This window comes from Acidihalobacter sp. (assembly GCF_037381185.1).
In the GTDB taxonomy this organism is placed as follows: Bacteria; Pseudomonadota; Gammaproteobacteria; order DSM-5130; family Acidihalobacteraceae; genus Acidihalobacter_A.
Genome location: NZ_JARRQY010000011.1, coordinates 1 through 57,671 on the forward strand (window position 1 = coordinate 1; position 57,671 = coordinate 57,671).

General features: G+C 59.9%; 55 protein-coding genes, 1 pseudogene and 1 riboswitch. Of the genes and pseudogenes, 18 read left to right on the forward strand and 38 right to left on the reverse strand.

Annotation, left to right across the window (positions count from 1 at the left end):
* The first annotated feature begins 282 nt into the window (after positions 1–282).
* From P8014_RS05255 to P8014_RS05275, 5 genes are all read left to right on the forward strand, one after another.
* A complete protein-coding gene (locus P8014_RS05255) occupies positions 283–1,392 on the forward strand; it encodes a tetratricopeptide repeat protein (protein ID WP_337816257.1) in 1,110 nt (369 codons plus the stop codon).
* A gap of 296 nt (positions 1,393–1,688) precedes the next feature.
* Complete coding sequence (locus P8014_RS05260) at positions 1,689–1,943, forward strand: hypothetical protein (RefSeq protein WP_337816258.1); 255 nt, start codon at positions 1,689–1,691, stop codon at positions 1,941–1,943.
* The gene (locus P8014_RS05265; RefSeq protein ID WP_337816259.1) at positions 1,940–2,848 is read left to right on the forward strand and encodes a DUF4007 family protein; all 909 of its coding nucleotides are present in this window, start codon (positions 1,940–1,942) and stop codon (positions 2,846–2,848) included. The genes P8014_RS05260 and P8014_RS05265 overlap by 4 nt, the downstream gene beginning before the upstream one ends.
* Positions 2,841–6,275, forward strand: a complete 3,435-nt coding sequence (locus P8014_RS05270; protein WP_337816260.1) for a hypothetical protein — start codon at positions 2,841–2,843, stop codon at positions 6,273–6,275. The genes P8014_RS05265 and P8014_RS05270 overlap by 8 nt, the downstream gene beginning before the upstream one ends.
* Positions 6,268–7,095 (forward strand): phosphoadenosine phosphosulfate reductase family protein, encoded by an 828-nt coding sequence (locus P8014_RS05275; RefSeq protein WP_337816261.1) that lies wholly within the window; start codon positions 6,268–6,270, stop codon positions 7,093–7,095. Before P8014_RS05270 ends, P8014_RS05275 begins: the two co-directional genes overlap by 8 nt.
* A 62-nt stretch (positions 7,096–7,157) precedes the next feature.
* On the opposite strand, the gene P8014_RS05280 is transcribed toward P8014_RS05275, so the two are convergent.
* The 26 genes from P8014_RS05280 to rpmH all read right to left on the reverse strand — a co-directional run bounded on the left by P8014_RS05280 (position 7,158) and on the right by rpmH (position 33,972).
* On the reverse strand, positions 7,158–8,969 hold the full coding sequence (locus P8014_RS05280; protein WP_337816262.1) for a hypothetical protein: 1,812 nt from the start codon (positions 8,967–8,969) through the stop codon (positions 7,158–7,160).
* Between the two features lie 75 nt (positions 8,970–9,044).
* Entirely contained in the window at positions 9,045–10,682 is a 1,638-nt protein-coding gene (locus tag P8014_RS05285; RefSeq protein ID WP_337816263.1) for a HAMP domain-containing sensor histidine kinase, read from the reverse strand.
* A complete protein-coding gene (locus P8014_RS05290) occupies positions 10,646–11,344 on the reverse strand; it encodes an ATP-binding protein (RefSeq protein WP_337816264.1) in 699 nt (232 codons plus the stop codon). The genes P8014_RS05285 and P8014_RS05290 overlap by 37 nt, the downstream gene beginning before the upstream one ends.
* A 38-nt stretch (positions 11,345–11,382) precedes the next feature.
* Complete coding sequence (locus tag P8014_RS05295; protein WP_337816265.1) at positions 11,383–12,225, reverse strand: hypothetical protein; 843 nt, start codon at positions 12,223–12,225, stop codon at positions 11,383–11,385.
* A gap of 39 nt (positions 12,226–12,264) precedes the next feature.
* Positions 12,265–14,055, reverse strand: a complete 1,791-nt coding sequence (locus tag P8014_RS05300) for a hypothetical protein (RefSeq protein ID WP_337816266.1) — start codon at positions 14,053–14,055, stop codon at positions 12,265–12,267.
* A 53-nt stretch (positions 14,056–14,108) separates the two neighbouring features.
* Entirely contained in the window at positions 14,109–14,999 is an 891-nt protein-coding gene (locus P8014_RS05305; protein ID WP_337816267.1) for a DEAD/DEAH box helicase family protein, read from the reverse strand.
* Positions 15,000–15,369: 370 nt separating this feature from the next.
* The gene (gene glmS, locus P8014_RS05310; protein WP_337816268.1) at positions 15,370–17,205 is read right to left on the reverse strand and encodes a glutamine--fructose-6-phosphate transaminase (isomerizing); all 1,836 of its coding nucleotides are present in this window, start codon (positions 17,203–17,205) and stop codon (positions 15,370–15,372) included.
* A 3-nt stretch (positions 17,206–17,208) separates the two neighbouring features.
* Entirely contained in the window at positions 17,209–18,588 is a 1,380-nt protein-coding gene (gene glmU, locus P8014_RS05315; RefSeq protein WP_337816269.1) for a bifunctional UDP-N-acetylglucosamine diphosphorylase/glucosamine-1-phosphate N-acetyltransferase GlmU, read from the reverse strand.
* A 185-nt stretch (positions 18,589–18,773) separates the two neighbouring features.
* A complete protein-coding gene (locus P8014_RS05320; protein WP_337816270.1) occupies positions 18,774–19,199 on the reverse strand; it encodes a F0F1 ATP synthase subunit epsilon in 426 nt (141 codons plus the stop codon).
* Between the two features lie 21 nt (positions 19,200–19,220).
* Complete coding sequence (gene atpD / locus P8014_RS05325; RefSeq protein WP_337816271.1) at positions 19,221–20,621, reverse strand: F0F1 ATP synthase subunit beta; 1,401 nt, start codon at positions 20,619–20,621, stop codon at positions 19,221–19,223.
* Positions 20,622–20,670: 49 nt separating this feature from the next.
* Positions 20,671–21,534 (reverse strand): F0F1 ATP synthase subunit gamma, encoded by an 864-nt coding sequence (atpG, locus tag P8014_RS05330; RefSeq protein WP_337816272.1) that lies wholly within the window; start codon positions 21,532–21,534, stop codon positions 20,671–20,673.
* A 6-nt stretch (positions 21,535–21,540) separates the two neighbouring features.
* On the reverse strand, positions 21,541–23,082 hold the full coding sequence (atpA, locus tag P8014_RS05335; protein ID WP_337816273.1) for a F0F1 ATP synthase subunit alpha: 1,542 nt from the start codon (positions 23,080–23,082) through the stop codon (positions 21,541–21,543).
* A 13-nt stretch (positions 23,083–23,095) separates the two neighbouring features.
* Positions 23,096–23,632 carry a F0F1 ATP synthase subunit delta gene (locus P8014_RS05340; protein ID WP_337816274.1) on the reverse strand — a complete coding sequence of 179 codons (537 nt, stop codon included), beginning with the start codon at positions 23,630–23,632 and terminating at the stop codon, positions 23,096–23,098.
* Positions 23,633–23,646: 14 nt separating this feature from the next.
* Positions 23,647–24,117 (reverse strand): F0F1 ATP synthase subunit B, encoded by a 471-nt coding sequence (locus P8014_RS05345; protein WP_337816275.1) that lies wholly within the window; start codon positions 24,115–24,117, stop codon positions 23,647–23,649.
* Between the two features lie 36 nt (positions 24,118–24,153).
* The gene (gene atpE / locus P8014_RS05350) at positions 24,154–24,450 is read right to left on the reverse strand and encodes a F0F1 ATP synthase subunit C (RefSeq protein WP_337816276.1); all 297 of its coding nucleotides are present in this window, start codon (positions 24,448–24,450) and stop codon (positions 24,154–24,156) included.
* 56 nt (positions 24,451–24,506) lie between these two features.
* Entirely contained in the window at positions 24,507–25,388 is an 882-nt protein-coding gene (gene atpB / locus P8014_RS05355; RefSeq protein ID WP_337816277.1) for a F0F1 ATP synthase subunit A, read from the reverse strand.
* A 43-nt stretch (positions 25,389–25,431) separates the two neighbouring features.
* Positions 25,432–25,788, reverse strand: a complete 357-nt coding sequence (locus P8014_RS05360; protein ID WP_337816278.1) for an ATP synthase subunit I — start codon at positions 25,786–25,788, stop codon at positions 25,432–25,434.
* A 94-nt stretch (positions 25,789–25,882) separates the two neighbouring features.
* Entirely contained in the window at positions 25,883–26,731 is an 849-nt protein-coding gene (locus tag P8014_RS05365; RefSeq protein ID WP_337816279.1) for a ParB/RepB/Spo0J family partition protein, read from the reverse strand.
* Between the two features lie 5 nt (positions 26,732–26,736).
* The gene (locus P8014_RS05370; RefSeq protein ID WP_337816280.1) at positions 26,737–27,519 is read right to left on the reverse strand and encodes a ParA family protein; all 783 of its coding nucleotides are present in this window, start codon (positions 27,517–27,519) and stop codon (positions 26,737–26,739) included.
* Between the two features lie 76 nt (positions 27,520–27,595).
* The gene (gene rsmG / locus P8014_RS05375; RefSeq protein ID WP_337816281.1) at positions 27,596–28,234 is read right to left on the reverse strand and encodes a 16S rRNA (guanine(527)-N(7))-methyltransferase RsmG; all 639 of its coding nucleotides are present in this window, start codon (positions 28,232–28,234) and stop codon (positions 27,596–27,598) included.
* Complete coding sequence (mnmG, locus tag P8014_RS05380; protein ID WP_337816282.1) at positions 28,231–30,114, reverse strand: tRNA uridine-5-carboxymethylaminomethyl(34) synthesis enzyme MnmG; 1,884 nt, start codon at positions 30,112–30,114, stop codon at positions 28,231–28,233. The genes rsmG and mnmG overlap by 4 nt, the downstream gene beginning before the upstream one ends.
* Before the next feature lie 19 nt (positions 30,115–30,133).
* The gene (gene mnmE, locus P8014_RS05385) at positions 30,134–31,495 is read right to left on the reverse strand and encodes a tRNA uridine-5-carboxymethylaminomethyl(34) synthesis GTPase MnmE (RefSeq protein ID WP_337816283.1); all 1,362 of its coding nucleotides are present in this window, start codon (positions 31,493–31,495) and stop codon (positions 30,134–30,136) included.
* Positions 31,496–31,538: 43 nt separating this feature from the next.
* Positions 31,539–33,227, reverse strand: a complete 1,689-nt coding sequence (gene yidC / locus P8014_RS05390; RefSeq protein WP_337816284.1) for a membrane protein insertase YidC — start codon at positions 33,225–33,227, stop codon at positions 31,539–31,541.
* A complete protein-coding gene (gene yidD, locus P8014_RS05395; protein WP_337816369.1) occupies positions 33,220–33,477 on the reverse strand; it encodes a membrane protein insertion efficiency factor YidD in 258 nt (85 codons plus the stop codon). Before yidD ends, yidC begins: the two co-directional genes overlap by 8 nt.
* Entirely contained in the window at positions 33,477–33,824 is a 348-nt protein-coding gene (gene rnpA / locus P8014_RS05400; RefSeq protein ID WP_337816285.1) for a ribonuclease P protein component, read from the reverse strand. Before rnpA ends, yidD begins: the two co-directional genes overlap by 1 nt.
* 10 nt (positions 33,825–33,834) lie before the next feature.
* Positions 33,835–33,972: a 50S ribosomal protein L34 gene (gene rpmH / locus P8014_RS05405; protein ID WP_337816370.1), complete on the reverse strand. Its 138-nt coding sequence runs from the start codon at positions 33,970–33,972 to the stop codon at positions 33,835–33,837.
* A gap of 248 nt (positions 33,973–34,220) precedes the next feature.
* Between rpmH and dnaA the strand changes: the two genes are divergently transcribed.
* From dnaA to P8014_RS05455, 10 genes and pseudogenes are all read left to right on the forward strand, one after another.
* Positions 34,221–35,567 (forward strand): chromosomal replication initiator protein DnaA, encoded by a 1,347-nt coding sequence (gene dnaA, locus P8014_RS05410; RefSeq protein ID WP_337816286.1) that lies wholly within the window; start codon positions 34,221–34,223, stop codon positions 35,565–35,567.
* Between the two features lie 269 nt (positions 35,568–35,836).
* The gene (gene dnaN, locus P8014_RS05415; protein ID WP_337816287.1) at positions 35,837–36,937 is read left to right on the forward strand and encodes a DNA polymerase III subunit beta; all 1,101 of its coding nucleotides are present in this window, start codon (positions 35,837–35,839) and stop codon (positions 36,935–36,937) included.
* Positions 36,938–37,074: 137 nt separating this feature from the next.
* Positions 37,075–38,154, forward strand: a complete 1,080-nt coding sequence (gene recF / locus P8014_RS05420; protein WP_337816288.1) for a DNA replication/repair protein RecF — start codon at positions 37,075–37,077, stop codon at positions 38,152–38,154.
* Positions 38,155–38,180: 26 nt separating this feature from the next.
* A complete protein-coding gene (gene gyrB / locus P8014_RS05425; RefSeq protein ID WP_337816371.1) occupies positions 38,181–40,583 on the forward strand; it encodes a DNA topoisomerase (ATP-hydrolyzing) subunit B in 2,403 nt (800 codons plus the stop codon).
* A gap of 172 nt (positions 40,584–40,755) precedes the next feature.
* Positions 40,756–41,061, forward strand: a pseudogene (locus tag P8014_RS05430) (LemA family protein); the annotation flags it as partial.
* 22 nt (positions 41,062–41,083) lie between these two features.
* Entirely contained in the window at positions 41,084–41,995 is a 912-nt protein-coding gene (locus P8014_RS05435; RefSeq protein WP_337816289.1) for a GIDE domain-containing protein, read from the forward strand.
* Between the two features lie 37 nt (positions 41,996–42,032).
* Complete coding sequence (locus P8014_RS05440; protein WP_337816290.1) at positions 42,033–44,075, forward strand: M3 family metallopeptidase; 2,043 nt, start codon at positions 42,033–42,035, stop codon at positions 44,073–44,075.
* The gene (gene xth, locus P8014_RS05445; RefSeq protein ID WP_337816291.1) at positions 44,072–44,839 is read left to right on the forward strand and encodes an exodeoxyribonuclease III; all 768 of its coding nucleotides are present in this window, start codon (positions 44,072–44,074) and stop codon (positions 44,837–44,839) included. Before P8014_RS05440 ends, xth begins: the two co-directional genes overlap by 4 nt.
* Positions 44,836–46,305: a 4-hydroxy-3-polyprenylbenzoate decarboxylase gene (ubiD, locus tag P8014_RS05450; protein ID WP_337816292.1), complete on the forward strand. Its 1,470-nt coding sequence runs from the start codon at positions 44,836–44,838 to the stop codon at positions 46,303–46,305. The genes xth and ubiD overlap by 4 nt, the downstream gene beginning before the upstream one ends.
* A 65-nt stretch (positions 46,306–46,370) precedes the next feature.
* A complete protein-coding gene (locus P8014_RS05455; RefSeq protein WP_337816373.1) occupies positions 46,371–46,520 on the forward strand; it encodes a hypothetical protein in 150 nt (49 codons plus the stop codon).
* A 96-nt stretch (positions 46,521–46,616) separates the two neighbouring features.
* Positions 46,617–46,702: riboswitch (cyclic di-GMP riboswitch) on the forward strand.
* Between the two features lie 348 nt (positions 46,703–47,050).
* On the opposite strand, the gene P8014_RS05460 is transcribed toward P8014_RS05455, so the two are convergent.
* The 4 genes from P8014_RS05460 to P8014_RS05475 form a co-directional block, all read right to left on the reverse strand.
* Complete coding sequence (locus P8014_RS05460) at positions 47,051–47,260, reverse strand: DMT family transporter (protein WP_337816293.1); 210 nt, start codon at positions 47,258–47,260, stop codon at positions 47,051–47,053.
* Positions 47,261–47,429: 169 nt separating this feature from the next.
* A complete protein-coding gene (locus P8014_RS05465; protein WP_337816294.1) occupies positions 47,430–47,624 on the reverse strand; it encodes a hypothetical protein in 195 nt (64 codons plus the stop codon).
* Between the two features lie 72 nt (positions 47,625–47,696).
* Positions 47,697–47,933: an EamA family transporter gene (locus P8014_RS05470; RefSeq protein WP_337816295.1), complete on the reverse strand. Its 237-nt coding sequence runs from the start codon at positions 47,931–47,933 to the stop codon at positions 47,697–47,699.
* A gap of 58 nt (positions 47,934–47,991) precedes the next feature.
* Positions 47,992–48,858, reverse strand: coding sequence for an NAD-dependent epimerase/dehydratase family protein (locus P8014_RS05475; protein WP_337816296.1), 867 nt, complete (start codon positions 48,856–48,858; stop codon positions 47,992–47,994).
* 63 nt (positions 48,859–48,921) lie between these two features.
* Between P8014_RS05475 and P8014_RS05480 the strand changes: the two genes are divergently transcribed.
* Positions 48,922–49,950, forward strand: a complete 1,029-nt coding sequence (locus P8014_RS05480) for a CDP-6-deoxy-delta-3,4-glucoseen reductase (RefSeq protein ID WP_337816297.1) — start codon at positions 48,922–48,924, stop codon at positions 49,948–49,950.
* A gap of 9 nt (positions 49,951–49,959) precedes the next feature.
* Here the strand turns inward: P8014_RS05480 and P8014_RS05485 are convergent, their stop codons facing one another.
* From P8014_RS05485 to hemC, 4 genes are read right to left on the reverse strand one after another with little or no spacing between them, the layout of a single operon-like run.
* The gene (locus P8014_RS05485) at positions 49,960–51,246 is read right to left on the reverse strand and encodes a heme biosynthesis HemY N-terminal domain-containing protein (RefSeq protein WP_337816298.1); all 1,287 of its coding nucleotides are present in this window, start codon (positions 51,244–51,246) and stop codon (positions 49,960–49,962) included.
* Entirely contained in the window at positions 51,243–52,382 is a 1,140-nt protein-coding gene (locus P8014_RS05490) for a uroporphyrinogen-III C-methyltransferase (RefSeq protein ID WP_337816299.1), read from the reverse strand. Before P8014_RS05490 ends, P8014_RS05485 begins: the two co-directional genes overlap by 4 nt.
* Positions 52,375–53,166: a uroporphyrinogen-III synthase gene (locus P8014_RS05495; RefSeq protein WP_337816300.1), complete on the reverse strand. Its 792-nt coding sequence runs from the start codon at positions 53,164–53,166 to the stop codon at positions 52,375–52,377. The genes P8014_RS05490 and P8014_RS05495 overlap by 8 nt, the downstream gene beginning before the upstream one ends.
* Complete coding sequence (gene hemC, locus P8014_RS05500) at positions 53,159–54,106, reverse strand: hydroxymethylbilane synthase (protein ID WP_337816301.1); 948 nt, start codon at positions 54,104–54,106, stop codon at positions 53,159–53,161. Before hemC ends, P8014_RS05495 begins: the two co-directional genes overlap by 8 nt.
* 79 nt (positions 54,107–54,185) lie before the next feature.
* Between hemC and P8014_RS05505 the strand changes: the two genes are divergently transcribed.
* Positions 54,186–54,671, forward strand: coding sequence for a thioredoxin fold domain-containing protein (locus tag P8014_RS05505; protein WP_337816302.1), 486 nt, complete (start codon positions 54,186–54,188; stop codon positions 54,669–54,671).
* Between the two features lie 26 nt (positions 54,672–54,697).
* Here the strand turns inward: P8014_RS05505 and trmL are convergent, their stop codons facing one another.
* Positions 54,698–55,162 (reverse strand): tRNA (uridine(34)/cytosine(34)/5-carboxymethylaminomethyluridine(34)-2'-O)-methyltransferase TrmL, encoded by a 465-nt coding sequence (trmL, locus tag P8014_RS05510; RefSeq protein ID WP_337816303.1) that lies wholly within the window; start codon positions 55,160–55,162, stop codon positions 54,698–54,700.
* On the opposite strand from trmL, the gene P8014_RS05515 reads away from it, so the two are divergent.
* Positions 55,161–56,126 (forward strand): dihydroorotate dehydrogenase, encoded by a 966-nt coding sequence (locus P8014_RS05515; protein WP_337816304.1) that lies wholly within the window; start codon positions 55,161–55,163, stop codon positions 56,124–56,126. The genes trmL and P8014_RS05515 overlap by 2 nt on opposite strands.
* Before the next feature lie 117 nt (positions 56,127–56,243).
* Here the strand turns inward: P8014_RS05515 and P8014_RS05520 are convergent, their stop codons facing one another.
* The 3 genes from P8014_RS05520 to P8014_RS05530 all read right to left on the reverse strand — a co-directional run bounded on the left by P8014_RS05520 (position 56,244) and on the right by P8014_RS05530 (position 57,611).
* The gene (locus P8014_RS05520) at positions 56,244–56,660 is read right to left on the reverse strand and encodes a tetratricopeptide repeat protein (protein WP_337816305.1); all 417 of its coding nucleotides are present in this window, start codon (positions 56,658–56,660) and stop codon (positions 56,244–56,246) included.
* 194 nt (positions 56,661–56,854) lie between these two features.
* The gene (locus tag P8014_RS05525) at positions 56,855–57,157 is read right to left on the reverse strand and encodes a hypothetical protein (protein WP_337816306.1); all 303 of its coding nucleotides are present in this window, start codon (positions 57,155–57,157) and stop codon (positions 56,855–56,857) included.
* A 1-nt stretch (position 57,158) separates the two neighbouring features.
* Positions 57,159–57,611: a universal stress protein gene (locus P8014_RS05530; protein WP_337816307.1), complete on the reverse strand. Its 453-nt coding sequence runs from the start codon at positions 57,609–57,611 to the stop codon at positions 57,159–57,161.
* Between the last annotated feature and the right edge of the window lie 60 nt (positions 57,612–57,671).

Genomic DNA, 57,671 nt, shown 5'->3' on the forward strand with positions numbered 1-57,671 from the left:
GCGATGCTCCTGGACCATGCGAACCGCACGCTCACGCACTTCCGGGGAAAACTTCTTCGACTTGTTCATGGCTCCATTCTCTCAAGTGTTGGAGCCTCCGCAATACCCGGGGCGGTTCATTTCCGAGTATGGCCCGATCCTTACCCTGTATTTTTCTAATTCAAGGGTTGCCTGGTTTTGTAATTTAAGCAAATTAGCGAGGAAGCCGAAAAGGCACGTAGTACGATCATCGAGGGAAAGACTCCTAGTGAACTTAGCAAGGCCGCAGAGCAGCTCAACAAAGTGAAGGATCATCCGGCCGCCAAACTCGTTGCTCGGGCCTTGCAGTTCGTTGAAACGGAAAACTGGCAGGAGGCGATTGCACGTTGGCGCTCTCTCACGGACCTTGAACCCGACACCGGAACACACTGGTTCAATCTCGGCTACTCACTTGTTAAAACCAATGCATTCGCCGAGGCCAGCGATGCCTACGCCGAGGCTGTGCGTCTCAAGCCGGACAGCGTGATTGCCTGGAATAACTGGGGCTGCTCTTTGGGCGATTGGGCGCGCGTCCTGCCGAAGGACGAGCGCCCGGAAAAGTTCAACGAGGCTATGCAAAAGTTCGCCGAAGCCGTACGCCTCAAGCCGGATTTTGCCGAGGTCTGGCACAGTTGGGGCGTATTCCTGAGTGATTGGGCGCTCGAGCTACCGAAAACCAAGCGCCCGGAAAAGTTCAACGAGGCTATACAGAAGTTCGCTGAAGCCGTGCGTCTCAAGCCGGATTTCGCCAGCGCCTGGTTCGACTGGGGCTGCACACTGGCCAGATGGGCGCTTAGTCTGCCGAAAGCCAAGCGCTCGGCAAAATTAAACGAGGCTGAACAGAAATTCGCTGAAGCCGTGCGCCTCCAGCCGGACGACCAGACCGCCTGGAAGCAATGGGGTGACATCCTGTCTACTTGGGCGCGCGCCTTGCCGGAAGCCAAGCGCCCGGCAAAGTTCAACAAGTCTGTACAGAAGTTCGCTGAAGCCGTGCGACTCAAGCCGGATTTTGCCGAGGCCTGGGACAGCTGGGGCGGCGCCCTGATAGGCTGGGCGTGCGTCCTGCCCGAAGCCGAGCGCCAGGCAAAGTTCGACAAGGCAAGAGAGGTATTGCAGAGCGCCGAAACTTGTAGAGCCGGGGCTGGTGCTTACAACCTGGCCTGCCTATCCTCATTGAACGGACAACCCGACGAGGCCAAGAAATGGCTGGTGGCGGCGCGTCTGCACGGCAATAACGTCACAAGCGATTGCGAGCATCTGCGAACCGACAGCGATCTGGACAATCTGCGTGGACTGGTCTGGTTCGATACCTTCGTCGACGAGGCGTGCAGATCGGCTGACAGGATTGGGGGGATTATTGCGTATTCCGGCTAGGTTAAACGCGATTCCGGCAAGCGCTGAACACCCTGTTAGTCCTAGACAGGAGTGACTGTTCTGCAGCAAACCAGTCTCTGGGTAACACTGCGAGGGCAATAGACGATGAGCGACTATTGCGTCGGTATGTAATCGTGTTGGTGTTTGATGCTCAACAAGCTGACTGTTGCAGGCAGCTTGCGGCTCGTAGATGACGGAGAATCAACCAAGCCCGTGAACGTGGCCAATGCCGAAACATCATGGAATATTAGACAAATCAATCAGAAGGTACTAAATTAGTACTAATTTAGTACTTCATGAGAATCATGCTTGTTATATATATGTCGCATATGAGTATAGATAAAGTATTTTTTGATACTAAAAAGATACAGAAATTGGGGCGCATTCAATTAAGTGATGCGCTGCTAATAAATGCCGGACTCCAGGTGGGTGATACGGTTGATATCTACTTCGATACCACATCAAGACAAATCATCATCAGGACCGCCGAAGTTACGCCATCCCCACAATCACCTGCGAAAGACAAGACCCCTAAAGGCCCTGAAGTATGATTGATGTGTCTGTACGCCCAGAGCGGTTCTCCGGACACGAGTCCTTCATTTGCCGATATGGCTGGCTGCCGAAGATTTATCGTGCTGTGATGGCCAACCCGGCGATCTTACGAGATGATGCATACGCCACCACGACGCTAGGAATTGGTCGCAACATGGTGAAGTCCGTGCAGTTCTGGGCCGAGGCAACAGGAGTCATTGCTGGAGATGGCCAAGGCAAGCACAAGGCTGGCGTCATTGGGGACCTGCTGCTCTCCGAACATGGCTGGGACCCTCATCTGGAGTCATTGGAGTCCCTCTGGCTTCTGCACTGGCAATTGAGTGCTGGCGCTGGACTAGCGGCCTGGAATACCGTTTTTGGCGAAAGCAGGCTGATTCGGTTCGATCGACAGAAGTTGGTAGCGGCATTGGCGGATCGAGGCGTGGGATTGCCCCGCTCACTGGCGCAAAGCACTCTGGAGCAACATGCCTCAATTTTCCTTCAGTCGTACTATCAGGAGGATCGGAGTCATGACGACACCTCGTGGTGCCCTCTTCAAGGTCTAAACTTGATTCGCTCCACGAAAACAGATGACGGAAGGATCGTATATGTTTCGGATGTCGTCGCCCCTGCTGGCTTGACGCCTCGAGTTTTCGCAGTTGCTCTTGTCGATTACCTGTCCCGCAGGGGGCAGTCAACGACTGATTTAGGCAGCCTGCTTAAAGGGAACTACAGCCCCGGTCTAATCTTTCGTCTGGACGAATATCAATTACGTCAGCACATCGATAAAACCATTGCCGACCCATTAAAAGGGGCGTTGAGATTCGTAGACACCGCCGATACCCAAGGTGTCGTTTTGGATCCCAGTAAACTCGCGCCTCAGTTTCAAATGTGGTTGCATGAGGAGGTGCCAGCGTATGTCTGAACATATTATAGATTTCCTGACTCTCAATGGCAGCCACACGCGCTCCATCGCACTGAAGCGCGATCTCAACGATCACAGGGTCATTCGCAACTATTTGATCACGCCTAATAGTGCTTCGGCTCTACGACAAATCAGCGAAGGGCTGATTCCTGGCCACACTCAACGCTCGTGGAAAGTCGTGGGCCCCTACGGCAGTGGTAAATCTGCGTTGGGTGTTGTCCTTGCGCAATTGATGGCGGGGGCTCGTTGTTATCCTGAAACAAACGAGGCGCTTCGTGCTGTTAGTCCAGAGATTGCAGAGCGATATGCATCTTCACATCGACTGACATTACCTGTCATAGGTTCGCGCAGTTCGTTCGGTTCGGCCCTTGCTGCCGCCATTACCGAATGCTTGCAGAACAAAAGAAAAACCAAGGCCTTGGTGGCGTTCCTCAGCAAACTCGATACGACAGCTTGCCTCTATAAAGGACAACCTATAAATGCGGTTGCCGGCGACCTGGCGGCGGACTTCGCTGCATTGATAGCGTCTTCGGGTGACCAAGGTGTCTTACTGTTGATCGATGAGGTTGGCAAATTCGTCGAATACGCAGCCTTAAATCCAGAGCAAGGTGATTTGATTGCTCTCCAGCAAGTCGCTGAATTGGCCTGCAAACCAAACAACGACCAACTAATGGTCGTTGTGATGCAGCACCAACAGTTCGCCAGCTACGCTGCAGGTGTTGGGCAGGCTCTGAATGACGAATGGCACAAAATAGCCGCTCGTTTTGAGGAGGTGCCGTTTGACGAACCTATCGAGCGTTACGCCCACTTTGCAGAGCATGCGCTTGGCGTCAAGCCGTCACTATTCAAGAGCAAATCGCTCTCATCGGAATGTCGTGCCAGATATGCGCAAGCCATCAAATTTGGCGTATTGAGGCCTGCGTCAGAAGCGGATAAGTCCCTATTCGACCATTCTGAGCGTCTTTATCCCCTACATCCACTCACGTTGGCAGCTCTTGCCATTGTCTCCAAGCGATTTGGCCAAAGTGAGCGCTCTTTCCATGCATTTCTCAACGGCGCGGAACCGAAAGGTCTTCGAGATTTTGCTGAGCAAAATGTCCCTGGCGCCTGGTACGAGATTGTCGAGCTCTATGATCTGTTAGCCGACGGCCACGGCCTGCGGTTCAGAGAACTTGCTGCGGAACGGCGTTGGGCCTTTGCAAACACTGTGGTTGATCGAACCTCTGATGACCCTCTGGCCCGACGCATTCTCAAAACAATAGCCATTCTCGAACTGGTTCAGAGTGGACTCAATGTGCCGGCCACCGCCGAGCTCGTTTCGTTTGCCTTGGGCAAGGATGACTCAGCCGAGATCAGTGGTGCTCTCAAGCGTCTGGTTGACCATGGCATTATTCTCAAACGTCGCAAGCATGATGAATACAGCCTAGCTGTGTCTGATGCCGTCAATGTCGAGGCACTTTACGAGCGCGCGGCCGCCGGAGATGAGAATGAGCTGGTCGTAAGTGGAATTACAAAAGCGTTATCCAAACGAGTCATCGTCGCGAATCGGCATTACGACACCACGGGCACCATTCGAACACTCGGGATTTTGGTAGGTACCCTCGACAGCTGGCCCCAGATTGCAACCGGCAAATCGGATACTCCGCTTCCAGATGGTTGGTTGAAGCTCGTTCTCGTGACTCAAGGCTCAGCAGCGGAAGCCCAACTACCTCAACGCTTGCGTGAAGAACTTGACCCATTGAGCATTACCGCGGGATTAGTGCTATCCAATGAAGGCCGCGCTGCCTTGGCGGAATTCGCAATCTGGCAGACCATCCTGCAGGAGGTCAGTAGCAAGCAGCTCGATCCTTGGACGACACGGTATGTGGAAAGCCGACTGCAGGAAGCCGGAGAGCGGGTTGAAAACCTGGTGATCTCCGCGCTTATGCCAACCTCTGAATCTACGGGGCCGACCTATTGGCATGCGGGTGCCGCAGTCCCTGACAGCGAGCACATGAATATCAGCCAGCTTGCTTCTTGGCTGTTCGATGCGGTCTATCCCAAGACACCGCATATCGTCAATGAACTGATCAACAAAGACAAACCAGCTGCTGCGATCAATCTTGCCCGACAACGGCTATTCGATTTTATTTTGGCTGGCGACACCACAAAATCTATTTGTGGCGATTCCGAATTTCCGCCAGAGCGGTTGATGCACACGACTCTGTTAAGACATACGGGTATTTGGCAAGAAGCGGGTGGTGAGTGGGCTCTTGGCAATCCGCTACCGACGGCCGGGAATGATATCTCCTCAGTGTGGGAAGTGATCGGCGCCCAGTTGCGAGTCGAAGAACCCAAACAGTTTGGCCAAGTATTGGAAGCGCTCGCAGCGCCTCCTTTGGGCGTCAGGGCAGGGCCTGCAGGAATCTGGACTGCACTGTATGTCTTGATAAACCGCACCCGCTGCGCCGTGTTCGAACGAGGTTCGCTGGTGCTGGAGCTGACATCCGAGCACTTGCAGCGGATGTTCAAAAACCCTCGGGTATTTACCCTGCGCGAACTGCCTGTTGTTGAGGAGAGTTCTCGCATCCTCACCGAATACCGTGTCGCACTTTCCGCAATTGGTTGCGCCGTAGCCGCCGAGTCGACTTACCTCGAGACAGCACGTGTGCTGATCCTCTGGTACCACAGACTCCCAGACTTCACTAAACAAACACTGCGCATAAGCAAAGATGCCGCCTTGGTCCGGTCGCTCCTGAGCAAAGCGACTGACCCAATTGAGCTGCTGACCCAAACGCTTCCCCAGGTTCACTTTGACTCCAAGTCAAAGGAAAAATTTGGTCCCTGGCTATCATCGACCCTGACCAATTTGGGGATGGCCTATCGCAAACTGCAAGAAAAGATCGAGACCGCTTTAGGTCATGGATTCGGTATCAGTGGCCCATTAAGCAGCATACGCAGCCAGCTGCAAGTCGAATGCGCAAATGAGATGTCAAAGCCGGCGGATGCGCGACTGAAGAGCTTTGTAATACGTTGCGCGGATCTTACTCACTCCGATGAGAAGTGGCTCGACTCAATTGCAACGCTGATTGTGCAGCGGCCGTTGGACTCTTGGAACGACGACACGGCCGATAGATTCCTGGAGGAACTGACGGAACTCTGTGGCCACTATCAACGATGGATGAAAGTCGTGCTGCTGCGCGATGAGGTGCCTAGTGCTGACAATCGCTATATTGGCGTCACCTTGACAAAAGCAGGTGGTGAGGAGACTTCGCTTTTCTCGACCACCAATGAAGCCTCGAACGCGATCGCTTTGGATCTTCTCGCCAGTGTTACAAGTGCGGCTAAGGGAGATACGAAATTGGCGGCGACTGCACTTGCCCAGGCCTTACTAGAGATCAAGACCGTCGAAGAGAAAGAAAACGAAAGGCAGCAGTGTCATGGCTAAGGAAAAACTCGTACGTCACATTCTGAGCCTTTCCGGGGGAAAGGATAGTGCCGCGCTTGCGATCTACCTCCGTGACCGCGTGCCTGATATGGAGTACATCTTCAGCGACACGCGCAAAGAGCTACCCGAGACATATGAGTACCTGGATCGAATCTCGAGTTATCTAGGTAAGGAGGTCACAAGGCTCAACGCTGACGTGGGTTTCGATCACTGGTACGAGATGTATGGGGGCATGATTCCATCGAATCATCGTCGTTGGTGTACCAAAATGTTGAAGCTCAAGCCGTTCGAACAGTATTGCGGTGATGACGAGGTCGTCAACTATGTCGGGCTGCGCGCCGATGAAAATCGCAGCGGATATATCAGCCACAAACCGAACATTGAGGCTGTCTACCCTTTCCGCGAAGACGGTTTGGTGCTTCGCGATATAGAGGAAATCCTCCATTCCTCAGGGGTTGGCATGCCCCCCTATACAAAGTGGGGGCGAACTCGGTCTGGCTGCTATTTCTGTTTCTACCAGCAAAAAATTGAGTGGGTTCGGCTTAAAGAGACCTATCCCGATCTTTATGAGAAGGCCAAGGCGTACGAGCGGCCGTTCGAGAAAACCGGTAACTTCTTTACTTGGAGCCAGGGGGAAAGCCTTGCCGAGTTGGAGAAACCTGAACGGATGGAGCAAATTCGTCGTGAGCACGTCATCCGTCTTGAACGCCAAGCAGCCAGGAAAGAATGCGCTACTTTGGTCGAGATATTTTCAGAAGCGGATAAGGCTCAGGAACTTGATGAAGATGATGAGCAGGGGTGCCTTGTTTGCCAGCTTTAAGGCATAAAAACATGGCCTTTAAGATCGCGACCAGAATAATTCTTCACCTAAGCCAACCATCTTCATGGATTGCTTGGCAGGAGTGTGATCTCTAAGAAAGGGGTTCCGTCGCCAACAGACTCATCATCTGACTCAACGACGCGAATTACTAGCCCCTGATCTTTGAAGACGAAGCCCTTTGGCAACTGGAATTGTTTGCCAGACAGGGCGGCATCCAAGCTGTTCCTGCACTTCACGTTCATCGTCTGCCCTTCTTCTACACTGCCCTCTATCTGGGCGCGTAGCCAAAGCAGAAATTCGTCGGAGAGCACGACCATAGGGAGAGCCTTTCGCTTGCCCCCCTCTCCCCGCTCAGAGTAGCTCAGAAGCGCAGAAACGAACGCTTCCTTTGGAGCGGCGGCATCGTCATAGTCCTTTCCATACTTCTTCCATCTTATCTTTGCATCGAGTGCTTGCGCAGGGGGTGGGTCGATTTGTGTGCCAACACGGCCGACTTCACGGAGAACTTGCTCCTTGACCTCTTGGGCAAAGAGTTCATTCATCAAAGCAACTCGTTCGAATTTATCGCTCAGAAGATCCTGGGCGGGAAGCGTCAGGATTCGATCATGTTTCCAGCGAATCATCGTTGTGGTGCTTCGCGATTCATTTGCACCAAGAAGGTGGCATACATGACCATCGTCTTGTTTGCCGTATAACTTCTCTCGAGCGAAAAACTTTGATCCCGTCACTGCTTCGCCAACGCCTTCGACGCAGAGTACGGGTTTACTGGCCTCGCATCGCTGAAGATCACATGCTGGAGTCAGGACCAAGATGTAGACTCCACTATCGTTGCGATAACGTAAGAGTTCACCGAAGCGGATTGGCTTATCCGCCTCAACTGACGGTCCGAAGACGATTTCAGCAAACAGGTCTGAAAGGACTTTTCCTTGGCGGATTTGTCCTGTAAATCCAATGGCCTCTACCTGAATCGGTTGTTGCGATGCCTGAGGTGCCGCGAGTCTTCTTGTTTTTGCCGCTACGGATTCAGAGAACAGCCAAGTCAAATACTCGCCTAGGCTCTCGCCCTCAGCATCGAGCCGGACCAAATCAAGCATTTGCAGGTCGTGCACCTCAAGTTCCTCGCACTCCTCTTCGAACTCCTTAAGAGCTGAGGTGGTTGAGTGCACTAACTCTTGGACCAGCTTCCGCAGAGCATCGTTACTCGCGTACGAGTCCCGTTTGGCATCGAGCTTATCTGCGATAAACTGATGCGTGATGTCCCGCTTCTGTATCACATCGAAGAAGGCCGCGCGCACGCCGATCTGCTTGCGGACGCTCTGCTGGACGTTGAGGGAGGCTCGTGAGGACATGAAGAACAGCAGCTTTGGCCCCTGAAGTTGGGTTGCAGCAGCGGTAATGCGCGCGATGGCGGCGTCCTCTGATTCACTATCGCTTAAGAAGAAGTCAACGAAGGCTACATCCGCCGATGCTAACGATTTACTAGCACTATCAATATCCGAAAACTTGTAGACCTTTTCTTCGCCGATGATCTCGGAAAGCTTATCCACGACCACCTGGGCTTTTTCAATTTTTCCTTGGCGATGCAGTACGGCACTACGGAAGAGAACCCCCAATTGAGCGGCGGCGAGTTCGTTCCTGCTGTAGTAACCCCAAAGTTGATCTAGCCGGCTATGTTGCCCAGTCAGTTCGTCGAGCATGCCGTCCAGTTCTTGGGGTTTGCTGTCATAAAGTGCATCCCACAACGCGGCTTGCGCATCTTCGTCATCAGCAACGGCGTCGATCCAGGCGTCTTTGTCCTCGGATGCGATGGTTCCAGTTGCAGGAGCTCCTATCGCGTCATCGATGACGACCGCACTTTCGATTTTTAAGCTCATGAAGTCCGCTCTTTTGCTCTTAAGTTGAAAAGATAGGCGACTGGGCTTGCCCGGGTGCTGTGGGCCACTTGAGACCTATTCTTCTGTCGCCCCAAATGCGAGAACAAATGTTCTAAGGTCTCCATCAGGTGCTGGGTCACCAAGCGTAAGAGTTGCCTTGTTTTCTTCGGCAAGTTTTCGTGCGATAAACAGCCCAAGGCCCCGTCCCTCCCTGGGCGGCTTGGTTGTGTCGAACTGTTCGAAGACTCTTTCTCTACGATCTGGGGAGATACCTGGACCGTTGTCTGTCACGCGGAGTTCTCGGCTTTGACGGTCCAGTTCAATCCGAATCAAGGCTTTTTGCGAGGTGTCTATCCGATTGATAAGCCAATAGAATGAGTTACTTAAGAGATTGTCCAGTATTTGAAGAAATTGCCCTTTCTCAAGCCGCTCCTCCCATCGACGTTTGTCACTTGGTGGATCAATTTCGATCTGTATGTTGTGACGATCAGCTTTTGCGCTATGGAAGTTCACGAGCATTTCGACGAGATCACGGATATTTTCTTGTCGTCTAATTTGCCGCCCCGGAATGCTCAGTTCGTCAAGAATTCGAACCCGTTTCTCTAAGGTTTTTAGCTGAGCCTCAACGGCCTCAGGTGGCATGTTCCCACTGGCTACAGCTTTCAGCGTGTCCTGCGTCACCCGGGAAAGCTCGTGGGCGATAAACTCCAACATGAGTCCAACTCCCGCCAAATGGATGTAGCGATCCATTTCCCGGTCTAGGTGAGAAATGCGTAATTTGGCTCGCTCCCAAGCCTCACTGACCTCCTCCAAGTGATGCAGCACCGCTGTAATATTGCTCTGCTCTGAGGGCACACGCATCTGTATGGACCTCAGGCTGGCTACTGCCTTGTCCTTCGATGTAGTGATTCGCTCCTGGACTTCTTCGGTTACCTGTTCAATTGGCGGCGCGACTTTTCGCTCAACCTCTTCGAGAAACTGCTTTGTGGTGCCGATCACAATGTACCGTAGCAGTCGACGCAACGCTTCCTTGTCAGGTGAGTCACGGAAGCCTTCCCGGTTAGTCTGATCATGCAGCATCGGGTTTGCTATGGAAGACAGTCGCAGATAGCCGACGATCTGTGCCCGGTTGAGTTTGAAAGCCCCGCTTGCTAATGCCTTGCGGTCAAGATCGAGCCAGTCATCGGAACGCGCGCCGTAAGGGTATACACGGTATCCATCACGATACACGAGGAAGCCGCCTCCCCATTGATTGATGAATCCTTTAATTGAAGTGTCCCAAAGTTCACGCTCTTCGCGTTGAAGGCGCCCACGATTAAACCAGTAAAACTTGAGTTCCCAAGGCCCTAGGTGGTTCAACGCACGCCCCAATAATTCCTCCTCGGGAAGAAGCTGAGGCTGCTTCAATTTCTTCGCCCTAGGCTCCTCACGAATACAAGAGCGCAGATGGTCACCACGCAGCTTCTCTGTTTTCTCGCGCCCGAGCTTTCGATAGTTAACATTTATAGTCAGTTCCGGTTCGCACTTCTCGTCGTAACGAAACAATGCCTCCACCACAGCATCGCTAGATTCCAGGGGCTCTCGATCTAGTGACGGCACTCGAACTGATTTACCTTGATACAACACTTTCAGAAACCGGTTAGCCCTGAGTGAGATGTACGGGTCGGCTAACTTGGCTAGATCGTTCGTCGCAATGTTCTGAATTTTCGCCAAAGACCAATCTGCTTGAAGGTCGCTGATGGTTCATCGGCTTGCTTGGTCTGAACCTGCACAAGGTGCCCCAATCTCATCGCCGAGAATCTCCCGATCCCCTTCTCGCCTAAGGGAGCTGGATCGAACTTGGTGTAGTGCAGCCTTGACTGCTTGGAAGTGATGAGTGATTCGCGGTATTTCTTTTCATCCAGTCGACTTGGGGTGCCAACAGTCAGATAGTCACTCTGAAGGCTTTTGTGGGACATGCCCTCGCCAAAATCCGTGATAGTGATCACATTCGCCTTTGTATAGGCATTCTGCAGCTTCCTTTGTGCTGCGGTGACTGAAGTAGGCACTCCGTACGTTTGAACGAAGGTCTCTCGTGTTGTGTCGGATGCCGTTTCCTCAAGAGAGTCTAAGACCCCATCATTGAATACTTGTGCATCAAAGCTGGACAATCCGGAGGCCTCTTCTTGCTCAGCATAGTCCCGAAGTAGCTCTAAGAATTGGGAGTACACGGTATGTTGCATAGCGATGCTGATATCGATTGTGATGTTGGGCTTTTCATCAGGCGATGTCGCGTCGAGTGAGTTCTTGACCAATTCGTAAAATGCAACTGCATCGGAGCTGATCAGTTCAGCTCCCAGCTCTAGTAAGACTCGTGCCTTGAACTCAAACGCCATACTTTAAATCCACTTTTTAACTGGTCTGACTAGTCAAATCAGACAGACAAGGTTGGTTCGCGATTAGAGTCGCGTAGGTATGAAAAGACTCTCTCCATTTCCTTGGGGTTATTCCGTAAGTTTGGAAAGAGCCTTGGGTCAGTGACGGTTGATGAGAAGTTAACAAGCTCCAGATTCAAGTCATCAATGGAAGCGCTTCCGTTTGAAACTACATTGATAACCTTAGCAAAGTCGTTCAAATGTTTGTCTCTTGTATAGAGATAGACATTCTCTCTAGGGTCCATCTTTTGCCACATCCGACGGATGTATGCCGTCTCTATAAGCATGCGAACGTCAGTGACAGCATTATACGCGTCGCCTTCTGTGGGGTTTTCCCTTGGTTTAAGGACGTTCTTTGCGCCTGCGTGCCCATAAAGGCACGCAATAGCACAAGCAAACAACGGGTGCCCGCATCTACCCACGGTTTCCTGGGACAGCTCATCAATTTGTTGGAGAATACCGCGCGCATCTACAACCGAATAGGTACGTTCAAGTAACTTCTGTAAAGCTCTAGTCAAGGGGATCAGGCTTGAGCTCTTCTCGCGGGTATGTGCGCCAAAAGTGATGATCATCTCTGCGCTTTGTTGTTGTAAAAACTCTTTGTCTGTTCTTGCTTTTCGGTAGAACTTCCCGAGCGCGTTCGAATCTCGCCTAAGGGTGTCATAGAGCTCGGTTGTAGACTGGGGTCTCCGCAAGCTTCCTTCGACGATTGCAAGCAGTGGGCTGACCATGTTTGCTTTTCTATCAATTTTTCGTGCGAGCGCGACCCCTTCAGAGGGTAACCCCCTTAAAGATTTATGAATGTCCTCCACGATGTTTTTATCTAATACGTATACTGTCAAATTTTTGTCCTCCGCCTGAAGTGGACCTGTTGTTTGGGGCTAATCCTCCTTTTGTACAGCCCCAAAGATTCTCTGGAAAAAATGCGTTGCAGACGCACCGCCATCTTCCTTGGTGGTATGGCGAAGTCTCGCCCACTCGACGTTAAGCATTTCTGCGCCACCCAACGTGGCTCCACTCGCTCTTGCGCAGTCCATGACCAGACGTGCCAAGTAGCCATTGCTGACGGGCAGTTCGTCATGTGACCAAACTACCAAGGTTGAGCACTCCCCAGGGCGACGTTGCTGGAGTTCGATCACATAACGCGTCCTGCCTTCACTTCTAAGTCGCGCCACAAGTACCATTCGACTATGTCGTTTTTCTTGATCAATGTAGAGCCATGATTTCCTTTTCCCTTCTAGTTCCTTAGGGAAGACGTTGAAAACCGTATCGTGATTGATCGTGATCGAGTTGAGTACCTGCATAAATTCGACTTCTGCCTTGATTGCTTGGAGTAGCTTTAAAACTGTCAGGTAGTCACCCTGCCCAGCATTGATATCCACTGCATCGGTATGCTCCGGTATCGGAGCAGGTGATCGCGCAAGGCTTTCAACAATCGTCTGGCCAATGCATTCTTTAGATGATTGTCCATCTATAACAGAGCCTTCGTAGGCCTCAGCCAATATGGGCCGCCAATTCCTTAGTTTAGATCGAGCTTTCGCGCCTTCTTGCGGCATCTTCTCGGCCGGAGTATTAGCTAGCTCGGGGAAGCGATCGGTAATTTCTTCTTCTCTCAGGCGGGAAGGTATATTTGCGGTCGAGGGGGCTTCATCAGAGAGTGATGTTGGCGCTGGCTTCTCTTTGTCCGGTGTCATCACCAGGTTTGGCCCCCAGATTATGGGATCGCGCTCTTCGCGCTTGTCTGGGTCATAGCGGCCATCGTTGTCTCGGTCCCATTTCAGTTGCGTCCATGGGGGTTTCCAGTCGCAACGGAGGAGGCATGTCACAAGAACACGGTTGCTATTCGCGTCACCGAGGGATGTGCCATAGAACTGCACATTGGTGGTGCATTGGAACGGGGGGATTGCCCTAATCGTTCTCTCTCCCTTAGATTGGCCTATCGCTGCAGCATGTAGGAATATCTGTTGAGCTTGCTGGAGTGCGTATTCATCGAATGCAAATCGTGCCAAGAACCGAGCGTCAGCATCAAGCATGCGCTTGCGTAGCCACAACAATGCGTGGCCCTCTGGCGATTTGGCGGTTTTGTCAAGACTCCAGAGATAGCTATCAGGATCGAGGAAGTGATCTCGAAGGAGTGCTTTGGCAAGGACATCGGATGTCGCGTAGAAAAATCGAAAGATTTCTATTGCCGGGATGATTGTTGCGTAGGGGTCCTGGCCTGACCCAATGGCGATGAACAGCCCGTTTCTCTCTGGGTCATCTAGCTGATCTCCCCATCGTTTGGAGACTGGGATGATGTATTCACCATTCTCATCTCGTGAATTACGCTCGAACACTTTGATATTGGTTCGGGCGCAGTTTAGTCGTCTGTGGATTCGCTTTTCGAAGCCGAGATGGGAAATTTCATGAGACATGAGTTGCCCATCATGGAGAATCGTATTCAAATGCAGGCGAGGGAGTTCTCCAATCGGCAGTAGCATTTCCCTCAACGTACTCTTATCAACCCTCCCCGATTTATGCTCAATCTCGGAGGGGTCGGTCTGCGCAAGGTAAGTGCGTATCCGTATATCTGGCCCTGCTGATCGTGGATTCTCGGTCAGTTTTCCGAAATTAATGATGCGCCAGTACCCCGGTAAAAGCAGGCTTTTATGTTGGACCGGCGTACTAGTCACGGGACGGTTCGTCGCAATTAACGTGACTCCGTCTCAAATATCGTAATGCATTCTTAATTAGCACGATATTTCACATCGAGGGTATCGAGAGGTGCGTTACCGCGCCCTTGAAGCAGTTGACGGCCACCTTTTGACAGCGCAATGCGCTCGCGCAGCTTGAACGCGTGGTAATTGGTGATGACGATCTTGGCGCGCTCAATGTCGGCCAGCATGTCGGTCGGCACCAGATCGCGGCTGGTGTAGTAGCTATCCGGGTCGTTCGGCAGCAGCACGCGCAGGCGATCGCGGATGGTCAAGCCCGGCGCGACGATGAGAAAGCCACGAGTGAACTTTTTACTCCCTGGATGACGCACTGCATTGACCGTCTGCCAGGCGATCAACATGGCCATGACAGTGGTCTTGCCGGCGCCTGTGGCCAGTTTGAGTGCCAGACGCATGAGTTCGGGGTTCGCCTCGGCGTTTGCGCTGTCGAGATGTTCGAGGAAACGCTTGCCGGCATCACCTGAACGCGGCGCGACTTCGGTCAGCCAGATCGCGGTTTCGACCGCTTCAACCTGACAGAAAAAAGGGCGAATGCCGTTGAATGTGTGATGGCGCCAGTGCTGCAGGAGACGGGCGGTTTCCGGCGTTACGCGCCAATCCGCCGGGTTTGGCAGGCGACGCCACCGATCCACTTCCTGGCGCACACCATTGATGAGCGCTGTGTGGATGTACTGCTGCTCAGCGGTCGATAAGCCTTGACCGTCATCGAGGGCTAGCGATTCTTGTGCTGCTGATTGCCTGCGTTTCTTGGGTTTCGGAATCGGCGTGATGAATTCAGCGCGACGACGACTCTCGATGATTTGCTGCGTCGGCTGTCCCTGCTCATCCAGCTCCCAGTGACGTGAGGGGTAGTCATAGGGCGAGTTGAGTATGGGATGATCAAAAAAAGGGTTTTCACTCATGGCTCGTCCGTGGCGCCAGTTGTCGTTGGGGCTGAGCACGTCGATCAGATTAGATGATTGTCACTGCTATAGATTTTGGTTAGGACATATCACCACTGAACTAGGGGAGACTACCACACGCCAAGACAGTCAAAGCTACATCGGGCCGTTACAGTCGTTCTGCCAATGTCTGCACAGCACCACAGTGCCGTCGATCCTATAGAAGCAAGCAAGTTACTGCTGGGAGTCGGATTAAGGCTGTGGTGATAGAGACACATTAGCTTGATGGCTTCGCTCTTCGAGTTTGTAACTTTAATGAGCTGTTTTCGACTTTATTAACGAGTTTTCGACTTTAATAGGTCAGAACAATCAACAACGGATGCGCCGCTGTCTATTCCACCGTGACCGACTTAGCCAGGTTGCGCGGCTGGTCCACGTCCGTGCCCTTGAGCACGGCAGTATGGTAGGCAAGTAGCTGCAGCGGTACGGTCATCACCACCGGCGCCAGCATGCCCGCCCCGTCGGGCACCTCGATTACGTTCATGCCAGGCCCGTCAGCCAGTGCGACGCCCGGCTCGGCGAACACGAACAGCTCTCCGCCGCGTGCGCGCACCTCTTCCAGGTTCGACTTGAGCTTTTCCAGCATGGCGTTGTTCGGCGCCACGGCAATCACCGGCATATCCGCATCGACCAGCGCCAGCGGGCCGTGCTTGAGTTCCCCGGCGGGATAGGCCTCGGCATGGATATAGGAGATTTCCTTGAGCTTGAGCGCTCCTTCCATGGCGACCGGGTAATACGCGCCGCGGCCCAGAAACAGGGCGTGGCCGCGGTCGACAAAGCGCTCGGCGAGGCTTTCGATCGCCGGGTCCAGTTCCAGCGCGCTCTCGATGAGGCGCGGAAGGTGTTCGAGTTCACCGCGCAGTGCGGCGAGGGTCGCCTCGTCCGCCCCGCGCTGCTGCCCCAGCAGCAGCACAACCTGCATCAGCGCCACCAGTTGGGTGGTGAACGCCTTGGTCGAGGCGACGCCGATCTCCGGCCCCGCATGGGTGAGCAGCACCAGCTCGGATTCGCGCACCAGCGAACTTTCAGGAACGTTGCATATCGCCAATCTGGCGACGTAATCCTCGTCGCGCGAGGCGTGCACGGCGGCCAGCGTATCTGCCGTCTCGCCGGACTGTGAAAGGGTCAGGAACAGCGAACCGGGCAGCACCACGTGCTTGCGGTAGCGGTATTCGCTGGCGACTTCGACCTGGCAGGGCAGGCCCGTCAGTTCCTCGATCCAATAGCGTGCGATCAGGCCGGCGTGAAAGCTGGTACCGCAGGCCACGATCTGCACCGCAGCGGTACGCTGCAGGATGTTCTCGGCCTCCGGGCCGAGAATCTGCGCGGCGATTGGCCGATCCGCCCGGACACGGCCTTCAAGCGTCTCGCTGACGGCATAGGGTTGCTCGAAGATCTCCTTCTGCATGAAGTGGCGATAGCTGCCGCGATCGATCGCGCCGGCGCTCAGGCCGGAGGTCTTGATCTCGCGCTCCACGCGGTGTCCGTCGCGGTCATAGATGTCGACGCCGTCGCGACGCACGTCAACCACCTCGCCGTTCTCCACGAAGGTGAAGCGCTGCGTCACCGGCAGAAGCGCCTGCACGTCGGACGCGACGAAATGCTCACCGATGCCATAGCCGACGACCAGCGGCGGGCCATTGCGGCAGGCCACCACGCGGCTGGGATCGTCGCGCGAGATCACCGCTAGCGCGTATGCACCTTCGAGTTCGGCGACCGCGCGTTGAACGGCCTGCAACAGGTCCGCACCCTGATCAAGATAGTGGGCGATGCGGTGGGCGGCGACCTCGGTGTCGGTCTCGGAGTGGAAGTCGTAGCCCAGGCCACGCAGTTCCTCCCGCAGCGGCGCATGGTTCTCGATGATGCCGTTGTGAACGATCACCAGGCGATCGGTGGAAAAATGCGGGTGTGCGTTGCTTTCCGTCGGCGAACCGTGCGTCGCCCAGCGGGTGTGTGCGATGCCGACCTTACCGGCCAGTGGATGCTCGGCCAGGGCTTCGCTGAGTGCGGCCACCTTGCCGACGCGCCGGTGGCGCTGGATCGCACCGCTGTCGTCGAGTACGGCAATGCCGGCCGAGTCATAGCCGCGATATTCAAGCCGGCGCAGCCCCTCGATAAGGATATCCTGGACGTTGCGCTCGGCAATCCCGCCGACGATACCGCACATGGGCTACTCCTTGCGTTTGACGGGCCGCTGCCAGCCCTGGATGGTGGTTTGCCTGGCCCGCGCCAGAGTGAGTTCGCCCGGAGGCGCGCTGCGCGTCAGCACCGAACCGGCGCCGACCGTCGCCCCGTCGCCAACTTCGACCGGAGCCACCAGCGCGGCGTTGGAGCCGATGAACGCGCGGTCGCCGATGCGTGTGTGGTGCTTGTTCGCGCCATCGTAGTTGCAGGTGATGGTCCCTGCGCCGACGTTCACATCTTCGCCAAGCGTGGCGTCTCCGATATAACTCAGATGATTGACCTTGCTGCCGATTCCGATGGCCGCGTTCTTCACTTCCACGAAGTTACCGACCCGCGACGTTTCCGCCAGGCGTGCGCCGGAGCGCAAGCGGGCGAACGGCCCCACCGCGCAGCCGGCGCCGACCTCGGCGCCGTCGATGACGCTGTGCGCCTCGATGCGTGCGCCGGCGGCCAACGTGCAGTCGCTCAATACGGAGTAGGGGCCGACATAACAGCCTTCGGCAAGCACAACGCGTCCCTTGAGGATCACGCCGACGTCGATCTCGACGTCGCGCCCGGCCTCGACCCTGCCGCGTATATCCAGCCGGGCGGGATCACGCAGCATCACGCCCTGTGCCAGAAGCCGGTCGGCGCGCATGCGGTTGAGCGTGCGTTCGGCCTCGGCCAGCTGGCTGCGATCGTTGATGCCCAGCACTTCACGCGGGTCCTCGCAGCGATGTACCCGCACCGGCACGCCTTCGGCCACAGCCATGGCCAGGCAGTCGGTCAGATAGTACTCGCCCTGTGCGTTGTCGCAGTCGAGCGCCGCGACCCAGCGCTTGAGCGCCGCGCAATGCACCGCGAGGATACCCGTGTTCACTTCACGCAGTCCGCGCTGGACCGGCGTGGCATCGCGTTCCTCGACGATGCCGATGACCGCGCCGCCGTCGTCGCGCAGAATGCGGCCGAGCCCGTGGGGGTCTTCCACATGCACGGTGAGCCAGGCGAGGGCGCCGTCGGAAGCGTGTGCGGTGAGCTGACGCAAGGTATCGGTCGCGATCAGCGGCACGTCGCCATACAGCACCAGCACGATGGCCTCGTCTTCGATCCGGGGCAGGGCTTGCGCGACCGCGTGGCCGGTTCCGAGTTGGCGATCCTGTAGCGCGATGCGCACGTCGCGGCCGGCCAGATGCGCCTCGACCTGCTCGCCGCCGTGACCAACCACGACGACCGGAGAGACGGCACCCAGCCCCTCGGCGGCGGCCAGCACGTGATCGAGCAACGGCGCCTCGGCCAAAGGCTGTAGGACCTTGGGTACGGACGAGCGCATGCGCTTGCCCTGGCCTGCGGCCAGGATCACCGGAACGATAAGGGGTTGTTCGGACATCCTGTCGGTCACCACGCACTCCGCCTGCGGTCGAAAAACCGATACTGATGCCTATCGGTTGCAGAATGATAATGCATATCGCGGTGAGGCCGGCGGCGGGTGATGCGCCGGGCACTGCCGACAGCGCGCAGCGGCGGGAAGAGGGCCTGCGCAACGCCCGTGACCGGGCGTTGCGGAAGCATTATTCAGCCACGCGTGCCGCTGCGCAGGTTCCGAATCATACGCAGCTGCGCTTCGGCCTGGATCAGCTCGGCCTGCGCCCGCGCGAAGTCCATCTCGGCCTCGCGCTCGCCCATGGCTTCCTCGGCGCGCTGCTTGGCTTCCAGCGCCTGCGCCTCGTCGAGATCCTTGGCGCGAATCGCCGTGTCGGCGAGCACCGTGGTCATGTGCGGCTGCACTTCGAGCATGCCGCCGCTGACGAAGAAGTGCAGCATGTCGCCATGTTCCGGCTTGACCCGCACCTCTCCAGCCATCAGCTGGCTGAGCAACTGCGTGTGCCGCGGAAAGATGCCGACCTCACCCGACTTGGACGGTGCGTAGACCTCTAGGACAGTGCCGGAGAAAATCTCCTCTTCCGCACTGACGATGTCCAGATGCATAGTCATTGCCATATCCCGCGTATCCTCGGGCTCTTACTTGAGCGTCTTGGCCTTTTCGGCGGCTTCCTCGATCGAACCGACCATGTAGAAAGCCTGCTCGGGAAGGTGATCGTACTCGCCGGCCACGATGGCCTTGAAGCCCTGGATGGTGTCCTTGAGCGAAACGTACTTGCCGGGCGCGCCGGTGAACACCTCGGCCACGAAGAACGGCTGCGACAGGAAACGCTGGATCTTGCGGGCACGGGCCACGATCAGCTTGTCTTCCTCGGACAGCTCGTCCATACCGAGGATGGCGATGATGTCCTTGAGTTCCTTGTAACGCTGCAGCACGTTCTGCACCGCGCGGGCGGTGTCGTAATGCTCGTTGCCGATGACCTGCGGGTCGAGCTGACGGCTGGTGGAATCCAGCGGATCCACGGCCGGATAGATGCCCAGCTCGGCGATCTGGCGCGACAGGGTCACGGTCGAGTCCAGATGCGCGAAGGTGGTCGCAGGGGATGGATCGGTCAAGTCGTCCGCGGGCACGTACACGGCCTGGATCGAGGTGATCGAACCGGTCTGGGTGGAGGTGATGCGCTCCTGCAGTGCGCCCATTTCCTCGGCCAGGGTCGGCTGGTAGCCCACCGCCGACGGCATGCGGCCAAGCAGTGCGGACACCTCGGTGCCGGCCAGCGTATAGCGGTAGATGTTGTCGATAAACATCAGCACGTCGCGGCCTTCGTCGCGGAAGTACTCGGCCATGGTCAGACCGGTCAACGCGACGCGCAGACGGTTGCCGGGCGGCTCGTTCATCTGACCGTAGACCATCGCCACCTTGGACTCGTCCAGCTTGTCCAGGCGGATGACTTTGGCTTCGGACATTTCGTGATAGAAGTCGTTGCCTTCGCGGGTGCGCTCACCGACGCCGGCGAATACCGACAGACCGGAGTGCTGGGTGGCGATGTTGTTGATCAGCTCCAGCATGTTGACGGTCTTGCCCACGCCGGCGCCGCCGAACAGGCCGACCTTGCCGCCCTTGGCGAAGGGGCAGAGCAGATCGATGACCTTGATGCCGGTTTCCAGCAGCTCGGTGGAGCTGGACTGCTCGTCGAACGTCGGCGCATCGCGGTGGATCGGCCAGCGTTCCTCGGTCACGACCTCGCCGCGCTGATCCTGGGGTTCGCCGAGCACGTTCATGATGCGGCCCAGCGTGCCTTTGCCGACCGGCACGGAGATAGGCGCCCCGGTGTTATCCACCGACAAGCCGCGCTTGAGTCCGTCGGACGCACCCATGGCGATCGTGCGCACGACGCCGTCGCCCAGCTGCTGCTGAACTTCCAGGGTCAGGTCGACTTCCTCGATGCGCAGGGCATCGTAAATCTTCGGCACGGCGTCGCGCGGAAATTCGACGTCCACCACCGCGCCGATGACTTCAACGATCTTCCCAGAACTCATGGTCTGTTCCTCTCAAATACGCGTAATTCTTTAAGCCGACCGCGCCCGCTTATACAGCCGCCGCGCCGCCTACGATTTCGGAAATTTCCTGCGTGATCGCAGCCTGGCGGGCCTTGTTGTAGGCCAGCTGCAGCTCGCCGATCAGCGTACCCGCGTTGTCCGATGCACTCTTCATCGCAACCATACGCGAGGCCATTTCACAGGCGACGTTCTCGACCACACCCTGGTAGACCTGCGACTCGATGTAACGCTTGAGCAGCTCTTCGAGCACGTTCTTGGCTTCGGGCTCGTAGATGTAGTCCCAGTGATGCTTGAGGCTTTCGTCCTCGACTTTCTCCACCGGCAGAAGCTGGCTGACCTTGGGATGCTGGGCCATCGTGTTGATGAACTCGTTCTCGATCAGATAGAGCCGGTCGATCTCGCCGTCCTCGTAGCTCTTGAGCATCGCACCGACGGTACCGATGATGTCGGTCAGGTGCGGACGGTCGCCCAGATGCGAGGCCTGCGCCGCGATGTTCGCGCCGAAACGGCGGAAGAACGCCGTACCCTTGGCGCCGATCACGCACAGGTCGATCTCGGCGCCGCGCTCCTGCCACTCGCGTAGCGAACCCAGGGCCTTCTTGAACAGATTGATGTTCAAGCCGCCGCACAGGCCGCGATCGGTGGAGATGATCACGAATCCGACGCGACGCACCGTCTCCCGCTCCTCGAGATAGGGATGGCGATACTCGGGATGCGACATGGACAGGTGCCCGATCACGTTGCGAATCTTCTCCGCATACGGACGCGTGGCCTCCATGCGCTCCTGTGCCTTGCGCATCTTGCTCGCGGCCACCATTTCCATGGCCTTGGTGATCTTCTGAGTATTCTTGATACTCTTGATCTTGGTGCGGATTTCTTTCGCGGCAGCCATGGCGGGTTACCAGACGTTGTTGGCTTTGAACTGCTCGATGGCCGTCTTCATCGCGCCCGCGATCTCGTCGTTGAAATCGCCCTTCTCGTTGATCTTCGCGAGCAGATCGGCGTTTTCGGAGTTCAGGTAGCTGTGCAGGGCGGCTTCGAAATCAACGACCTTGTGCACGTCGACGTCGTCGAGGAAACCCTCGTTGGCGGCGAACAGCGAGAAGGCCATTTCGGCAATCGACAGCGGCGCGTACTGCTTCTGCTTCATCAGCTCGGTGACGCGCTGACCGCGCTCGAGCTGCTTGCGCGTGAATTCGTCCAGATCGGAGGCGAACTGCGAGAACGCCGCCAGCTCGCGGTACTGGGCGAGCGCCAGACGCACACCGCCGCCGAGTTTCTTGATGATCTTGCTCTGCGCCGCACCACCCACACGCGACACCGACAGGCCCGCGTTGATCGCCGGACGGATACCGGAGTTGAACAGGTCGGTCTCGAGGAAGATCTGGCCGTCGGTGATGGAGATCACGTTGGTCGGCACGAAGGCGGACACGTCGCCGGCCTGGGTCTCGATGATCGGCAGCGCGGTAAGCGAACCGGTCTGGCCCTTGACCTTGCCTTCGGTGAACTTTTCGACATAGTCGGCGTTGACGCGCGCGGCGCGCTCGAGCAGGCGCGAGTGCAGGTAGAACACGTCGCCCGGATAGGCTTCGCGGCCCGGCGGACGGCGCAGCAGCAGCGACACCTGGCGGTAGGCCCAGGCCTGCTTGGTCAGATCGTCGTAGATGATCAGGGCGTCTTCGCCGCGGTCACGGAAGTATTCGCCCATGGCGCAGCCGGCGTAGGGCGCGATGTACTGCATCGCGGCCGACTCGGAGGCGGAGGCGGCGACGATGATGGTGTGTTCCAGCGCGCCGTGCTCTTCCAGCTTGCGCACCACGTTGGCGATGGAGGAGGCCTTCTGGCCGATTGCCACGTAGATGCACTTAACGCCGGTGCCCTTCTGGTTGATGATGGTGTCGATGGCCACCGCAGTCTTACCGGTCTGGCGGTCGCCGATGATCAACTCACGCTGGCCGCGGCCGATCGGCACCATGGAATCGATGGACTTCAGACCGGTCTGCACCGGCTGGTCGACCGACTGGCGCTCGATGACGCCGGGGGCGATCTTCTCGATCGGTGCCGAGAGTTCGGCATCGATCGCGCTCTTGCCGTCGATCGCGATACCCAGCGAGTTGACCACGCGGCCCAGCAGCTGCGGTCCGACCGGCACCTCGAGGATGCGGCCCGTGCACTTGGCGGAATCGCCCTCGGAGATGTGCTTGTAGTCGCCCAGCACAACCACACCGACGGAGTCACGCTCGAGGTTGAGCGCCAGGCCGTAGGTCTCACCGGGGAGTTCGATCATTTCGCCGGCCATCGCGTCGGACAGGCCGTGAATACGCACGATGCCGTCGGTCACGCTGACCACGGTGCCTTCGGTGCGCGCCTCGGCTACCGCCTCGAAGTCCTTGATGCGCTGCTTGATCAGGTCGCTGATTTCGGTCGGATTGAGTTGCATCAGTAGATTCCTCTTAACGGCTCATAGCCCGGGACAGCTGCCCGAGGCGGCCCTTGAGCGAGCCATCGATTACCAAATCGCCTGCGCGAACGAGCACACCCGCAATCAGAGTGTCGTCCTGCGTCGTATGAAGTGTCACCTCGCGTCCGAGCCTGCGTTTGAGCGCAGCGGCCAGCTCGGCCTGCTGCGCTTCGCTCAGCGGTTTGGCGCTGATCACCTCGGCTTCGACCACACCTTCGCCCTGCGCACGGAAGTGCTCGAACAGGGCGCCCAGGTCGGGCACGCTCGCCAGACGGCGGTTCTCGATCAGCAGACGGACCAGATTCCGGCCCTCCCCGTCGAGCATTTCGCCGCACAGATCGATGATGATCTGGGCCATAACCTCTTCGCTCACCCGCGGATCGCCATCCAGCGCCTCGACCTGCTCCAGCGCCGTGACTTCGGCAACGGCTGTGAGCATGCCGCTCCACTGAGCGATGCGTCCTTCTTCCTTGGCGAGGTCATAGATCGCCCGGGCATACGGCCGGGCGAAGGTAATGTACTCGGACATGTGCGAACCTTCGGTTAGATCTGGGCCACCAGGTCTTCGAGCGCCTTGTCGTGCGCGGCGGCGTCGACCTCACGCTCCAGCACGCGGCCTGCACCCACGACGGCCAGCTGTACCACCTGGCCGCGCAGCTGCTCGCGCGCGCGGTTCACTTCCTGGACGATTTCGGCTTCGGCTGCGGCCTTCAGACGGCTACCTTCCGCTTCGGCCTCGGTCTTGGCTTCCTCGACAATCTCGGAAGCCCGCTTCTGCGCCTGGGCGATGATCTCGGCTGCCTGCTGCTTGGCTTCGCGCAAATGCTCTTCGGCACGCTTCTCGGCCAGCTCCTGCTCATGACGTCCGCGCTCGGCGGCGGCCAGACCCTCGGCGATACGCGTCTTGCGATCCTCGAGCATCTTCGTCATCGGCCCCCACAAGGTGACCTTGACGAACCACACGAGCAGGCCAAACGTCAGGATCTGGGCAAATAGTGTCGCTGTTATGTTCACGATAGCCCCTCGGTCTGCGGACTCAGGTTCAGGCGATCAACCGCCAACGGCGGCCTTGACGGCAGTACCAGCAGCGCCGATGAAGGGGTTCGCGAACAGGAACCACATGGCGAAGGCCAGGATGATGAAGGGGAAGGACTCCATCAGGCCGGCGAAAATGAACATGTTGGTCATCAGGGTCGGACGCAGCTCGGGCTGACGGGCGATGCCCTCGAGCGTCTTGGAGCAGATCAGACCCCAGCCGATGGCGGAACCCAGACCCGCGGCGGCAAGAATCACACCCACGCCGACGGCGGTGTAGGCGTAGATCATCGTAATCATATCGGCATTCATGGTGACCTCCTCAAAAGTGAACTGATTAGCTAAATCGCAAAATTAAAGATGTGGCTTTAATGGTCCGACGTATGCGCCATACCGAGGTAGACGATGGTCAGAACCATAAAGATGAAGGCCTGCAGGGTGATGACCAGGATATGGAAGATCGACCATCCCAGGCCGGCCAGCATCTGCAGCGGCATCCAGCCGAGCAGACCCCAGTTCAGGGTATCCGCATGGCCCAATACCAGAAGAGCGATCAGCATGAACACCAGCTCGCCCGCAAACATGTTGCCGAACAGTCGCAGGGCGAGGCTCAGCGGTTTCGCGATTTCCTCGATCAGCGTCATGACGATGTTGAACGGCACGAAATACTTTCCGAACGGATGGAAGAGGAACATCTTCAGGTAACCGACCGGGCCCTTGATCTTTACGCTGTAGAACAGGATCAGGGCGAACACGGTGAGCGCCAGACCGAACGGCGCGCCCAGGTTGGCGGTCGGCACGGCGCGGAAGTACACGTGCTGCATGCCGAAGAAGGTGTGACCGATCCAGCCGACGATCTGCGGAATGAGGTCGACCGGAATCAGATCGATGAAGTTCATCAGGAAGACCCAGACGAAGATGGTCAGGGCCAGCGGGCCGATCAGCGGATTGGCGCGCGAGGTGAAGACATCCTGCACCTGGCCGTTGACGAACTCGACCAGCGCTTCGAGGAGATTCTGCATACCACTGGGGCGATCGGCGTCGAGACTGCGGCCAACGCGCCAGGCGACAAAGCCGATGATCAGCGCACAGATCGCTGCCATCAACCAGGCATCGACGAAAAAGGCGTGGAAATCGACCAAGCCGGACGGCTTGTGCGTGGCGGAATCGCAACCGATGCACCAATCGGTCAGATGGTGCTGCATGTACTCGACGGGACTGACCGCCTGAGACGTTTCGGCTGCACTCATGTTCTTCGCTCCTCATGCCTGCGCCCGCCGTCTTCCGGGCAAGCTAGCGACTACTCATTCGCAGACTCGCCACCATAAAGGCAGCCTGCGCCCCGACAAACGTCGCGACCAACGGCAGCGGGGCGAGTTTCAGTACTCCCATCCCCACCGCCAGCGCGACCAGAATGAAAACGAAGCGTGCAACCGCGCTGATGTACAAGGTGATCATGCCGTATTGCGCATTATCCGCAACCGCATGACCCGCGCGCTGCACCCGACGCCCGAGCATCCAGGTATTGGCCAGAGCGACTAAGCCGCCGTAGGCTGCGGCCACTCCACCGGCTTGTCCTGCCAGGAAGAAGGTGACTCCAACCCCTACCAGCACCAACCCGGCTTGTAACGAAAAAATCGCTTTGCGCATTTGCCTGAACCGGGTTTGATGCGGGCCTCTACCCCCTGCCGAGCCCGCGGCGAGTATAGATAGTCGAGGGGGTATCGTCAACCAAACCCGAGCACTATTTGATGTGCTCGAGAATTCCGTCCAGTTCGTCCAAGCTGTTGTATTGGATGACCAATCTCCCCTTTCCCTTGGGCTTGGCCTCGAGCTTCACCCGCGCACCCAGGCGTTCTGACAGCTCCGTTTCGACGCGTCGGATATCCGGCGATACCGGGGCGGGGGCGGGGCGGGGCTTGTCCCAATTCTTGATCAGGCGCTCGGTCTGGCGCACGTTCAGACCCTCGCTGACGATCCTGCGCGCCAGCGTGGCCTGATCCTCCGCTGCCAGGCTGAGCAGCGCACGCGCGTGCCCCATTTCCAGATCACCCTGCTCGAGCAGCTGCTTCGGCGTCTCGCTCAGATCGCGCAGGCGCAGCAGATTGCTGACCGCAGCACGCGAACGCCCCACCGCATCCGCGACCTGCTGGTGGGTCAGGCCGAACTCGTCGATCAGCCGGGCCAGGGCACCGGCCTCCTCGAGCGGATTCAGGTCCTCGCGCTGGATGTTCTCGATCAGCGACATGGCAGCCGCCGCCTGATCCGGAATCTCGCGGACCACCGCAGGCACTTCGTGCAGGCCGGCCAGCTGCGCGGCGCGCCAGCGGCGCTCGCCGGCGATCAGTTCGTAGCCGCCGCCGTCGACGCGGCGCAGCACCACCGGCTGAATGACGCCCTGCGCGCGGATCGAGTCGGCCAGTTCCTGCAGTTCGTCGCTGCGGATGTTCAGGCGCGGCTGGTAGCGGCCACGGCTAATCTGCTCGACCGGCACCCGGCGCAGTTCTTCGGCGCGAGGCTCCTCATGTGCCTTGCGCTGCGCCGTCAGCAGTTCGTCCAGGCCGCGGGTACCCAATCCACTCTTACGTGCCATCGCTGTCAATGCCTCCCTGCGGCCTGCTCATCCCGGCGCAGTACCTCGCCGGCCAGGGCGAGGTAGGCCAGGGCGCCGCTGGAATTGCGCTCGTAATGCAGCACCGGGATGCCGTAGCTCGGTGCTTCGGCCAGGCGCACGTTGCGCGGAATGATGGTTCGATAGACGCGATCGCCGAAATGCTCGGTAAGCTGGCGTGAAACGTCGTTGGCGAGATTGTTGCGCGGATCGAACATGGTGCGCAGCAGACCTTCTATCTCCAGATCGGGGTTGGTGCCGTCCTTGATACGCTCGATGGTGCGCATCAACGCGGTCAGCCCCTCCAGCGCGTAGTACTCGCACTGGATCGGAATCACCACGCCGCGCGCGGCGACCAGCGCGTTCACCGTCAGCATGTTCAGCGAGGGCGGGCAATCGATCAGTATATAGTCGTAGTGGTCGGCTACCGGCGCCAGCGCCTCGCGCAGCCGGTACTCGCGCCGGTCGGTTTGCATCAGCCGCACTTCCGCCAAGGTCAGGTCGCCATTGGCCGGCAGCATGTCGTAGCCGGCCTGTTCGGCGCGCTGGATCACGTCGGCCGCACTCTCTTCGCCGAGCAGCACGTCGAGCACCGAACTCTCCAGTTCGTGCTTGTCCAGTCCGCTGCCCATGGTGGCGTTGCCCTGCGGGTCCATGTCCACCAGCAGCACGCGCCGCTTGGTCGCGGCCAGCGAAGCGGCCAGATTGACGCTGGTAGTGGTCTTGCCGACCCCGCCTTTCTGATTCGCGAGTGCGATGATCCTGGTCATGTGTTTCCGGCCCGTAACATTCCAATGATAGTTGCAGAACCGCCTCTATCTCACAGGGCCTGCAGATGGTGAATCCCTATTCTCGTTCTCGCACCAGATCGATCAGATGCCGCTGCGCATCCAGGCCGGGCACATTCAACTCGTATACCGCATGCAGGCGGATGCCGAAAGGCAGAGCCTGCAGTTCCTCGTCCGGATACCGCCCCTTCATTGCCAGCATGTGACCGTCATCGGCCAACAATTCGCATGCAGCCTGGGCGAAATCGGCCAGCGAGGCAAACGCGCGGCTGGTCACTGTAGCAAAGGGGGCCACGGGCCGGTAGCGCTCGATGCGCTCATGTACCGCCTCCACGTTGCCCAGACCCAAGGCAACCACGGCCTGGCGCAGGAAACGCACGCGCTTGGAGCTGGCGTCGAGAAGCACGAAGCGACGCTGCGGATTCGCCACCGCCAGGGGAATGCCGGGCAGGCCCGCTCCGCTACCCACGTCGAGTACGCGCTCGCCGCTCAGATACGGATTGACCGCGAGACTGTCGAGCAGATGATGCGCCAGCATCGCCTCGGGATCACGGATCGCGGTCAAGTTGTGCACCCGGTTCCAACGCGCGAGCAGATCGCGGTACGCGAGCAGCTTGTCCACCGTATCGGCCGCCGGTTCCAGGCCGAGCACTCTCATACCGGCATCGAGGCGTTCCTGTGCTGTCGCCGCACTCATGCCGAACGGGGCAACATCCGCCGTTTGCGCAGATGAACCAGCAACAGCGACACCGCAGCCGGGGTAACGCCAGCGATACGCGCGGCCTGGCCCAGGGTCGAAGGACGATGTGCGCCGAGTATCTGGCGCACTTCGTACGACAGGCCGTCGACCTCCACGAAGTCGACGTCGGCAGGAATTTCCATGTCCTCGTGTCCGCGGCGACGTTCGATCTCGTCATGCTGGCGGGCGATGTAGCCGGCGTACTTGGCCTGCACCTCGACCTGCTCGCGCACCGCGCGGTCGGCGGTGTGCGGCGTATACACACCGGCCTGCTCCAGATCATCCAGTCTCAGGCCCGGGCGGCGCAGCAATTCGACTACCCGTACCGGCTCCGCCGGAGGCTGACCAAGGCGTTCCCGCAGCGAAGGGTGACCGCACGCGTCCGGCCTGATCAGCGTAGCGGCGCAGCGCGTCTGCTCCCGCTCGACGGCCTCGCGTTTGGTCTCGAAGGCGGACCAGCGAACATCGTCCACCACGCCGAGTTCGCGCCCGACCGGCGTGAGGCGCAGGTCGGCGTTGTCCTCGCGCAGCAGTAGGCGGTACTCGGCCCGACTGGTGAACATGCGGTAGGGCTCCTGGGTCCCGCGCGTGATCAGATCGTCGACCAGCACGCCGAGATAGGCTTCCTCGCGGCCGGGCGTCCAGGGGGCAGTGCCGCGCACCTGGCGGGCGGCATTGATGCCGGCCAGCAGGCCCTGCGCGGCCGCTTCCTCGTAGCCGGTGGTGCCGTTGATCTGGCCGGCGAGGAACAGGCCGCCCAGGGCTCGCGTCTCCAGACTGGGGAGCAGATCGCGCGGATCGAAGAAATCGTATTCGATGGCGTAGCCGGGACGGGTGATGTGCGCGTTCTCGAAACCGCGGATGGAACGGACCACAGCCTGCTGGACGTCGAAGGGCAGGCTGGTGGAAATGCCGTTGGGATAGATCTCGGTGGTGCGCAGTCCTTCGGGCTCTACGAAGATCTGATGCGAGTCCTTGTCGGCAAAACGCACGATCTTGTCTTCGATGGACGGACAGTAGCGCGGCCCTACCCCCTCGATCTGACCGGTGTAGAGCGGCGAGCGGTCGAGCGCGGCGGCGATGATTTCGTGGGTGCGCGGATTGGTGCGCGTGATGTGGCAGGGGACCTGGCGAGGATGGTCGTCCACGCTCCCTAGAAAGGAGAACACCGGACGCGGCGTGTCGCCCGGCTGCACGGCCAGCACGGAGTAATCAATGCTGCGCCCGTCGATACGCGGCGGCGTGCCCGTCTTCAGGCGGCCGACGCGCGGCATGAGTTCGCGCAGGCGCTCAGCCAGGCGCTGCGCAGGCGCGTCACCGGCACGGCCGCCGGCACTCTGCGTCTGACCGATGTGGATCTTGCCGGCGAGGAAGGTGCCGGTGGTCAGCACCACGGCCGGCGCCTCGAAACGCAGACTCATCTGCGTGACCACGCCGGTGACGCGTCCGCCCTCGACCATCAGATCGTCGACCGCCTGCTGGAACACGCTCAATCTGCGCTGGGTCTCGACAAATTCGCGAATCGCCGCCTTGTACAGGGCACGGTCGGCCTGGGCGCGCGTAGCGCGAACCGCCGGACCCTTGCGGGCGTTGAGCGTGCGCAGATGGATCGCCGCACGATCCGCCGCCCGCGCCATGACGCCGCCCAGAGCGTCGATTTCGCGCACCAGATGGCCCTTGCCGATGCCGCCGATGGCGGGATTGCAGCTCATCTGGCCGATGGTTTCCATATTGTGGGTCAGCAGCAGCGTACGCGCGCCCGCACGCGCCGCCGCCAACGCCGCTTCGGTACCGGCGTGTCCGCCGCCCACCACGATCACATCGAAACGTTCGATCATCACTAGAAACTCTTGCGCTTCACTTGCCGATGCAGAAGGTCGAGAAGATCACTCCCAGCAGGTCGTCGCTGGTCACGCGGCCGGTGATTTCTCCAAGCAGGTTCTGCGCCGCGCGCAGCTCTTCGGCAACCAGTTCGGCACCTTCCCCCGCCGTCGCCAGCTCCATCGCTGCAGCAACGCTGCGCTGCGCCGAGGCCAGCGCGGCAACATGTCGCTCTCGGGCCAGGAACGGACTTTCCGCGCCGGGATGATAACCGAGCGCCGCCGTCAGTGCAGCGCGCAGCTCGTCAATGCCGGCGCCGTTCAGCGCCGAAACGCCGTAGACTCCGGAGTCACGCTCACCGGCCCGCCCACCGCTGAGGTCCACCTTGTTGTAGATCGCCAGATTCGGAATTTCCTCCGCCAGCGCGCCGTCCGGCAATTCCGCGACCTGTTCCGGGTAAGCATCATCGTACACCCGTACCAGCAGATCCGCCCCGGCGATGGCGGCCAGCGCGCGGCGCACGCCTTCACGCTCGACGGGATCGTCGGTATCCCGCAAGCCGGCCGTATCCAGAATCTCCACTGCCAGACCGTCGAGTTCTATGTCGGCACGCAGCAGATCGCGCGTGGTGCCGGGAATCGGCGTGACGATGGCTATTTCGTTGTCGGCCAGACGATTGAGCAGGCTCGACTTGCCCACATTTGGCGCGCCCGCCAGCACCACCGTGTAACCGCTGTTCAGTCGCTCACCCTGACGCGCGGCCGCCAACACCTCGGCCAGATTCGCGGCGACGCGCTCCAGCCCCGCAACAAGCTGGCGCCCTTCGAACGGATCGAGATCATCGTCGGAAAAGTCGAAATCGGCCTCGAGGTGGGCGCGCAGCTGCGTGAGTTGATCGACCAGCGATTCCACGCGGCGTGAAAACTCACCGCGCAGGCTGCGCACCGCGCTTTGCGCCGCACGCCGGCTGGCCGCCGCGATCAGGTCGGCAACCGCCTCGGCCTGCGCCAGATCCATGCGGCCGTTGACGAATGCGCGCTCGCTGAACTCGCCCGGCCGGGCGGGGCGAGCACCGAGCTGCAGCACGCGCTCCATCGCCAGTGCGAGCACGGCAGGTCCGCCGTGACCCTGTAGTTCGACCACATCTTCACCGGTAAAGGAGGCGGGGCCGGGGAACGTGATCACCAGCGCCTCGTCGATCACATCTCCTGCAGCATCGCGCAGCTGGCGCAGCCCGGCGCAACGCGGCTCGGGCAAAGCGCCGGCCAGGGCTTTGGCGATGGCGAAGGCCCCCCGGCCAGACAACCGGATCACGCCGATGGCGCCACGGCCTGGCGGTGTGGCAACGGCGGCGATGGTGTCGCCGCCGGCTTCGGCGCGCATGGCGTCGGCAGTCATGCCTCGATCTCCCGACGGGTCTGCATCCCGCCGCCGCTGCGGCTCAGGTTGCTTCCGCGGCCTTCTGGATACGCCTGGTAATGACCCATTGCTGCGCGATGGACAGCAGGTTGTTGGTCAGCCAGTACAGCACCAGACCGGACGGGAAGAAGGCGAAAAAGACGGTGAAGGCGAGCGGCAGGATCGCCATGACCTTCTGCTGCAAAGGATCGAGCGGCGCCGGATTGAGGCGCTGCTGCAGGAACATGGTGATGCCCATCAGGACCGGCAGCACGTAGTACGGATCCTTGGAAGACAGATCGTGGATCCAGAACATGAACGGCGCCTGACGCAACTCGACGCTCTCCAGCAGGACCCAGTACAGCGCGATGAACACCGGGATCTGCACCACCATGGGCAGACAGCCGCCCAGCGGATTGACCTTCTCCTTCTTGTACAGCTCCATGGTCGCCTGGCTCAGACGCTGGCGGTCGTCGCCGAAGCGTTCCTTCAGCGAGGCCATTTTCGGCTGCAGGGAACGCATCCGCGCCATGGAGCGATAGCTGGTTTCGGAAAGCTTGTAGAAGACCAGCTTGATCAGCATGGTCAATATGATGATCGACCAGCCCCAGTTACCGATGAAACCGTGGATCTTGCTGAGCAGCCAGAACAAGGGCTTGGCGATGAAGGTGAAGATGCCATAGCCGGTGGTCAGGTCGAGGCCGGGCGCGACCTGCGCGAGATGATCCTGCAGCTCCGGCCCGATCCACATACGCGTATCCAGCGTAGTGCTCTTACCTGGCGCCACCTTGAGCAGGGGCGAACGGAACCCGATCAGGTACTGCTGGCCGGTCTGACCCTGTACGGCGCGAGTATAGATCTGATAGGAAGCACCCCGCGGCGGAATCCAGGCCACCAGGAAATAGTGCTCGACCATCGCAACCCAGCCGTTGCTGACGTCCTTGTTCAGCGGATCCTTGGCCATGCCGTCGAATGCGGTCTTCTGGTAGCTGCCGTCGTAGTAGGCGCCGCCGACATAGGAATGCGAATGCGCATCGAGCAGGTTATAGCCGTGCGCCGAAGGGCTGCGCTTGATCTGCGCGTAGACACTACCGGCCCAATCCGTGCTGCCAGCGTTATCGATCTTGTAGTTCACGTCCACCACGAAGCTGCCGCGGTGGAACACGTAGGTCTTGGTGATCTTGATCCCGTTGGGGCCGATCCAGGTGAACGGCACACTCAGCGTTTTGGCGCCGGCCGCCATGGTGTAGTCACTCTTGGCGGCGCTGTAGAGCGCATAGTGGTTCGGCGCCGTCTCGGCACCGCCGGAATTCTTGACGGCCAGCAGTCCCGACTGGGCGACGAACACCGCCTTGGAGTCGTCGTACATCAGCCGATAGGGATCATGCGGTTTGTTGACCGCAACCGGGTAGGTCGGTAGCTGCGCCTGCATGATGCCGGCACCGCGGGTGTCGATGTTCAGTTCGAGGACGTCGGTCTTCACGCGCACGATCTGTCCGGCTGCGGCCGGCTTGGCCGATTCGCTCGGCGCCGCCGCAGCGGCGTTTGCGGTCGAACCGGCTGACGCGGCGGCGGTCGGTGCGGAAGGGATGTCCTGCTGGGCCTGCGACTGGGTCGACTGCTCCGCCACCTGAGGCTGCGGCTTCGGACGGTGATCCTGCTGCCACGCCTGCCAGATCAGGAACAGGACGAAGAACAGGGATACGTAAAGCATGGGGCGGAGATTATCCATCGCGGCGACTCGAGGTTTTGGAAGCGTTGGAATCGGAGGTGGGCGGTACCGGATCGTAGCCGCCTTCGTGCCAGGGATGACAGCGGGAAACGCGTTTCACCGCCATCCAGCCGCCACGCAAAACGCCGTGGCGCTGCAGCGCTTCCACGGCGTAGGCCGAACAACTCGGTTCGTAACGGCAATTCTGTCCGAGATAAGGGCTGAGGAAAAGCCGATAGCCCTTGATGAGCATGACCAGAACACCGCGGATCATCGGCTCAGCCTGCTCCAGTGGCGTTCCAGCGAGTCGCGCAGCTCCTGATTGGCTTGGCGGGCGGTGCCGGGGCGGCAGCTGACGACGATGTCGACCGGCGGCAGCGAAGCGCGAACATGGCGAAAACTCTCGCGCACGATCCGCTTGATGCGCTGGCGAGCCACCGAACTGCGGGCGCACTTACGTGAGATGGCCAGCCCCAGACGGGCACAACCGGCATCGCCCGTCGCCCAGGCGACAGTGAATATACGGTCGCCGCTGCGCCGTGCGTGGGCGTAGACTTTGCGGTAATCCCGGCCCTCGGTCAGACGGACACAGCGCGGAAAGGACTGTGCCGTAGTCACCAGATGCTGCTCAGGGCGTCAGGCGCGCGCGGCCCTTGCTGCGACGCGAGGCAAGAACGGCTCGGCCACCCTTGGTGCTCATGCGTGCACGGAAACCGTGCGTGCGCTTGCGGTGGAGATTGCTGGGCTGAAAGGTTCGCTTCATGATGCTGGTTCCCGTCGACGAAACCCGCTGGGGTTCCGGCACACACAAAAAGAGCGCGAAAGTTACGTTCAAGCCGGCGCAATGTCAAGGTTGGGCCGCAAATTCATGCCTCGCCAGCGCATACCGACCGCAGTGCTTCTCTGGTATGGACGCTGCGCTGCGTATACACTTTAGCAGCTCCGGCATTGGCTTTCGGCCATTGTCATATCTTCGTTTTCCATCGAAATCATCAAAGCCTCTTGGGGACAGCATTGGACGGCAGCGCACTCTGGCAAACCTGTGTCGCGCGGCTCCAGGGGGAGCTTTCCGAACAGCAGATCAATACCTGGATTCGACCGCTGCAGGCGGTTGAGGATGGCCGCAACCTCAAGCTGCTTGCGCCCAACCGATTCGTACTCGATTGGGTACGCGAACACTTCATGGCGCAAATCGCCGGCCTGGTGGAGGAACTAGCGCCGACACCCGGCGTGCACGTACGCCTTGAGGTGGGTACCCAGAATTCCTCTAGGCCCCGACCTGCCGCCGGACCCGCTGCGCAGCGCAGCCCGACGCAAAACGTCAGTCCGCCCCGAGAGCAGCAGCACAACATCAACCGCAGTTTCACCTTCGATAATTTCGTCGAAGGCAAGTCGAACCAGCTCGCTCGCGCGGCCTCGATGCAGGTCGCCGAAAATCCCGGCCACGCGTACAACCCCTTGTTCATTTACGGCGGGGTAGGCCTGGGCAAGACCCATCTCATGTATGCCGTCGGCAACTCCATCCTTGCCGCACGCCCGAATGCCCGAGTGATCTACCTGCACTCCGAACGCTTCGTTGCAGACATGATCAAAGCCCTTCAGCACAACTCTATCGCAGACTTCAAACGTTACTACCGTTCGGTGGACGCGCTGCTGATCGACGATATCCAGTTCTTCGCCAACAAGGACCGTTCCCAGGAAGAGTTCTTCCATACCTTCAATGCGCTGCTCGAGGGCCAGCAGCAGATCATCCTGTCCTGCGACCGCTATCCGAAGGAAGTGGACGGACTAGAGGATCGCCTGAAGTCGCGTTTCGGTTGGGGTCTGACGGTCGCTATCGAACCCCCGGAGCTGGAGACGCGTGTCGCCATACTCCAAAGCAAAGCGGAAGCCGCAGGCATCATCCTGCCCAGCGACGTAGCCTTTTTCGTCGCCAAGCGTATTCGGTCCAACGTACGAGAACTGGAAGGCGCACTACGCCGAATCATTGCCAGCGCGCAATTCAGTGGACGTGCGATCACGCTCGACTTTACGAAGGAGGCGCTCCGCGATCTGCTGGCTCTGCAGGACAAGCTGGTAACGCTGGACAATATCCAGAAAACGGTAGCGCAGTACTACAAGATCCGCGTTGCCGACCTACTATCCAGCCGACGCAGTCGTTCCATTACCCGCCCACGTCAGCTCGCGATGTTCCTATCCAAGGAGTTTACCAACCACAGCCTGCCCGAGATCGGAGACGCCTTCGGTGGTCGTGACCATACGACGGTCTTGCATGCATGCAAAAAAATCAAGGAGTTGCGGGAAGCTGACGTACGTATGGAAGAGGACTACACCAACCTGGTTCGTCTTCTGACGAGCTGAGAAAGACGGTCTTCAAGGAGTTGTGATTAAAGTCGCGCAAGCTGTGGATAAGATGTTCGGGGCAGGTGAAACAAATTCGTACCCGAAATTGATGGACAGTTTATCCACAAGCTGCAGACATCCTGGAACGGGTAGTAACACACCGGAAAATCATCTGTAACAAATTGAAATTCAAAACTTTTAAATGGTTATCCACAAATAAGATCGAACTCTATTATCATCATTTTCTTTTTTCTTAAACCATTAACAGTAGTACGGGGCATCTGCATATGCGTTTCACCATTCAACGAGAAGAACTGTTCAAACCGTTGCAGCAAACGGTGGGTGCGGTCGAACGCCGTCAGACCATGGCTATTCTGGGCAACGTGCTGCTGCGGTCCGAGGCCGGAAAGCTCTGGCTAACGACTACGGATCTGGAAATCGAGCTGGTTTCGAGTTGTACTCCCGACAGCATCGACATGGATTCATCGCTGACCGTTCCTGCGCGGAAGCTGTTCGATATCTGTCGGAGTTTGCCGGAAGGTGCTGAAATCGAACTCACGGCTGAAAGCGAACGAGCGCTAGTTCGTTCCGGGCGTAGTCGATTCACTTTGACGACTCTGCCCGCACAGGATTATCCGGCACTGGACACCTTTGTCAGTCAGGCGGAGTTCAGCTTGCCGAAAGCGCAGCTCAAAGGTCTGTTGAGCCATACGGCATTCGCAATGGCGCAACAGGACGTGCGCTACTACCTAAATGGTTTGTTGCTTGAAGTAACTGCCGAGCATGTCACGACGGTTGCGACTGATGGACATCGTCTGGCAACCGCACGTCTGGCAGCTGCTCTCGGTAGTGGGGAATACTCGGTGATCGTTCCGCGTAAAGCCGTTACCGAACTGAGCCGCCTTATTTCGGATGAGGAAGGCGAAGTGACGGTGCGACTCGGGGCGAACAACATAGAACTCACCTTTGACGGTTTGAGGTTCACCTCGAAGCTGATCGATGGTCGGTTCCCCGACTACCAAAGGGTCATACCCAGCGGTAACGACAAGGCCGTTATGATTACGCGCGAAGTGTTGCGACAGGCCTTGCAACGGGCTTCGATTCTGTCCAACGAAAAGTATCGCGGCATTCGGCTTGGCTTGGCGCCGAATCTTATGCGCATCGAGGCGCATAACCCGGAGCAGGAAGAAGCCGAGGTAGAGCTCGAAATCGACTATTCCGGCGAGGAAATGGATATCGGTTTCAACCTCACCTATCTGTTGGATGTGATCAATACGGTTTCCGGTGAAAATCTCCAGCTCGAGTTCAGGGATTCTTCAAGCAGCGTGTTGATCTCTGATCCGGCCGAACCGGGAGCTTCGTACGTCATCATGCCCATGAGACTCTAGAGATTTTTCTGTCCATGACATGCGTTGGGGTAGTTCGCCGCCTTATGCCCGATGCCTGACATGATTTTCGGTAAGGCGCCGGAATGGCCTTGAAACGCTGTGTAATCGCGCCGTGCCGGGCATGAGACATCCAACTGATGCTGCTGGAACTTGCCGGAGAGAATCTACGTAATCTTAGTTCCTTCTCGATCTCCCCCGGGAAAGGATTGAATATCGTTGTCGGCGGCAATGCGGCCGGCAAGACTAGCCTGCTGGAAGCGATATACATACTCTCCTTGGGACGCACTTTTCGCACTACGCGGTTGGACGAAGCGGTACGCTCGGGTAGCGGCGAGGCTTGGGTGCGGGGGAAAGTAAGCGAACGTGGGGCTGTGCAGACGACGAGGCTCGGTATCGCACGTAGCAAGGGGCAGACGCTTTGCCGTATCGATGGCCGAAACGTCAGTAGCGCAGCCGAACTTGCCATGCGCCTGCCGGTGCAGATTCTTCACCCAGACTCTCATCGATTACTCAGCGGCAGCCCTGCCCACCGGAGGGCTTTCATAGATTGGGGCTGTTTCTATCAGGATTCCCGTTTTTTCTCTGCTTGGAGTCGATTTCGCAGAGTTCTAAGTCAGCGCAACGCAGCGCTGAAGCAGAGAGCCGACGTACGCGTGTTGTCCGGCATTGAGGCCGAGTTCTGTCTTGCTTCCGAACAGATTGATGCGTTGCGTAAGAACTATATCGACGGGTTGTGCACCAGCTTGCGGCATATGAACTCGTTGTGGCCCAGCGATTCGCAGTGGGAATTGGAGTATCGCAGGGGCTGGAGCGAAGACCGGACCTTGGCCGAGGTTCTCGTTTCGGAACGGGAGCAGGCGCGCCGCGTCGGGCATTCTCTGGCTGGCCCGCAGCGTGCGGATCTGATCGTCAAGTCCGACGAAGAGCGGGTGGCCAGAATGTTTTCCCGCGGGCAACTCAAACGCGCTGCTGCTGCGTTATTGCTTTCCCAGGTTCTGGCTTTTGAACTCGCCACGGATCGGGACGTGCTCATGCTGGTCGATGATCTACCGTCCGAGTTGGATGCAGAGGCCCGGGAAGTGCTGCTTACGACATTGGTGGAGCGTCAGCGGCAGTGTTTCGTGACGGCGCTTTCGCCGAAGGATTTGAACGCGCAGATGATCCCGGAACACCGGATGTTTCACGTGGAACATGGTCGATTGAGCGAACTGGTATAATCGATCGGTCAATCAAGAGGAATCTCATGTCAGACCTCCCCCAGAATACGTACGACTCATCGAACATCAAGGTACTCCGCGGTCTTGAGGCCGTACGCAAGCGTCCCGGTATGTACATCGGAGATACCGATGACGGAACCGGTTTGCATCACTTGGTGTTCGAAGTCGTCGATAATTCGATCGACGAAGCGCTTGCAGGATACTGCAAGGCCGTCCGGGTTACGATCCAGGCCGACGGGTCCATCAAGGTCCAGGATGATGGGCGAGGAATCCCTGTCGATATTCATCCGGAAGAAGGTCGTTCGGCTGCAGAAGTCATCATGACGGTCCTGCATGCGGGCGGCAAGTTCGACGATAACTCGTATAAGGTCTCCGGCGGGTTGCACGGCGTTGGCGTATCCGTGGTCAATGCATTGTCGGAGTGGCTGGAGCTGACGATCTACCGCGAAGGTCACGTACACAAGCAGACATATCGGATGGGGGAACCCGTCACTCCATTGGAGCGCCTCGATGCGACCGATCGCACCGGAACCACCGTTGTATTCAAGCCGAGCCGTGATATCTTCTCCGATACCGAGTATCACTACGATATTCTGGCGAAGCGACTACGCGAGTTGTCCTTCCTGAATTCAGGTGTTCGAATCGAGCTGTACGATGAACGTAGCGAGAAAACCGACGTCTACGAATACGAGGGCGGCATCAAGGCCTTTGTCGACCACTTGAACGTTAATAAGACGGCCACTCACCCGACCACGGTCTATTTCATGACCGAGCGTGACGAAGTCGGTGTCGAGGTTGCCCTGCAGTGGAATGATACGTATCAGGAGACGATTTTCTGCTACACCAACAACATTCCGCAGCGTGACGGCGGCACTCATCTAGCCGGATTTCGCGCGGCGCTGACGCGCAGTCTTAATCAGTACCTCGATAGCGAAGGAATCCTCAAGAAGCAGAAAGTGGCTCTCAGCGGTGACGATGCCCGCGAGGGTCTGACGGCAGTGATTTCGGTCAAGGTGCCGGATCCTAAATTTTCCTCGCAGACCAAGGAAAAGCTGGTCTCCTCCGAGGTGAAGGGTATCGTCGAGTCGGCAATGTCCGAGTACTTCCAGGCATTTCTGCTGGAAAATCCGAACGAAGCCAAGGCGATTGTCGGCAAAATCGTGGACGCGGCGCGAGCCCGTGAGGCTGCGCGCAAGGCGCGCGAGATGACGCGTCGCAAAGGTGCGCTGGATATCGCCGGTTTGCCGGGTAAGCTGGCGGACTGTCAGGAACGAGATCCTGCCCATTCAGAGCTGTTCCTCGTCGAGGGCGATTCCGCCGGCGGTTCCGCCAAGCAGGGCCGCGACCGCAGGGCTCAGGCGATTCTGCCGCTCAAGGGCAAGATTTTGAACGTCGAAAAGGCGCGCTTCGACAAGATGCTGAGTTCCGCCGAGGTTGGTACTCTGATTACCGCCCTAGGGTGCGGGATCGGCCGCGACGAATACGATCCGGACAAGTTGCGCTACCACCGCATCATCATCATGACCGACGCCGATGTCGACGGGTCTCACATTCGGACGCTTTTGCTGACGTTCTTTTACCGGCAAATGCGGGAATTGGTCGAGCGCGGCCACGTCTATATCGCGCAGCCGCCGCTATACAAGGTCAAACGCGGTAAGCAGGAGCAGTACGTCAAGGATGAGGCCGAGCTGGCCGCCTATCTGCTGCAAAGCGCACTTGATTCGGCCGAACTGCATATCAGCACGGATGCACCGGCGTTGAGCGGCAAGGCATTCGAGGATCTGGCGAAACGCTATCAGTTGGTGCAGGCGACGATCAGACGTCTGGCCCGGCGCTACCCCGAAGAAATTCTTTCCGCCATGCGCTTCCTTCCGGCGCCGGGTGATCTGGGTGACGCAATGATGCTGACGGCCTGGTTCGGAAAATTGGTCGAAATGGCCAACAGGAGTCTTGAAGCGGCTTCCCTGTCCGTCGTGGTCGATGCCGAGTTGGAGCAGGTTCGCATCGTCCGGCGGCAGCACGGCATGGATATGGTTAAGGATCTGCCGTTCAGTTTCTTTTTTTCCGCGGAGTTCGAACTCATCAGTGGGCTTGCGCAAAGCCTTGATGGTTTTCTTGAGGCGGGTGCCTACGTCCAGCGCGGCGAACGGCGCCGGGACGTGTCGAGTTTTGCGGAAGTCATGGACTGGCTGGCCGAGGAGGGTAAACGCGGATTGTCCGTCCAGCGGTACAAGGGTCTCGGTGAAATGAACGCCGAGCAGCTGTGGGAGACGACCATGAATCCGGATACGCGCCGCATGCTGCAGGTGCGTATCGAGGATGCCGTGGCTGCCGATGCGATTTTCACGACACTAATGGGCGATCAGGTGGAACCCAGGCGTGAGTTCATCGAGGAAAATGCACTGCAGGCCGAGAATATCGACATATAGCGGGCTGTTCTCCTGTGTGGATTTAAGCCGCAGGGTGTGGCCGTTCCAAATAGAGTCGGTCCTCAGGTGGAATGGCGCGTCGACTTTCGGGTTTGGTATCCGTTTGTCGGCCTTGCCTACGCGCCATCCCGTGTTGGGTCTCGAGGGATGGTATGACCCGTGCGCCTGCGCGGCTCTGGGACAGGCCGAAGGCGCGCTGCGTCTGGGCTTGGGTAACCTGTTTGCCGTGGCGGAGAACTATCCCGAACTCAAGGCCGATCAGAACTTTCAGCATCTGCAGCAGCGCATCAGCGGCCTGGAAAACGCGATTGCCGACCGCCGCGAGTTCTACAACGAAAGCGTGAACAACAACAACGTGCGGATCGAACAGTTTCCCGATGTTTTTGTGGCGCGGATGTTCAACTTCAAGTCCTTCGAGCTGCTTGAATTCAGTGAAGAGGAAACCCGCGACGTGAACCTCAAGCAACTATTCGGCTGAGCGAATCCCGTTTCCGACGGTCGTGAAGCTGTTCAGCGTCCAATATTGGAATGTCCTGCCGGACAATACGTTCTGGACATGGTGCGCGCTCGCGTTGGCAACTGGCGGAGGTGGTTTGTACTGGTTCCTGCGCAGTGTGTTGCGGGCCCGGGTAATCAGCGATGTGCCGACTTCGCGTATCCGCTCTGCACCGCAGGGGTATATCGAACTGATCGGTACCGGGCGCGCCTTGCAGGGGCCCCCGATCGTCTCCCCTCTCAGCGGGCAGCGCTGTCTGTGGTACAGCTATCAAATAGAAGAGAGGAAATCTTACGGTAACTCCGGCGAACGTGGCTGGAAAATCATCGAACGTGCCACGAGCGATGGGCTCTTTTCCATCGAGGACGGAACCGGAATCTGCATCATCGATCCGGAAGGCGCTCAAGTCATCCCGCACGTCGACAGGCGTTGGTACGGCAATAGCCGTGAGCCTCTGACCGGTTTGCACGTCTTTAGCCGCGGTCGTTACCGCTTCCGTGAACAGCGCCTGGAGCAGGACTGGCCGCTGTACGCCATCGGCGAATTTTGCACGCTGGGCATCCCGATTCCCGACAATGGTGCGGAAAGCGCAGCGTTGCTGCGCGACCTCAAGCGCGATCCCCAACGCATGAAAGCCTTCGATCGTAACGCTGATGGTCAGATCGATGAGCAAGAATGGGAGTTGGCACGCTATTGGGCCAAGCGCGAGGTCCAGCGTCGCGCGATGGAGGAGCCGCCGCCGGAGGCACACAGCCTGCTGTCGAGGGGCAATGGCGCATACGTTTATATTCTCTCGGGCAAGTCCGAGGAGGAACTGGTACGCGGCTACCGTTGGCATGCGCTTGCCGGCCTCGTGGCGTTATTGGCGGGCTTGCCTATGGCCATCTGGATGCTGCTCGCCCGCTTTGCCGCGTGATAATCTAGGCGGTCCAATCCGACTGAGTGTGGATCACATGGCCGCCAATCCCCTGTTCGAATCCTCGTCGCACCCGCTGTTTGCCCAAATCCGTCCGGAGCACGTCGAACCCGCGGTCGACGCGGTGCTGGCCGCCAACCGCAAGGCGATCGCGGGCCTGTTGGACGGCGACGAAGCGCGGACCTGGGATACCTTCGTCGAGCCTCTGGTCGAACTCGACGAACATCTCGACCGTATATGGGCCCCGGTCCGCCATCTGAATGCGGTGGCCAACAGTCCGGCGCTGCGCACGGCTTATAATGCGTGTCTGCCGAAGCTGTCTGCCTACCACACCGAACTTGGACACAACGTTCGGCTATACGAGGCCTGGCGCGAATTGGCGGAGAGCAGCGAATACGGCAACCTGGAAATCGCGCAGCGCAAGGTGGTCGACGACACGCTGCGCGATTTCCGCCTTGGCGGAGTCGCTCTGCCGGCAGAGAAGAAGAAGCGTTTTGCCGCCATCCAGGAGGAGCTGTCAACGCTGCAGTCGCGTTTCGAGGAAAATCTGCTCGACGCCACGCACGCATGGCATCTCGATCTCGATGACGCTGCGTTGCTCGACGGTTTGCCGCCCTCTGGCCTGGCTCTGGCCGAACAGGCGGCGCAGGAAGCGGGGCGGAAGGGTTACCGCGTCACGCTCGACTTCCCGTCCTACTATGGCGTGATGAGCCACTGCCGCGACCGTTCGTTGCGTGAACAGGTGTATACGGCGTATTCGACGCGTGCATCCGAACAGGGGCCGCATGCCGGACGCTGGGACAACGGCAAGGTGATGCACGATATTCTCCGCCTGCGACGAGAGGCCGCCGAACTGCTCGGGTTCGCGAGTTATGCGCAGGAATCCCTAGCCACGAAAATGGCCGAGTCGCCAGAGCAAGTCATTGATTTTCTTTTTGATCTTTCAAAAAAGGCGAGACCAGCCGCCGAATCCGAGCTAGCTGAACTGCGTGAATACGCGGCCGGGGAACTCGGCCTCGAGGAGCTGCAGGCCTGGGACATGGCCTACGCCGGCGAGCGCCTTCGCGAACATCGCTTCGCGCTGCAGCAGGAGCAGCTCAAGCCCTATTTCCCTGCCGACAGCGTACTCGGGGGGCTGTTCGGCCTCACCGAAAAGCTGTTCGACGTACGTATCGTTCCGGGCCCCGCTGTGGAGACCTGGCACAAGGACGTTCGCTTTTACGAAATTCGCGATCCCGACGGCGGGCTGCGGGCGCAGTTCTACCTGGATCTCTATGCGCGCCAGCATAAGCGCGGCGGTGCGTGGATGGACGAGTGCGTGACGCGTCATCGGCATGCCGACACGCTGCGCTATCCAATCGCCTTCATGACCTGCAACTCGACTCCCCCGCTGGGCGACGAACCTGCCTTGTTCACCCACGACGAGGTGATCACGCTGTTCCACGAGTTCGGTCATGGCCTGCACCACATGCTGACGCGTATCGACTATCCGGCGGTCGCGGGTATCAACGGTGTCGAGTGGGATGCGGTGGAACTGCCCAGCCAGTTCATGGAGAACTGGTGCTGGACACGCGAGACGCTGGACATGTTCGCGCGCCACTACAGAACCGGGGAGACGCTGCCGGAGGACATGCTCGACGCATTGCTGGCGAGCCGCGACTTCCAGGCCGGCATGCAGATGCTCAGGCAGATCGAGTTCTCCGTATTCGACATGCGTCTGCACCAGGAATACGATTCGTCGCTGCCGACCGATATCCAGGCCTTGTTGGACGAAGTGCGTGAGGCGGTAGCGGTGGTGCGGCCGCCGGCCTTCAATCGTTTCCAGCACAGCTTCGCGCACATCTTCGGCGGCGGTTATGCGGCCGGCTACTACAGCTACAAGTGGGCCGAGGTCCTCTCCGCCGACGCGTTTGCGCGCTTCGAAGAGGAAGGCCTGTTCAATGTCGAGATCGGGCGCGCCTTCCTGCACAGCATTCTCGAGCGCGGCGGCTCGCAGCCTGCGGCCGAGCTGTTCCGCGAATTTCGCGGTCGCGAGCCCAGTGTCGACGCCCTGCTCAGACATCACGGAATCGCCGCATGAAGATCGCTTCCTGGAACGTCAACTCTCTCAAGGTGCGCCTGCCGCAGGTTCTGGATTGGCTGCGGGCGCAGGAACCCGACGTCCTGGCGCTGCAGGAAACCAAGCTGACGGACGAGAATTTTCCTGCCGCCGAAATCCAGGCGCTGGGTTATCACGTCGCGTTTTCCGGTCAGAAGACCTACAACGGCGTGGCGCTGATCAGCCGCGAACCGCTGGAAGACGTCGTCACCGACGTGCCGGGCCTGGACGATCCGCAGCGGCGCATTCTCGGCGCAACCGTCGGCGGCGTACGTGTTCTGGATCTGTACGTGGTCAACGGCCAGGAGGTGGGCTCGGAAAAGTTCGCCTACAAGCTGGACTGGCTGGAGAAGGTGACCGCCTATGTGCGCGAGGATCTGGTGCGGCATCCGCGGTATGTCGTGTTGGGCGACTTCAACATCGCCCCGGATGACCGCGACGTCCACGATCCGCAGGCTTGGCACGAGCGCATTCTGTGTTCCACGCCCGAGCGCGACGCGTTGAGGAAGCTGTTGGATCTGGGCTTCAAGGACAGCTTCAGGCTTTTCGAGCAGCCGCCGGAGAGTTTCTCGTGGTGGGACTACCGGGCCGCCGGCTTCAGGCGCAATCTGGGCCTGCGTATCGACCTGGTGCTCGCCAGCGACGCGCTGGCCGCCAAGTGCACCGCCTCGACCGTGGATGTCGAGCCGCGCAGGTTGGAACGGCCGTCCGATCATGCCCCCGCAGTGGCGGAATTCGAGGCATGAAGTATCGTGACCTGCGCGACTTCATCCGCCTGCTGGAAGAGCAGGGCGAACTCAAGCGCATAGACGCCGAAGTCGATCCGCATCTGGAAATGACCGAGATCTGTGACCGCACGCTGCGCGCGGGCGGTCCGGCGCTGCTGTTCGAACGCCCGAAGGGGTATGAGGTACCGGTACTGGGCAATCTGTTCGGCACCCCCCGTCGCGTCGCCCTGGGTATGGGGGAAGAATCCGTCGAAGCCTTGCGCGAAGTAGGGCGGCTGCTGGCCTTTCTCAAGGAACCGGATCCGCCGAAAGGCATGAAAGAAGCCTGGAAAAGCCTGCCGATCTTCAAGAAGGTGCTGGACATGGCGCCGAAGACGGTGCGTAGCGCCCCTTGCCAGGAGACCGTGCTGGAAGGCGACGATATCGACCTGGGCCGCTACCCGGTGCAGACCTGCTGGCCCGGTGATGCCGGGCCGCTGATCACCTGGGGCCTGGTGATCACCCGCGGGCCGCACAAGGAACGCCAGAACATGGGCATCTACCGCCAGCAGGTGATCGGCCGCAACAAGGTCATCATGCGCTGGCTCTCGCACCGCGGCGGCGCCCTGGACTACCGTGACTGGCAGGCGGAGCACCCCGGCGAACCGTTTCCGGTGGCCGTCGCCCTCGGCGCCGATCCGGCGACCATTCTCGGTGCGGTGACGCCGGTGCCCGATTCGCTATCCGAACATGCCTTTGCCGGGCTGCTGCGCGGCTCGCGCACGGAACTGATCAAGGCGATCGGCTCCGATCTGCTGGTGCCCGCGTCGGCGGAAATCGTGCTCGAAGGGCATCTGACACCGGGCGAGATGGCCGACGAAGGCCCGTTCGGCGACCACACCGGCTATTACAACGAAGTGGACCGCTTTCCGGTATTTACCGTCGAGCGGATCACCCAGCGCCGCGAGCCGATCTACCACAGTACCTACACCGGGCGTCCGCCGGATGAACCCGCAGTCCTGGGTGTGGCGCTGAACGAGGTGTTCGTGCCGCTGCTGCAGAAGCAGTTCCCGGAGATCGTCGACTTCTATCTGCCTCCGGAGGGCTGCTCGTATAGACTCGCGGTCGTGAGCATGCGCAAGCAGTACGCCGGACATGCCAAGCGCGTGATGATGGGCGTGTGGAGCTTTCTGCGCCAGTTCATGTACACCAAGTTCGTGATCGTGGTCGACGAGGACGTGAACACGCGTTCCTGGGAGGACGTGATCTGGGCGATCACCACGCGCATGGATCCGGTCCGCGATACGGTCATGGTCGAAAATACGCCGATCGACTACCTGGATTTTGCCTCGCCGGTTTCGGGGCTTGGGTCCAAGATGGGATTGGACGCGACCAATAAGTGGCCGGGCGAGACCACGCGTGAATGGGGGCGGCCAATCGTCATGGATCCAGAGGTCAAACAGCGCGTCGACGAGATCTGGCAATCCCTGGGTATCGACCGCTGAGCTGTGGCCCGCATCGCCTCAGACACGTATTAAGAATCCAAACTCCAACAATCAAGACTTCGACTATGTTGAAACAACTCGGATTGACGCTCGCCGGCGTGTGGCTGCTGGCGACCGGACTGATCGATCTGCTGCATGTCCGCTTCGAGTACCGTGATCTGGTGATGGCCGGTCTGGCGGTGATTGCGGGATTGCTGTTGATCGTGCAGCGCTAAGCTACGCGGGGCTAAGTACCGTTCGTCCGGCAATGGATGCGGATCGTCGGTAGTTGTCTCCTCTGCGCGAGTTCTCATCACTTATGCTGCCGATCCACGTGAAAACGGCAAACCCGTCGAAAGGCGGGGACGCAAAGCCAAGGGTCTAAAGTCCTTTGGGACCATGACAGCCGGTTGCCACCAGGTGTTGCGCGGCACGCGATACCGCAGAGGGTATGACGATGATGAGTATTAGAAGCGTAGTCGCCGCACTCGCGGTCATGGCCGCATCTGTTGCCGCTCACGGCGAACCGGCGGGGGACAGTGGTTCTCTCGCAGACAGCCTTACCTGGACGTCGTAGCGCTGTCGATGCAGGCGATACAGGAATCTCCTCGACAATCATCCCGCCATTTGTTCTCGCCCGTCGAGCGAAAGCCGACGGCACGGATGGGCCTGTATCTTGGTCGTGCCTATACGCCACCGCGTTCCGTGGTCGGTTGGGAAAGCCGACAGGACATCGCCTCGCGCGTGTGCTACGGGGTCTATCTGGTCAATCGGTTTTGAGCGTCCTGCGCCCTACGACATCAGGTCGGTTGGTGAGATAGACGCCACCGATAACCAGCATCGCGCCGAGGGCGAGCGGCCAGCCCACCGTTTCATCCAGGAAATGATGTCCCAGTAGAATCGCGCTTACGGGAACGAAATTGATGAACACGCTGGCCCGTATTGCGCCGATGCGCTGAATGCCTTTGTAGTACACACGAATCCGATCACCGTTCCGCCAAGCCCCAGGTAGAGCAGACTGCTCCACTCCAGTAATCCGTAGCCGGTCCAATGTACCTCAGTTCCCTGCGTCCATACCGGTAAGGCCAGCATCAGCATCCCGACGGTAGACGCGTAGGTGACCGACACCAGTGGTGACAGGCCAATCAGCACGCGTTTGCCGACCAGCGAGTAGGCGACCCAGCTAACACGCACATGACGATGTCCAGTCGTCCGGCACCGAGGCCGCCTTCCAGCAGCCCAAGCGGCTGACCGTTGGAAATGACGATCAGCGCGCCGATCAGCGACAAGACGATGCCGAATATCCGTAAAATGCCTCCGCGCTCGCCGAACAGGATCATCGACAGCGAGGCGATTACCGCCGCTGCCTGACCGGCGTCTACGGTCTCCAGCCCACGAAAGAAGAAAACGTTCTAGGCGAATACTCCGGTCAGCCCGAGCAGGATCACGGAAACGCTCTGCCTGGCGTCAAGCCGGGGGATGCGCCGCTCGTTGGACAGGGTCAGAAGCCACAGACAGACCGACGCGATGGCGAAGCGCAGGAACGCAGCACTGTACGGGTCCACGCTGGTGCCGATGAGGCGGCCGGCGATGAACGTGCCGCCCCATAGCGTGGCCATGCCAAGCAGCATGATATAGGTCGGAAACATGGGATCAGCAATGTCCTTGTTGGCCAGGCTGGCCTTCACGGCTTGGGGCAGATACTCTTCAGAAGTCCTGTATCGCGCTCAGCCCAGCGAGGTAATCCGGAAACAACAAGTCGGGCAGCAGGTCTTCGCGCATGTGCGAGACGTCGAGCCGCCGTGATTCGAGCATGAAACGGGCCTGGGCGGGGCTGGCCTGGGCAAGCGCCTCGCGCAGCGGGACTTCCGGCGCTGCGGGTAGACCCGTACGCTCGGCCACTGCGCGCAGGAACGCCGTGCTGCTGCTGGGATGTCCGTCGGCCACATTGTAGAGCGTTCGCGGTGAGGGGTGTTGCAGGGCGGCTATGCAGGCGCGGGCCAGATCATCGACGTGAATGCGATTGCTCCAGGCCGCTTCGGCTTCGCGAACGGCTGCCCGGGCGCTGCGAAGCCGCTCGAGCGGTAGTCTGCGCGGACCATAGATACCGGCGAGCCGTAGAATGACTCGGCTGATACCGTGTTCCGAGCACCATTGTATGAGACTGCGTTCGGCGTGCAGCCGTCTTGCTGCGGTCTCACTCTGCGGCGCTACCGCAGCGGTTTCGCTCACCCATGCTCCCTGCCGATCGCCGTAGACCGCGCTGCTGCCGGCGTAGACGAACCGCAGGGGCGGGTGCCCACGCAGCGCCGACAACAGCCTCGGCAGGCGCGAATCCTGCGCGCCATAATGCGGTGGCGGCACGAGATAGAGCACGCGATACGGCCCGCCGGGTGGTATGAAGTCTGCCCCTGCATCGAGGTCGAGTTCATGCGCCGCGTAGCCGTGTCCGCGCAGCACATCCACCGACTCCGGTCGCCTCGTAGTGATGAGTACGGGATTGTTTGCCCGCTGCAGGAATTCTGCGACACGCCGCCCTAGATAGCCGCAACCGACGATCAGCGTAGTTTCCATGAGGTTTGTCTTGGCAGCCAAATAGGCGAGAATAACCGCTTTTCCCGATACTGAGGCAAGCGCATGAGCTTCACCGTGACAATCCGGCCCAGCGGTCATCAGCTCGAGGTCGAGGACGACGAGAGCGTGCTTGATGCCGCGCTGCGCCAGGGTTTCGCTCTGCCATACGGCTGTCGCAATGGTGGCTGTGGTAGTTGCAAGGGCACGTTGCTGCACGGCGAAGTCGATTATGGGCCCATGCGCCCGCGCGCGCTCAGCGAGACGGACCAGGCCTCCGGCAAGGCGCTGTTCTGCCAGGCCTTTGCGATGTCGGACCTGGAGATCGAGGTGCCGGAAATCGGCGCGGTGAAGGATATCGTGGTCAAGACGCTACCCGCACGCGTGGTAGAGATGACGCGACTGAATCACGACGTCATGGAATTGCGCCTCAAGCTGCCGGCAATCGAGCGTCTGCAGTTCCTGGCCGGCCAGTATGTCGATATATTGCTCAAGGACGGTCGCCGGCGCAGTTTCTCGCTGGCCAATCCGCCGCATCGCGACGAAGCCCTGGAATTGCACGTACGCCACGTGCCGGACGGATTCTTCACCGGCCAGGTGTTCACCACGATGCAGCCCAAGGCGCTGGTGCGCATCGAAGGTCCACTGGGCACGTTTTTCCTGCGTGAGGACTCCGACCGGCCGATTCTGATGATGGCTGGCGGAACCGGCTATGCGCCGCTGCAGGCGATGCTCGAACACGCCTTCGCCGAGGGCGTCGAGCGGCCGATCCATCTGTTCTGGGGTGCGCGGCGCAGCGAGGATCTCTATCGCGACGAAAAGCTGCGCACGTGGGCTGCTGAACACGCCAACCTGCGCTATACGCCGGTGCTTTCGCAAGCCGATGACGATCCGAATTGGGACGGCGAACGGGGCTGGGTTCACGATGCGCTGCTGCGCGCCTATCCGGAGCTGAGCGGTTACGAGGTCTACATGAGTGGACCGCCGCCGATGGTCGAGGCGGCGAAGCCGGTGTTCGCCGAACACGGCCTGCCCGATGAGCAGTTGTTCTGCGATAGCTTCGAGTTTGCCGAGGATTCGGTAGAGTTCGCCTGAGAGCGGACTTCAGACCGTATAGGCGTCCTCGGCCCCGGAAACGTCGGGTCTGCGGTTGGGCGGAGGCAGTGGGGCGTTGCGATTCAAGCGTGGGCCTTCGAGCGCTTCGGTATGGCCTTCGACCGACAGGCGCAGTCCCTTGCGGTAGCACTCGGCCGCAGCATCGCCTTCCTCCAGACGCATCAGAAGTTCTCCCAGTTCGAAATACGCTGCGGCATTGGCCTGTTCCGCCAGGCTGGCCTCGTAGTAGCTGCGCGACTTGCCCCACAGCTGCGCCGCAGCGCTCAGCCGGGCCAGGCTCAGCAGCAGCGTGGCGCTGTGTGGATGCGAATCCAGCCATGTTTCGGCGCGCCGAAGCTGCTGTGCGGGATCGTCACCGCGGACGCGCCCGTAACGCTGCGCCAATTCCTCGTTCCACTGACCGTTCAGGGCGCGCGCCAGCAAGCGCTCGGCCTGCGCCGGTTCGCCCAGTGCCGCCAGATGTTCACAGTACAGCGCCAGCAGTTCGGGACGCTGACGGCTTTTGCGCGGCAGTGCTTCCCAGGCACTCTTGAGCGAGTTCAGCTCGTTGCGTTCACGGGCGTGGTCGAAGAGCCCGTGGATGATGCGCGTTTCGAGTTCCTGATAGCGCTCGGAACTGATCAGCGCGCTGCGGCGCAGTCGAGGAAGCAGGCGTTCGAGTTCGCCCCAATCCTTGAGTTCCAGGTAGAGCTTGCCCAGCAGGCGCATCACATAGGCATGATCGGGAGCGATTTCGCGCAGATGCCTCAACGTGGCCAGCGCCTGTTCGGTCTGCTGGTGGTCAAGCTGCAGTTGCGCCTGCGACAGTTCCACCGCGACCTTTGCCTGCGGGTCGCTCTCGATGGCGCGGCGCAGGTAAACGTCGCGGCGATCGTAGGCCTGCAGGCGCTGCGCGGCATGCGCGGCGGCCAGATAGTTGAGCAGCGGCGTCTCGCTGTGCGCCGCACCCCGGATCAACAGGCGTTCGGCGTGACTCCAACGGCCCTCGGCGAAGTCCAATAGCCCGCGAATGAGGCGGCGCCGGGCGCGCTCGGCGCGCGAACGGTGCAGCCGGACGGCGATATCGGACGGGGCGATCCATACGCGGGTGAGAAAGCGCAGCAGCAGGTAGAGCAATACGAAGGCGATGATCAGAATCACGCCGAACAACACCAGCGAGAGCTCGACCGACCAATGTCCCCAGGCCAGCAGTACGTAGCCGGGCTCGTGCAGCGCCCACTGCACGGCCGCGCCGGTCAGCGCCATGGCCAGTAGTGCAACGAGAAGCAGCTTCATGACGAGGTGCCTTTGGATTGCGTCTCGCCGCCAGCGGCGAGACGGTGCAGCAGGGTCAGGGAAGCGCTGATATCAGGCGGTGTGGGCGCGATGTCACGCGCCTGCAGGGACTGCAACTGTTGTCTGGTCGATGCGGCAGCCTGCGGTGCGTAGTGCGCATCGAGCCAGTCCAGTGCGGCTTTGAGTTCGCTATGGTAGTCCGTATTGTTGCCACGCATCACAGCGACCCGTGCCGCTTCCAGACGCAGGCGCAGCACTTGATTCATGTACAACAGGGATTCGGCGCCGGGTGCACTCTGCACGGGTTGGTCGTAGTGGCGGATCGTGATGTGCTTGGAGATGGAGGCCCACACGCTGTCCAGCAGGCCGCGCCAGCCGCTGCGCGGATTGGCGTGGGCTGTTTCGACCGATTTCCCGCCGAGCGCCGGCTGGGCGGGCGGAAGTCCTTTGAGATGGTCGCCGAGCTGCGCCAGTTCGAGCATGATGCCGACGCGGTCCGGTTTCTTGAAATCGCGCAGGTCGCCGATCTCCTTGGCCAGGGCCTGGCGCACGGGCAGCAGATTGGGATCGGCCAGCGCGGCGAGCTGCTGGTCGGCAGCCTTCAGTGCTGCGATGCTGCCCGGATAGTCGTGCATGAGGTCGAGGCGATAGCGCGCGATGCGCATGAGGTATTCGACCTCTGCGAGACTCCAGCCACGCTGGTTGCGTTGGGCCAGCGTGCGCCCCCGCTCGACCGCGCGGTTGAGCGTGTCCAGGGTCTGCGTCTGCGATTTGACCTGTTGTTCGAGCGCGGCGAGCTGCTTCTGCAGCGCGTCGACCGCGTGCTGTGATGCCTGGGCGCCGATATTGACCTGCAGCGCCTTGAGTTGGGTGTTGAGGTTGTCGATGCTCTGGTTGTTCGTCGCGCTTTGCTGGCGCAGTTGCTGCCAGCCCCAGTAGCCCGCGCCAAGGCCTCCGCCGACCAACAGCACGGCGATCAGACTGATGATCAGCGGAACAATCGAACCGCGGTGCCGGGGTCTCTCGGCAGGCGGGGCGACCGGCGTGCTCTCGGCTTCTTCCCGTGCCGGCGTCTGGTCCGCCGTTTCAGCCGCGGTTTGGGTGGTATTCTGCCGGGTTTCGTCGGTCTCACTCATGCGCACTCTTCCGGTGGTTGGCCCAGTTCTGCAGGGCCTCGAACATCGCTTCGTCGCTCGGATCCTCGGAGATGAAAGGATCGAGCGTATGGCCAAGCTCCCTGGCAGCTTCGGCGATACGTTCGCTGCCGACGATCAGCGGGGTCTTGCGCAGCCACATCTGACCGAGCTTGCCCACCATGTCGAACAGGTTGCGCAGGCCGTCGGTACTGGTGACGAGTACCACGTCTATCTCCCCTCGTGACCAATGGTAGAACAATGTGCCGGTGTCGGTCTTGGGTCGACCGCGCCGGTAGGCATTGCCGTAGGCGACTTCGGCACCGCGCCGGGCAAGCGTATCCCCGAGCATTTCGCGCCCGCCGTCGCCGCGAAAGATGACCACGCGCTTGCCGTGCATGTTGGCCAGCGCCGGTTCGGCCAATAGCGCCTCGCTGTCGAAGCGCCGGCCCGGGCGCAGGTCGACAGCCAGCCCGTAACGCTCCAATTCCTTGGCCGATTTCGCGCCGATCGCAGCTACCTCGAGGCCCGATGGCCAACTGCGTCTGGCCAGAATCAGGTTCATGGCCTTGTTCACCGCATTGGGACTGATGAATACGGCCAGATCGAACTGCTCGAGCCGGTCGATGATCTCCACTAGCGCCTGACTGTCGGTAGGGTCCAGGATTTCCAGCACCGGAAAGCGTATGGCGCGGCCGCCGGCTGCCGTGATGCGTTCGCATAGGGCCTCGGCCTGGTGTTCGGGCCGGGTGATCACGGCACCGAGGCCGGCGAGTGCCTCACTCATGCGCCGTTTCCTCGGGATGGATGCCGATGCTGGCGAGTACCTGCTCCGCGCCCTGCGCCAGCAGGTGCTCGGCGATGGCGGTGCCTAGGGCTTCGGCGGATTCGGGCGGCGCACTGGCCTCGGCGCGATAGACTTCGCTGCCATCCGGCATGCCAACCAGGGCACGCAGGTATACTTCACCCTCGCGCAGCTGTGCATAGCCGGCGATCGGTACCTGGCAGCCGCCGTTGAGCCGGGCGTTGAGCGCGCGTTCGGCGCTTAGGCACAAGCGCGTCTCGGCATGGTCGAGCGGAGCGATGAGTTGCTGCACGCGTGCGTCGTCAAGGCGCGCCTCGATGCCGAGCGCGCCCTGGCCGATGGCGGGCAGGGATTCCTCGGGCGGGAGTGCGAAGCGTATACGCTCGTCTAGGCCGAGGCGTTTGAGGCCGGAGGCGGCGAGCATGATGGCGTCGTATTCGCCGTCGTCGAGCTTGCCCAGGCGGGTGTTGACGTTGCCGCGCAGCGTCTCGACGCGCAGACGCGGGAAGCGTGCGAGCAACTGCATCTGACGGCGCAGGCTGGAGCTGCCGACCTGGGCATGCGGCGGCAACTCGGCAGGGCTGGCGTAATCGTTGGACACGAAGGCATCGCGCGGGTCCTCACGCTCCATGATCACCGCCAGCCCGAGTCCATCGGGAAACGCGACCGGCACGTCCTTCATGGAATGAACGGCGATGTCCGCATCGCCGCGCAGCATGGCTTGTTCGAGCTCCTTGACGAACAGCCCCTTGCCGCCGATCTTGGCCAATGGGCTGTCGAGGATCTGATCGCCGCGGGTGCTCAGGCCGACCAGTTCCACTTCCAGACCGGGGTGAAACTCTTTGAGCCGGCGTGCCACCTCCTCGGCCTGCCAGAGGGCGAGTGGGCTCTTGCGGGTGGCGATGCGAAGGCGTGCGGGCATATTTTATGGTTGTGTTGCGTCTTGTACGGGAAGGCGCAGTATAAAGGATCGGCTTTTCGCCTGCGTCAATGGGGGGAGGATGAGAATACGTTGGATCGCATGGCTGACCGTGGCCATGCTGGCTTTGCTGCCGCTGCAGACGATGGCCGATGCGCTGTTGCCCGAAGCGGGGAACCTGGCCGCCGACGGCAGGACAGCCGCGGCCCATGAGACACCCATCCTGATCGAGATCGCCCGTCGCGGCTGTAGCTACTGCGAGAAGGTGCGTGAGGATTTCCTCAAGCCGATGGTACGCAGCGGCGACTACCGCGGGCGCATCATCTTCCGTCAGCTGCACGTCGATGCCGAGTTGCCGCTGGTCGATTTCGACGGCCGCCGCATCGCGCCGCGTGATTTCGCGCGACGTTACCACGTGAGCTTTACCCCGACCGTGTTGCTGCTGGACGCGAAGGGGCGGCTGCTGGCCAAGCCATTGGTCGGACTGACCACGGAGGATTTCTACGGTGCGTTTCTGGACGAGGCGATCGACAAGGCTGTGGCGCGGATGCGTCGCCGCGGCGTTTAGCGGTGCGTAGAATTGCGGCTTCAGCCTCAGATTCCACCGCCGAAGTCGAGCTGACGCCAGGCCTCGAAAACCGTGACGGCGACCGTATTTGATAGGTTCAGACTGCGGTTGTTGGGCATCATCGGCAGGCGCAGCCACTGTTCGGCGGGGTATTCCTCGAGTACGCTTTGCGGCAGGCCACGGGTTTCCGGGCCGAACAGGAAGGCGTCACCGGCAGCGTAGCGGGGCTGTGTATGGCGAGTCGCTCCACGGGTGCTCAGCGCGAAGATGCGCGGCGGGCGTACCGCGGTGGTGAAGTCGGCGAGGCTTTCGTGCACCTGCAAGTCGGCCCACTCGTGGTAGTCGAGGCCGGCGCGGCGCATGCGGCGGTCGTCGAGTTCGAAACCCAAAGGTTTGATAAGGTGCAGCCGGCAGCCCGTGTTGGCGCACAGACGAATCACATTGCCCGTGTTCGGTGGTATCTCGGGCTGGTAGAGGACGACGTGGAACATGATTGAGAGCGGTGGCGATCGGCGTCTGGCGGTGGACTTCTGCGGTTTGCGGCTGGCGACGCCGCTGGTGTTGCTATCGGGCTGCGTCGGGTTCGGCGAAGAATACACGCGGGTCGAGGGCTATTCCAATCGGGACGCCGGCGCGATCTGCCTGAAGGGCACTACGCTCGAAGCGCGCCTGGGCAATCCGGCGCACCGGGTCTACGAAACACCGGCGGGCATGCTCAACGCCATCGGTCTGCAGAATCCCGGTGCACGCCGGGTGGTCGACGGCATCCTGCCGGAGCTGGATTTTTCCGAGACGCGCTACATTGCCAACGTCTCCGGCTCATCGGTGGAGGAATATGCGGAGGTCACGCGCATTTTCGACGATTCGCCCATCGACGCGATAGAGATCAACATCTCCTGCCCCAACGTCAAGGAAGGCGGCGTCGCTTTCGGCAATGATCCGGACATGTCAGCACGCGTGGTCGCGGCCTGCCGTGAGGTTACCTCCAAACCCCTGATTACCAAGCTCTCGCCCAACCAGACCGACATCGCCGAGAACGCGCGGCGCTGCATCGAGGCGGGCACGGACGCTTTTTCCGTGATCAACACGCTGATGGGCATGGCGATCGACATCGAGAACCGCCGCCCGCACATCGGCAACAACCAGGGCGGACTTTCAGGGCCTGCGATCAAGCCGATCGCCGTGCTCAAGACGCACCAGGTGCACCAGGTGGCCGGCCCGCACGGTATCCCGATCATCGGCCAGGGCGGAGTGGCCTCGGCCGAGGATGCCCTGGAGTTTCTGATCGCCGGCGCTACGGCGGTGGGTGTGGGTACCGCGCTGTTCTACGATCCGCTGATTTTGGGGCGCATCAATGCCGGGCTGATCGCCTATCTCGAGCGCCACGCGCTGGAGCACATCGGGCAGGTCAGCGGCAGCCTGGCTTTGAATGGCGTGGTCAGCGCCCGCGGCTAGGGCCTGTTCATCCTATTGCGCGATGCGCTGCCGGAGCCGCTTTTCGTGGCCCGGCCCTAGGAAATGTCTTTGGACATGATGTGGGACTGCGGCTCATAACCGTTGCCCACCTATACCCTAACTTTTCCCGGATCGGATCTTGCCCGCACGTATGGCCTCGATGAGCTTGCCCACGCGGGTATCGCCGGGATTGCGGCGCTTGTAGATTTCCAGGTGTTCCATGGCCTTTTCCCGGTTGTCCAGACTCAGGTAGGCCATCCCGATGGTGTATGCCGCGTCCGCCATGCCGCCGGCATAGGCCTTTTCGAGATATGGCAGAGCCTGGCGAGGCTTCTGGGCGTTGGCGAGAAAGCTGCCGTACAGGTAATTGGCCCGGGGGTCCGAGGGGGTCGCGGCGAGCAGCTTTTCGAAGATGGCAACGGCTTTTTCGCCCGAGCCGGGAAACTCCAGGTTGTAGCCGATGCTGTTGAGGTAGCCGGCGCGCGCAAGTATCTGCGTGTTCGGTCGAAGGGTGTTCACGAGAATGTCGAGCATTCGCGCGAATCGTTTCACGTCTTCGACGGCGCGCTGCCGGCGCTGCGGCGAATCGAATCGCGGTGGATAGTTCCGAGCGTGAGCCGGCAAGTCCCGCAGTACCTGGTCCAGGTAGCCCAGGTTGAAACGGTAGTGTTTCCCCGAAGCTGTTTCCGGGTCGCCCTCGGCGATCCCCAATCTCGCGATGGAAGGGTTCAGTCTTCGGACAAGCGCGCCAACAGTCGCATTCCCCCGATCATTCCCGCCACCCGCTTGCGTACCTCGTCCCGGGTATCGGCATTCCAGTGCTTGTGCCGGGTAGTCGCGGCCAGCACCGGCAGGGAATCGCGGCTTGCCCGATCCAGCGTGATGACCAGATCGGCCCAGCCGGAGGCGGGTGCTTCGGCGGTGCTTGGTTCCAGCCATTCGGGGCCGAGTTCGAGCGCGCTCACAGCGGCCGTCGCAGCCAGTTCGGGCGGGCCGAGGAAAAGCACGCGGGCGCGGCGCGTGTAGGCCACGTCAGGCGGATTCGGCAGGTTCCGGCGTGCGCATGGCGACCAGGATGCTGCAGTCGAGTTCGTCCAGCAGGTTGGCGCCGACCGAGGATTTCCACCAGCGCGCGAACCCGCGGCGGGCGACATGACCGAGCACGACGAGGTCGGCGGAATATTCGCGCGCGCAGTTCAGGATTTGTTCGATCGGATCGCCGGACACGAGGTGACCCTCGGCGTCCAGCCCTTTCTCGCGGATCCTGCCGAGGCCTTCGTCGAGCACCTTGCGATACTGCTCTATGTCGTTTTCCAGGATGGTTCCGGCGTTGAAGCCTTCACCGACCGAAACCCCGAGGGAAAGCGGCATCACCGACAGCAGGTGCACTTTCGCGCCGCAGCAGCGGGCGAGTTCGGCGCCTTCGCGCAGGGCGATGCGGCATTCGCGGGTACCGTCGTAGGCCAGCAGGATGGTTTGATACATGGATGGATTCCTGATCGTGGAACGCGCTGCCGGATGTTAAACCGCGAGCGAGCGCGTGGC

Coding starts and splice junctions, on each gene's coding strand:
- recF (WP_337816288.1), top strand. CDS start 37,075: ATGCTGCTGGAACTTGCCGGAGAGAATCTACGTAATCTTAGTTCCTTC.
- P8014_RS05280 (WP_337816262.1), bottom strand. CDS start 8,969: ATGAGCTTAAAAATCGAAAGTGCGGTCGTCATCGATGACGCGATAGGA.
- P8014_RS05515 (WP_337816304.1), top strand. CDS start 55,161: ATGATTGAGAGCGGTGGCGATCGGCGTCTGGCGGTGGACTTCTGCGGT.
- atpA (WP_337816273.1), bottom strand. CDS start 23,082: ATGCAACTCAATCCGACCGAAATCAGCGACCTGATCAAGCAGCGCATC.
- P8014_RS05440 (WP_337816290.1), top strand. CDS start 42,033: ATGGCCGCCAATCCCCTGTTCGAATCCTCGTCGCACCCGCTGTTTGCC.
- P8014_RS05365 (WP_337816279.1), bottom strand. CDS start 26,731: ATGGCACGTAAGAGTGGATTGGGTACCCGCGGCCTGGACGAACTGCTG.
- mnmE (WP_337816283.1), bottom strand. CDS start 31,495: ATGACTGCCGACGCCATGCGCGCCGAAGCCGGCGGCGACACCATCGCC.
- rsmG (WP_337816281.1), bottom strand. CDS start 28,234: ATGAGTGCGGCGACAGCACAGGAACGCCTCGATGCCGGTATGAGAGTG.
- atpD (WP_337816271.1), bottom strand. CDS start 20,621: ATGAGTTCTGGGAAGATCGTTGAAGTCATCGGCGCGGTGGTGGACGTC.
- P8014_RS05265 (WP_337816259.1), top strand. CDS start 1,940: ATGATTGATGTGTCTGTACGCCCAGAGCGGTTCTCCGGACACGAGTCC.
- ubiD (WP_337816292.1), top strand. CDS start 44,836: ATGAAGTATCGTGACCTGCGCGACTTCATCCGCCTGCTGGAAGAGCAG.
- P8014_RS05465 (WP_337816294.1), bottom strand. CDS start 47,624: ATGATCCTGTTCGGCGAGCGCGGAGGCATTTTACGGATATTCGGCATC.
- P8014_RS05360 (WP_337816278.1), bottom strand. CDS start 25,788: ATGCGCAAAGCGATTTTTTCGTTACAAGCCGGGTTGGTGCTGGTAGGG.
- P8014_RS05320 (WP_337816270.1), bottom strand. CDS start 19,199: ATGGCAATGACTATGCATCTGGACATCGTCAGTGCGGAAGAGGAGATT.
- dnaN (WP_337816287.1), top strand. CDS start 35,837: ATGCGTTTCACCATTCAACGAGAAGAACTGTTCAAACCGTTGCAGCAA.
- hemC (WP_337816301.1), bottom strand. CDS start 54,106: ATGCCCGCACGCCTTCGCATCGCCACCCGCAAGAGCCCACTCGCCCTC.
- xth (WP_337816291.1), top strand. CDS start 44,072: ATGAAGATCGCTTCCTGGAACGTCAACTCTCTCAAGGTGCGCCTGCCG.
- P8014_RS05480 (WP_337816297.1), top strand. CDS start 48,922: ATGAGCTTCACCGTGACAATCCGGCCCAGCGGTCATCAGCTCGAGGTC.
- P8014_RS05340 (WP_337816274.1), bottom strand. CDS start 23,632: ATGTCCGAGTACATTACCTTCGCCCGGCCGTATGCCCGGGCGATCTAT.
- P8014_RS05305 (WP_337816267.1), bottom strand. CDS start 14,999: ATGAGTGAAAACCCTTTTTTTGATCATCCCATACTCAACTCGCCCTAT.
- P8014_RS05275 (WP_337816261.1), top strand. CDS start 6,268: ATGGCTAAGGAAAAACTCGTACGTCACATTCTGAGCCTTTCCGGGGGA.
- P8014_RS05455 (WP_337816373.1), top strand. CDS start 46,371: ATGTTGAAACAACTCGGATTGACGCTCGCCGGCGTGTGGCTGCTGGCG.
- gyrB (WP_337816371.1), top strand. CDS start 38,181: ATGTCAGACCTCCCCCAGAATACGTACGACTCATCGAACATCAAGGTA.
- glmS (WP_337816268.1), bottom strand. CDS start 17,205: ATGTGCGGTATCGTCGGCGGGATTGCCGAGCGCAACGTCCAGGATATC.
- P8014_RS05490 (WP_337816299.1), bottom strand. CDS start 52,382: ATGAGTGAGACCGACGAAACCCGGCAGAATACCACCCAAACCGCGGCT.
- P8014_RS05530 (WP_337816307.1), bottom strand. CDS start 57,611: ATGTATCAAACCATCCTGCTGGCCTACGACGGTACCCGCGAATGCCGC.
- P8014_RS05370 (WP_337816280.1), bottom strand. CDS start 27,519: ATGACCAGGATCATCGCACTCGCGAATCAGAAAGGCGGGGTCGGCAAG.
- atpE (WP_337816276.1), bottom strand. CDS start 24,450: ATGAATGCCGATATGATTACGATGATCTACGCCTACACCGCCGTCGGC.
- P8014_RS05260 (WP_337816258.1), top strand. CDS start 1,689: ATGAGAATCATGCTTGTTATATATATGTCGCATATGAGTATAGATAAA.
- P8014_RS05485 (WP_337816298.1), bottom strand. CDS start 51,246: ATGAAGCTGCTTCTCGTTGCACTACTGGCCATGGCGCTGACCGGCGCG.
- mnmG (WP_337816282.1), bottom strand. CDS start 30,114: ATGATCGAACGTTTCGATGTGATCGTGGTGGGCGGCGGACACGCCGGT.
- P8014_RS05290 (WP_337816264.1), bottom strand. CDS start 11,344: ATGGCGTTTGAGTTCAAGGCACGAGTCTTACTAGAGCTGGGAGCTGAA.
- atpB (WP_337816277.1), bottom strand. CDS start 25,388: ATGAGTGCAGCCGAAACGTCTCAGGCGGTCAGTCCCGTCGAGTACATG.
- P8014_RS05270 (WP_337816260.1), top strand. CDS start 2,841: ATGTCTGAACATATTATAGATTTCCTGACTCTCAATGGCAGCCACACG.
- P8014_RS05475 (WP_337816296.1), bottom strand. CDS start 48,858: ATGGAAACTACGCTGATCGTCGGTTGCGGCTATCTAGGGCGGCGTGTC.
- atpG (WP_337816272.1), bottom strand. CDS start 21,534: ATGGCTGCCGCGAAAGAAATCCGCACCAAGATCAAGAGTATCAAGAAT.
- P8014_RS05470 (WP_337816295.1), bottom strand. CDS start 47,933: ATGTTTCCGACCTATATCATGCTGCTTGGCATGGCCACGCTATGGGGC.
- trmL (WP_337816303.1), bottom strand. CDS start 55,162: ATGTTCCACGTCGTCCTCTACCAGCCCGAGATACCACCGAACACGGGC.
- P8014_RS05520 (WP_337816305.1), bottom strand. CDS start 56,660: ATGCTCGACATTCTCGTGAACACCCTTCGACCGAACACGCAGATACTT.
- yidC (WP_337816284.1), bottom strand. CDS start 33,227: ATGGATAATCTCCGCCCCATGCTTTACGTATCCCTGTTCTTCGTCCTG.
- P8014_RS05495 (WP_337816300.1), bottom strand. CDS start 53,166: ATGAGTGAGGCACTCGCCGGCCTCGGTGCCGTGATCACCCGGCCCGAA.
- glmU (WP_337816269.1), bottom strand. CDS start 18,588: ATGTCCGAACAACCCCTTATCGTTCCGGTGATCCTGGCCGCAGGCCAG.
- P8014_RS05505 (WP_337816302.1), top strand. CDS start 54,186: ATGAGAATACGTTGGATCGCATGGCTGACCGTGGCCATGCTGGCTTTG.